The organism is Nocardia sp. NPDC046763 (assembly GCF_040645495.1).
Taxonomy (GTDB): domain Bacteria; phylum Actinomycetota; class Actinomycetes; order Mycobacteriales; family Mycobacteriaceae; genus Nocardia.
On sequence record NZ_JBEYYI010000005.1, the window covers coordinates 167,451 to 223,716 of the forward strand.

Here is a 56,266-nt window from a genome sequence, read left to right on the forward strand (position 1 = left end):
GGCGAGGGTTCCTCGACGGCCGGGAAGGATCCGGTGATGTAGGCCGGGATCGCCCCGGTGTTCAGCCCGAGTCCGGAACCGGGTTGCCGCACAGTGGGATCGGATGGCCGCACAGTGGGATCGGCATTCCGGGCGGCCGGCCGGCCCGCGGTCGGCGTCCCGCCCGGCATGACCGTGGTCGGCGGCCCGGCGGGCGCGCCGGTCGGCAGCACGGTCGTCGGCGGCGGGCCGACCGGTGGACCCGGCGGCACGGTCCGGCCCGGCCGGGGCGGCCCGGCGGGCGCGGGCAGCGGCTGACCACCGGCCAGCGCCGCCCGCGCGGCCCGGGCGAATTCGCCCGCGGTGAAGAACCGCTCGTTCGGATCCTTGGCCAGCGCCTTGGCCACCACGGCATCCAGCGCGGGCGGAATCCCGGCGCGCAGCATGCTCGTCAGCGGTGGAGGCTCCGACAGATGCGCGCGGATCAGCACGCTCATGTTGTGCGCCGGGAAAGGCTTGTCACCGGTGAGGCACTCGTGCAGCACACAGCCCAGCGAGTAGATGTCGGCGCGCCCGGAGACCGGCCCGGCGTCGAAGCGCTCGGGGGCCATATAGGCGTAGGAGCCCACGGCCGTGCCGGTCATGGTGATGGTGGAATCGCCCTCGGCGCGTGCGATGCCGAAATCCGCGAGATATGCGAAATCTGCATCAGTCACAAGGATGTTCGCGGGTTTGACGTCCCGGTGCACCAGCCCCGAATAGTGCGCGGCGTCCAGCGCGGCCGCGATCTGCTCGATGATCCCGATGACCCGCAGCGGCGGCAGCGCGCCGTACTGGTCCAGCAGCGATCGCAGATCCTGCCCGCGCACCAGCCGCATATCGATGTAGAGCACACCGTCGATCTCGCCCCAGTCGTGGATGGGGATGATGTGCGGCTCCGCCAGCCGTGCCGCCGCCTGCGACTCCCGGCGGAAACGCTCCTGGTACGAGGGGTCCTTCGCGAGTTCTTCCGGTAGCAGCTTGAGGGCGACGACCCGATCCTTGGAGGTGTCGTAGGCCTCGTAGACCTCTCCCATGCCGCCCCTGCCCAGCAGCGAGCGCAACTCGTACGGCCCGAACCTGCTTCCGGCCCGCGATGGCGGTGCATCCACCCCGTCCAACCTCCAACTCTCGGGAGGGAAGCAGACGAGGACCCGCGACCCACCCCTCTAGGAAGTGGATTCTCCCGGTGCCACTACGCCGTGGTCAAACGCAAAGACGATGGCCGCGGCCCGGTCGCGTAACCCGAGCTTCCCGAAGATATGTCCTACGTGGCTCTTCACCGTTACCTCCGAGATACCGAGTGTGCGCGCGATCTCAGCATTGAGGCGTCCGCGGCCGATCAGCCCGAGCACCTCGAGCTCGCGAACGGTCAGCTCGGACAGCCGATCGCCGCCGGGCGCGGGCGTGGGACGGGCCGAACGATAAGTGGTCAGCACCCGCGGCGTGACCGTCGGGTCCAGCCAGGAGCCGCCGGTGGCGACGGTCCGCACCGCGCGGATCAGATCCTCGGCGGGGGAGTCCTTGAGGATGAACCCGGCCGCGCCCGCCCGCAGCGCGCCCGACAGCAACTGGTCGTCGTCGAAGGTGGTGAGCACCAGCACCGGAGGCGCGTCCACGACGGTCCGCAGCGTCCGGGTGGCCTCGATGCCGCCGATCCGCTTCATACGCAGATCCATCAGCACCACATCCGGGCGGTGCGCGGTGACGGCCGCGGGCACCTCGTCCCCGTCCGCGCACTCGCTCACCGTGAAACCGTCGCGGCGGCGCAGGATTCGGCGCAGCCCGCCGCGCACCAGCTCCTGATCGTCGACGACGAGCACGCCGATCGGCTCGTCGTCGGCACGGTCGGTCACGTACCCTCCTGGGGCGTTTTGTGGTTCATCGAGTCCAGGATCGCCTGCAGATGGTCTTCGACGGCGTTGACCGGGCAGGGCGCGCTGCCGGTCATCGGGATGCGGGCGTGCACCCGCCAGCCGTCGTGATCCGGGCCTGCGGTGAACCGCCCGGCCAGCGGCGCGACCCGCTGACGCATGCCGGAGATGCCCATCCCGTTCCCGGTTCGCTGGTTGGCGCCGGCTGCCAGCGTATTGGTGACAGTGATGTCGATGTACTTGGGGCGCAGCCGGATTCGCAGGCGGGCCCGCTCGCCCGGGGCGTGCTTGGCGACATTGGCCAGCGATTCCTGGCAGATCCGATACAGGGCCAGTCCTACCCCGGCGGTCACCGCGGACCGGTCGCCCTCGATGCGGTAGTCGACCTCCACCCCGGCGCGCAGAAAATCGGAGACCAGATCGTCGATGTCGTTCAGGCCCGGCTCCGGGGCCGTGGCGGACCGCGCGCCGAGCAGGCCCACCGTGCGCCGGATGTCGGCCATGGCCTGGCGGCCGAGGCGTTCGGCATCGGCCAGTGCGTCGACGGCCTCGTCGACATCCCGGTCGGTCTGCAGTGCGTGCCGGGCCGCCGTCACGTGCAACAGGGTGATGCTCAGTGAATGCGCGATCACGTCGTGCACCTCGCGGGCGATGCGGCGGCGTTCCTCATCGGCGGCCTGCAGGGCGCGGACCTCCTGATAGTCGCGTTCCTGGTACAGGTAGCGGCGCTGGTAGTTCAGCAGCTGCCCGGTGAACCAGCCGAAGAGGATGCCGAGCGTGAACCAGGTCAGTCCGTCGATGTGCCCCACGTATCCGAAGAACATGATCTCCGCGACCATGCCCAGGCCGATGATCGTGCTCACGGACGTGCGGGTGATGGCCGCGACCTCGCCGGTCACGACGATCAGGATGAGCGGTGCGACATCCAGCGGCACCGGCTGCATCAGGAACAGGGCCACCCCGGCCATGGTCAGCGAGGCGAGCAGGACCGGGCGCGGCGGGAGGTTGAACACCACGCACGGCGGCCCGGTCAGATAGACGATGAGCAGCGCGGCCAGGGCGAGGGAGCCGGGGAAATAGCCCGCGGCCACCCGCTGGGCGAAGGCGATCGTGCTGAACGTGTAGAGCACCACGTCCACCAGCACGACCATCGAGACCGGGTAGTCGAAACCGCTCTCCTCCACCCAGCGCCGGTACTCGCGGACCGGGTTGCGCACGAACCGCCGGGACCGGACACCGGCTTCGTGCAGCCACTCCCGTAACTCCTGCAACGCCTGCCCGACCGCCTCGGGGGTGGCGCTGGTCACGTTCATTCTGCAAGGCTATCCGTCGGAACAGACCGCGTACATCGTCCGGCGGCAGGGGCACGTCTCCTACCGGAGTAGGAGGCCAAGTCGCGTCCGCGGCACGAAGACAGAGGTATCGGAGCGATCGTAGTTTGGGGCAACGGCACACGCGCCCGCCCGCAAAGCCCGGGTGCGCACCACGCTGTAACCCAATTCAACGAAAGGTCGAGGGCCATGTCCTGGGCAGACTTTCACGCTCGCACCGACATCCTGCACATCGTTCTCGATCGGGCGGCGCGCAGTGACTTCGAACTGAATCCCGCTGATCCCAAGCTGTTCGACGATCTCCCGGAGCTGGAGCGGCTGTTCGGCGACCCCGACGGGGTGCTGCTCGCACTGCGTAACCGCTGGGAGAACCATTTGACCGTGAAGATGGAAAACGCAATGGAGAAGGGCATTTTGGCGATCGAGGTGTACGCGGAGCTCCGCGCCGAACAGCCGGCCCTGCGCGCGATCCTCGACACCTACGACACCGATCGACTGTATTTCGGCCGTCCGCGTGCGCGTGCGCTGGCCAGCTGATAGACACCGCCTGGTATTGCTCTGCAGAGGGGATCGACCAATGCTGGAATTGACCGACGTCACCAAGGAATACCGGGTGGGCGAGCAGACCGTGCGCGCCCTGGACGGGATCAGTCTGCGGATCGACGCGGGGGAGTTCACCGCCATCGTCGGTCCTTCCGGTTCGGGCAAGAGCACCCTGCTGCACCTGCTCGGCGCGCTTGACTCCCCGGACACCGGATCGATTCGCTTCCAGGACAAGGAGATCGGCGACCTGGACGACGACCGGCAGTCCGAATTCCGGCGGCACCGCGTCGGTTTCGTCTTCCAGTTCTTCAACCTGCTGCCCACGCTGACCGCCTGGGAGAACGTCGCCATCCCGAAACTGCTGGACGGCACCGGATTACGCAAGGCCAAGCCGCGCGCGCTGGAGCTGCTCGACCTGGTCGGGCTCAGCGAGCGCGCCGAGCACCGGCCGGCCGAACTGTCCGGCGGCCAGATGCAGCGGGTAGCGGTGGCGCGGGCGCTGATCATGGATCCGCCGCTGATCCTGGCCGACGAACCGACCGGCAACCTGGACTCCAAGACCGGCGCCTCGATCCTGCAGCTGCTCGCCGACATCACCGAGGAGGGCAACTCCGTGGTCATGGTTACCCACGACATGGGTGCGGTGCGCTACTGCGACCGGGTGATCAACCTGCGTGACGGGCAGATCGGGTCCATCGATCGGGTCGAGCGCGGCGATGACGGGGAGGTGCGCACCGTTCCCGAGCCGGGCCGCAACGGTTCGGCTCCCGCCGCCGACGGTGATGTCGCCGCCGATGACGCCGGGGCGGTGCACGCATGATCCGCGCCGCGCTGGATCGGCTACGCCTGTTCAATATCGGTGAGCTCCTCGCCCACCGCGGCCGCACCACCATGGCCATGGTGGTGATGGGAGTGTCCGCGGGACTGCTGGTTTCGGTGTTCAGCATCTCCGGCTCCATCACCGGCTCGGTGGACAAGCTCACCCACAGCCTGGGCGGCAAGGCGGTGCTGGAGGTCAGCGGCATCACCGACGCGGGCTTCGATCAGCAACTGCTGCAACAGATCCGGTCCGTGCCCGAGGTCGGCACGGCGGTGCCGATGGTGCGGCAGTCCATCGGGGCCGACGACAAACGGGCCCTGCTGGTCGGCGCGGACCCCTCCGCCGCCCAGCTGGGCAGTGACCTCGGCGGGACGGTGACCGATCAGGCGAGCAAACTGCTCACGGTCAGCAACGGTGTCCTGGTCGGCTCCGCCATGGGCTATCGGGAGGGCGACAAGTTCCAGTTCGGCACCGTGACGGCCACCGTCGCGGGCGTCATCGACGACTCCACCGCCGCCAAGATCAATGGCGGCCACATCGCGATCGCACTGCTGCCGGTGGCGCAGAAGATCACCGGCCGGGAAGGCCGGCTGGACTCGGTCCAGATCATCGCCGCGCCGAATACCGATGTGGGCCGGCTGCGTTCGGATCTCACCAAGGCGATCGCCGGCCGGGCCGTGGTCGCTGATCCGGATCTGCGGACCGCGCAGGCCGGCGGCGCGGTGATGCTGGTGCGCTACTCGACGCTGGCCTCCTCGGCCTCGGCGCTCATCGTGTCCTCGTTCCTGATCTACAACGCCATGAGCATGGCCGTGGCGCAACGCCGCCCGATGCTGTCGCTGCTACGGGCCATGGGCGGCAAGCGCGGCGCCATGGTGCGCGATCTGCTCGTCGAGGCCGCGATCCTCGGCCTGTTCGGCGCCGTCAGCGGATCCATCATCGGAATCTTCATGGGCCGCACCGCGATCCGGCAGCTGCCCGCCGCCATCGTGAACTCCGTCGAGTCGCGCACCGAGTACGAGGTGCCCGGTTACGCGGTGCCGGTGGCGATTCTGGCCTGCGTGCTGGCCAGCGTCGGCGCGGCGGCGATCGCCGCGCGGCAGGTGTACAAGGTCGCGCCGATCGAGGCGCTGGCCCCCGTCGGCGTCGGCGCGGCCGACACCGTGAAACCGGTGATCCGCTGGGCCGCAGCGGTTCTCGGCCTGATCATGGTGTCCGGCGCGGTGGTCGTGGCCGAGGCGGATCTGGGCCGGCTCTCGATCGGGGCGATCTCGCTGTCCATCGCCGGCGCGGTCGTGCTGTGCTTCGCCGCCACCGAGCCCATCGTGCGCGCGGTCGCCGCGGTGGCCCGGCTCTTCGGCGCGCCCGGCGCACTCGGCGCGACCACCATCGAACGCGCACCGCGCCGGGTCTGGGCCACCGTCATGACCGTCATGATCGGCGTGACCGCCATCGTCGCCATCGGCAATGCGAGCCGCAATATGGTCAGCGCCGCGACCGACAGTTTCGAGGGTCTGGCCCGCACCGACGTGTTCGTCAGCCCGACCGCCATGGAACAGTTCCCCACCGGGCCGCTGCTGCCGCCGGACCTGAAACAAAAGCTGAGCGCCATCCCCGGCGTCGGCGGAGTCGGTTCCGCCCAAATGGCTTTCGCGACCCTGGGCCGCGGCCGCGTCATGCTGCAGGCATTCGAGAGCGGCGTGGCCCGGACCTCGGTGCTGGACAGTGTGAGCCAGGCCGACCAGGCGCGCATGGCCGCCGGCGCGGGCGTCGTCATCTCCCGGGACGTGGCCCGCTCATTGGGCGTGCACGAGGGGTCCGACCTGACCCTGCCCACCCCGACCGGTGAGCACCGGGTGCAGGTACTGAAGGTGGTGCCCTACTTCTCCGCCATCGCGGGCGTGGTGGCGCTCGACCTGAACATCATGCGCGAGTGGTATCAGCGGCCGGGCGAGACCATCATCGGCATCGACTTCGCGCCCGGCGCCGACCATGCCGCGGTGATGGCGGCCGTGCGCGCCGCGGTCCCGGCCGATATCCACGTCAGCATCGGACGCGATGCGGTGACCGCGATTTCGTCCAGTGTCCGGCAGGGCACCTCGATCAGCTCGGCCATCCTCTGGATAGTGGTCGTGGTCTCGGCGGTCGCGCTGCTCAATACGCTGATGCTGTCGGTGCTCGACCGCCGCCGCGAACTCGGGGTGCTGCGGGCCATGGGCACCAGCCGCCGCTTCCTGCTGCGCACCGTGCTCACCGAGGCCGTCGGCATCGGAGTGACCGGCGCGGCACTCGGATTGGCGGTGGGCTCGGCCGTGCACTACCTCGCCACCATCGCGCTCGGGCACGCCATCGCCATGGACATCCGCTATCAGCCCAGCCCACTGCTGGTGGCCTACGCCGTCATCGCCCTCGGACTGTCCCTGCTCGGGGCCATCCCGCCCGCCCTGCGCGCGGCCAGGTTGCCCATCGTGGAGGCCATCGCCGTGGACTGATCGGCGAGTAAATAGGATGGAGCGCATGAGCGCAGCGACCGTGGACTTGATGGACTACTCCGATGTCATCGACCGGTACGAACCGGTGCTGGGCATGGAGGTACACGTCGAGCTGGGCACCGCGACCAAGATGTTCTGCGGCTGCCCGACCGAATTCGGCGCCGAGCCGAACACCCAGGTGTGCCCCGTGTGCCTAGGCCTGCCGGGCTCGCTGCCGGTGGTGAACGAGAAGGCCGTCGAGTCCGCGATTCGCATCGGGCTGGCGCTGAACTGCTCCATCACCCCGTGGGGCCGGTTCGCGCGGAAGAACTACTTCTACCCGGACCAGCCCAAGAACTACCAGATCAGCCAGTACGACGAGCCGATCGCCACCAACGGTCACCTGGATGTGCTGCTCGATGACGGCTCGACCTTCCGGGTCGAGATCGAGCGGGCCCACATGGAGGAGGACACCGGCAAGTCGCTGCACGTCGGTGGCGCGACGGGCCGTATCCACGGCGCCTCGCACTCGCTGCTGGACTACAACCGCGCCGGCGTGCCGCTGATCGAGATCGTCACCAAGCCCGTCGAGGGCGCAGGCGAACGCGCTCCCGAGGTGGCCCGCGCGTACGTGACCGCGCTGCGCGAGGTGCTCAAGTCGCTGGATGTCTCCGACGTGAAGATGGAGCAGGGCTCGCTGCGCTGCGACGCCAACGTGTCCCTGATGCCCAAGGGCGCCAAGGAATTCGGCACCCGCACCGAGACCAAGAACGTGAACTCGCTCAAGAGCGTCGAGGTCGCGGTGCGCTTCGAGATGCGCCGCCAGGGCGCCGTGCTGGCCTCCGGCGCCTCGGTGCTGATGGAGACCCGCCATTTCCACGAGACCGATGGCACCACTTCGCCCGGCCGCATCAAGGAGACCGCCGAGGACTACCGCTACTTCCCGGAGCCGGACCTCGAGCCCATCGCGCCCGACGCCGCCTGGGTCGAGGAACTGCGCGGCACCATCCCGGAGTACCCGTGGCTGCGCCGCGCCCGCATCCAGTCCGACTGGGGCCTGTCCGTCGAGGTGTTCCGCGACCTGGTCAATGCCGGTGCGCTGGACCTGATCATCGCGACCGTCGACGCCGGCGCTTCCGTGGATGCCGCCCGTTCCTGGTGGGTCGCCTACCTGACCGAGAAGGCCAAGGAGCGCGAGGTCGCGCTCGAGGACCTGCCCATCACGCCGAAGCAGGTCGCCGAGGTGGCCGGGCTGGTCGAGGCCAAGACCATCAACAACAAGGTCGCCAAGCAGGTCGTCGACTTCGTCCTCGCCGGTGAGGGCGAACCGGGCCAGATCGTCGAGGCCAAGGGCCTGGGCATGGTCTCCGACGACTCCGCGCTGCAGGCCGAGGTCGAGAAGGCCCTCGCCGCCAGCCCGGACATCGCCGAGAAGATCCGCTCCGGCAAGGTGCAGGCGGCGGGCAAGGTGGTCGGCGACGTCATGAAGGCCACCCGCGGCCAGGCCGACGCCGCCCGCGTCCGCGAACTGGTCCTCGCGGCCTGCGGAGTCGAGGGCTAGTCACCACCTATCGATGTGAATCGGGGCGCACGGCACTTGCCGTGCGCCCCGTTCTTTTCAGCGATCATGGGCTTGACCCTCACACCGTGTGAGGTCCGAACCTGGAGGGGTCATGTTCAGTATCGGAGACTTCGCCAGGTTCGGATCGGTGTCGGTGCGAATGCTGCGCCACTACGACGAGATCGGACTGCTGCCGCCGTCCGAGGTGGATCCGTGCAGCGGCTATCGGTTCTATGCGGCCGAACAGCTCGCACGGCTCAACCGGGTCGTCGCGTTGAAGGAACTCGGCTTCACCCTGAACCAGGTGGCCGAGCTCCTCGACGGGCAGCTGTCCGTGGAGCGGTTGCAGGGCATGCTGCAACTGCGTCGCGCGCAGCTGGCCAATCAGGTGGCCGCGGACACCGCACGGCTCGCGAGCGTCGAGGCGAGGCTCCTGCGAATCGAGAAGGAGGGCGTCATGCCCGAGCAGGAAATCATCGTGAAACCGTTGTCCGCCACGCTCGTCGCCGAAATGAGCGATGTCGCGGCCGAATCCGGGGAGGCCGCGGTCGGGCCGATCATCGAGCGGCTCTATGCCCGGCTCGGGAAACTGATCCCGGAGGCTGGGCTCACCATCACCGGCGCGCCCGTCGTGTACTACGAAGAGCTCGATGACGGCCTGCGCGTGCACGTTGCGCACCAGGTCGCGGGGACCGCCGCGCCGGGCAGCAGCCTCGATCTGCACCTGCTGCCGGAGATTTCGCAGGCTGCGACCCTGGTGCATCGCGGGAAGCTGGCCGAACTATGCGTGTCCTTCGAGGCCATGGGGCGCTGGGCCGACGAGAACCGTTACGTCCCCAATGCTCCCATTCGGGAGGTCTACCTCAGCGCGCCCGAGGATCCGACCTCGGACGCGTGGGTCGTGGAACTGCAAATGCCGGTCGCCCCTGCCGTGTGAACGGTGCGGGCCCTACCGGCATCCGGTGTCGGCACTCGAAAATGGCCGGCACCGGCCGGTGGTGGCGCCGATGACGACACCCGGCGGAATTGCCTCTCCTCGAAAAGTACTGCGGCGCACAGCTATTGCCGCTCGCCGCCCTGGCCCGCGGACGGTGGCGGGATCCGCACCACGCGATCGTCGTACTGATTGGGATTGCCGTCGGGCTTGTTCACGGTGCCGACCCAGATATTGCCGTCGCCGCCCAGTGTCGCGCCGTCGAGGCGGCCGTACTTGTCCTGGGCCAGCAGTGAGGGCGCCGCGGTGACGGCGTGCGTGTTCTTGTCGGCGGTGGCGAGAGCCAGGGCCCGCTGGTTGGTCATCGAGATCGCGACACCGTCCGAGGCGGCGGCACAGCCCGCCACGCCCGGGTGATCGGGCCAGGTCCAGGCCTTCACCGCGACACCGTCGGGGCCGACCCGCTGCAACCGGTCCTCGGTGGCGGTGCGGTCGGTGATCCAGATGGAATCCTTGCCGTCCGAGCACACCCCGCCCGCCACGCCGATGCCGGTCACCACCACATCGGCGGCGGCGCCGGGCGTGGGGGAGTCGATGCTGAGCAGCTTGCCGGCCATCGAGTTGGTGTCGGCCGCCAGTGACGGATTGCCGGCGTCACCGGTGAGCACCAGCATGCGGTTCTGCGAGGCGAAATCGATGGACCCGCGATTGCCGTTGACCCCCTTCGGAATTCCGGTCAGGATCGGCTTGGGCGCGCCGCCGCCGTCGGTGGAGATGCGGACCACCCGGTTGTCGCCGCCGGTGGTCACGTACGCGTAGATCAGCCCGTCCTCGGTGAAGGTGGGTGACAGCGCCAGGCCGGTGAGACCGCCGTCCCCGGCCGGATCCACATCCAGCCGGGCGACCTCGACGGGCGCGGGCGGCTCACCCTCGTCGGTGGCGACCACCTTCAGGATGCGCCCCGTGGTGCGTTCGGCCACCAGCGCGCTTCCGCCGTCCGGCAGCGCGACCAGGCCGGCGGTGGTGTCCAGACACGAGACCACCACCGCCAGATCGGGATCCACGCACGGCAGATCGGGGCGCTTGGCATTGGTCGGCGGCACCTTCGGCGTGGTGGTGCTGGGCTCGGCGTCCTGCCAGGTCGGCTCCGTGGTGAACGGGCTCGAGGCACGATCGTCGAAGCGGGCGCAACCGGACAGCAGCACGGCGCCCAGCGTCACGCCCAGCACAACTCTCCGTGCACCCACCCCGACACGGCCAGCGGCAACCAAACTCATGGTTGAGACGTTACGGAAAACCTGCCGTCCACGCTCGGATGGGGTGTCCCTTCCTTCGCAGTGGCGCGAATCGGACGGTGGACACGCCCGCGTTCTGCTGTGTGCCGAGTGGTTCCGGCTAATAGTCTGGCCCGCGTGACAGACAAGCCGAACGAGCCGTCCGCCGTGGCGGGCGACCTGCCGCCCGCTGCTCCGCGACCGGCCGGTGAACCGGTCCGCAGCCCCTTCGATTCGCCGACCGAACAGTTCGCCACCCCGTCCGGCGTCCAGACCACCGAGAAACTGCCCCGCACCGACGAGGAACTCGGTCTCGACCCCGAGGTACCGCTCTACTCCCAGGTCATGAATGTCATCCCGGGCGCGGCCGACAGCACCACCACCGAGCCGTCCTCGACCTACACCTTCGCCAGCATCCCGCCGGCGCCGCCCAGCCCCGCCGACAGCAACGGCCGCGTCCGCCGCCGCGACGACCGCCGCGGCACGCTGGACCTCGGACTCCTGTTGCTGCGCTTGATCATCGGCGGCACCTTCGTTTACCACGGCCTGCAGAAGGCCACGGGCTGGTTCCACGGCCCCGGCTACGACGGCATCAGGACCGCCATGGAGAACGGCGGCTGGAAGCACGTGGACCTCGCCGCCCCCCTCCTCATCGCCGGCGAACTCGGCGGTGGCATCATGGTCGCCCTCGGCGTGGCGACCCCCCTGGCCGCCGGCGCCCTGCTCGCCGTCATCCTCGACGCCTGGATGTGGAAGCAGTCCATGGTCCCCGGCTTCCAATACTCCGCCAAGGGCAACTCGGTAGAACTCGAATCCGTCCTCGTAGGGCTCACCACGGTGCTCATCCTCACCGGCCCCGGCCGCCTCTCCTTCGACCGCAACCGAGGCTGGGCCACCAGACCCTTCTGGGGCTCCTTCGCCGCCTGCGCAGCCGCCATAGCCGCCGCCATCCTCGCCTACACCTACCTCCACGGCGGCAACCCCCTCACCGGCATCACCTTCGACTGACCCCGGCACCCTGAACTATGACCCCGGCACCCTGAACTACCAAGCGGCCGTACCGATCCCAACGGATCGATACGGCCGCTTTTTCGTACGGGTCAGGTGAGACCCCCGCGCACGGTGTGGCCGCGCAGGAACTCCTCACATGCAGCATCGGCCGGGGGGAAATCCCGCGCGCTTCAGCAGCGCGGAGACCCTGCATCTTCCGGCTGTGCGGGAGGCTCGGCGAGATGCTCCGGCTGTGCCGGAGGCTCGCGAGACGTTGAGATGTGTGGGAGATCCCGCGAGACCTTTCGGGGTGTGGGGGCTTGCCCCCACAAATCTCCTTCCGGAGGTGTGGGGGCTTACTCGCGCAAGTCTTCCCCCGGGGGTGTGGGGGCTTACTCGCGCAAGTCTTCCCCGGGGGTGTGGGGCGCTGGCCCCCGCAAATCCACCCTGGGGGTGTGGGGGGCTTGCCCCCCCACCGCCTTTCACCACTGACGCGTCGTCCAGGATTCCCATTCCTGGAAGGTCTCCTGGTGGAGCTGGAGGACCCGGCCGGACTTGATGTCGATCTCCTGGTGCAGCATCGCCCGGTGCTGGTTGATCCGCATCTGCTCGTCCGGCGTCGCCATGAACTCGGCATGGTCGAGTTCCCGGACCTCGGCGGCCAACTCCTCGGCCTCGGCGAGCAGTGCCCGCGCTTCGGCATTGCGGGCGTCCGACCGCTGGAGCATGGCCGTGTAGTCGGCAAGCATGGAGTCGGCCTTGCCGATGTATTCGATTGTCATTCCCTTGCTTTCTTGATTACGGCACGCGCCGGACGGCACCCTTGTCGGCGGAGGTGGCGAGCGCGGCGTAAGCACGCAGCGCGGTCGTCACCGGGCGCTCACGGTTCACGGGCTGCCAAGGCCGTTCGGACGCTTCCATTTTCACGCGGCGCTCCGCGAGAACGTCTTCGGGGACCAGCAATTCGAGCGCGCGGGTGTGCACGTCGATACGGATGCGGTCACCGTTCTCGATGAGGCCGATGGACCCGCCGCTGGCCGCCTCCGGGGAGATGTGGCCGATGGACAGGCCCGAGGTGCCGCCGGAGAAGCGGCCGTCGGTGATGAGCGCGCAGACCTTGCCCAGGCCGACGCCCTTCAGGAACGAGGTGGGGTGCAGCATCTCCTGCATGCCCGGGCCGCCGGAGGGACCCTCGTAGCGGACCACGACCACGTCGCCGGGCTTGATCTCCTTGCCCAGGATCTTCGAGACCGCCTCCTCCTGGGATTCGACCACCACGGCCGGGCCCTCGAAGGTGAACAGATCCTCGTCGATACCGGCGGTCTTCAGGATCGCGCCGTCCGGGGCGATATTGCCGCGCAGCACGCACAGCCCGCCCTCGACGGTGTAGGCGTGCTCCTTGTCGCGGATGCAGCCGCCCTCGGCGTCGGTGTCGAGCGAGGACCAGCGGTTCTCGGTGGAGAACGGCACGGTGGTGCGCACCCCGCCGGGCGCGGCGTGGAACAGCTCGACGGCTTCCTCGGAAGCCTTGCCGGAGCGGATGTCCCAGGTGTCGAGCCACTCGTCGAAGGACGCGGTGTGCACCGTGGTCACGTCGGTCTCGAGCAGGTCGGCGCGGCGCAGCTCGCCCAGGATGGCCGGGATGCCACCGGCGCGGTGCACGTCCTCCATGTGGTAGTCGGAGTTCGGCGACACCTTGGACAGGCAGGGCACGCGACGCGAGATCTCGTCGATGGTCTGCAGATCGAACTCGATCTCACCCTCCTGCGCGGCGGCGAGGGTGTGCAGCACGGTGTTGGTGGAACCGCCCATGGCCACATCGAGCGCCATGGCATTGCGGAAGGCCTTGGCATTGGCCACGTTTCGCGGCAGCACCGAGGCGTCGTCGTCGCGGTACCAGCGGGTGGCGATATCGACGATGACGCGGCCGGCCTTCTCGAACAGCGCCCGGCGCGCGGCGTGGGTGGCCAGGGTGGAGCCGTTGCCCGGCAGCGCCAGGCCCAGCGCCTCGGTGAGGCAGTTCATGGAGTTGGCGGTGAACATGCCCGAGCAGGAGCCGCAGGTCGGGCAGGCGGAGCGCTCGACCTCGGTGAGCCCGTCCTCGGTGACGTTCGGCGAGGCGCTGGCGGAGATGGCGGTGATCAGGTCGGTCGGGGCCTGGGCCACGCCGCCGACGACCACGGCCTTACCGGCCTCCATCGGACCGCCGGAGACGAACACGGCCGGGATGTTGAGCCGCATGGCGGCGTTCAGCATGCCGGGAGTGATCTTGTCGCAGTTGGAGATACACACGAGCGCGTCCGCGGTGTGCGCGTTGGCCATGTATTCCACGGAGTCGGCGATGATCTCGCGCGAGGGCAGCGAGTACAGCATGCCGCCGTGACCCATGGCGATGCCGTCGTCCACGGCAATGGTGTGGAACTCGCGCGGCACGCCGCCCGCCGCCCGGACCGCCTCGGCCACGATCTCGCCGACGTCCTTCAGATGCACGTGGCCGGGGACGAACTGGGTGTAGGAGTTCGCGATGGCGACGATCGGCTTCCCGAAGTCGGAGTCGGTGAGACCGGTCGCGCGCCAGAGGGCGCGAGCGCCCGCGGCATTGCGGCCGGCGGTGGTGGTGCGTGAGCGAAGCGGTGGCATTGGTCAGGTCCTCGGGTCGTGTCGCAGTGGGCTGTTGAGCGACTGTCCAGAAGTACGTCTCGCAACGTTCTCCGGCGGGCGTCAACGTTACTCCCGCGCCATGACCTCGATCACCGCCGGTAAGAACTCTGCACGCCCGAAACGCCTACGACTTGCCGGAATCGGCCTCGCGTTCGGTCGATTCGGCCGTCGGCTCGGTGGTTTCGGCCGCGCTCTCCGTGGTTTCGGACCCAGCCTCGGTGGTTTCGGCCGCAGTCTCGCCGGCTTCGCCCTCATCCTCGTCGTCCTCGGGCTCCACGAACGGATCCGGGATGCGCCCGCCCGAAGCCGCGACGAGATCCGCCAGCCGGTTGTATCCCACCGCGGGCAGAGTCACATCGGAGTCGTCGGCCAGATGCAGCTGCAGGTACCCCCGCTTGGGGATGCGCAGCCCGCGCACGTCGGCCCAGTCGATGTGCCGCCCGCTGAACAGAGTGCGCGTGTCGATGCCATTGTCCGAGACGGTCGTTCGGGTCCGCTCGATCCACACCACCACGACGGCCGGGATGGCGAACAGGATCCACAGCACCTGCGGCCACCCGAAGAACGCGAAGGCCACGCAGAACAGCAGGATGAACACCCCGAGGTGAGCGAGCCGGGGGACGCGGATCACGCGACCCGCATCCGATTCGGACTCGGGCGTGTGGGACGATCGAGCAGGTGGCACGGACTGATGCTGTGAGGACACACCCACATCCTTGCATCACGGTGAACGGACCCGATCAACCGCACTGTCTCACATAATGAGACCCAATAGGTCAGCTGTTTGACTGAACGACCCACGCGCGCATACCGTCGAGCGCGTGAATCGAACCGAGTTGCTCGTAATCGGCCGGCGCGTCCAGCGCTGAGCCGACGACTGTAGGTCATTTACGTCAGCTCGCAGCTGCGACGCGCCACCCTCGAACAGCCACTGGCTGTCGGGGGCTTTTTTGTGTTCAGGCAAGTCCCATGGACTCGAACGACGAGCAGTAAGGAACCAAGACGGTGAGCGCACCTACCGCCCGGCCCGGGCCCTCGGCCCGCAGGCCCGCGCCTTCGGCCACTCAGCCGACCTCCTCGGCTGGCCGAGAGTCAGCTTCTGCGCCGGCCCCGAACCGCCGCCAGGTCCCGCCCGAGCGGGTCACCGGCGCGCAGTCGGTCGTCCGTTCTCTCGAGGAGCTGGGCGTCGACACGGTATTCGGCATTCCGGGCGGTGCGATCCTTCCCGTCTACGACCCGCTGTTCGATTCCACCAAGGTCCGCCACGTGCTGGTTCGCCATGAGCAGGGCGCGGGTCACGCCGCGACCGGCTACGCGCAGGCGACCGGCAAGGTGGGTGTGTGCATGGCGACGTCCGGTCCGGGCGCGACCAACCTGGTCACCCCGATCGCGGACGCGCAGATGGACTCGGTGCCGCTGGTGGCCATCACCGGTCAGGTCGGCCGCGCGCTGATCGGCACCGACGCCTTCCAGGAAGCCGACATCTCCGGCATCACCATGGCGTGCACCAAGCACAACTTCCTGGTCACCGACCCGATCGACATCCCGCGGATGATCGCCGAGGCGTTCCACCTGGCCTCCACCGGCCGCCCGGGCGCAGTGCTGGTCGACATCCCGAAGGATGTGCTGCAGGCGCAGACCACCTTCTCCTGGCCGCCGGAGATGAAGCTGCCCGGCTACCGTCCGGTCACCAAGCCGCACGGCAAGCAGGTGCGCGAGGCGGCCCGGATGATCATGGATGCCAAGGCTCCGGTGCTGTACGTCGGCGGCGGTGTCATCAAGGCCGACGCCAGCGAGGAACTGCTGGAACTGGCCGAGCTGACCGGCATTCCGGTGGTCACCACCCTGATGGCGCGCGGCGCGTTCCCCGACACTCACACCCTGAACATGGGCATGCCGGGTATGCACGGCACCGTGGGAGCCGTTGCGGCACTGCAGCGTTCGGATCTGCTGATCACCCTGGGTGCGCGCTTCGACGACCGCGTCACCGGCCAGCTGGACTCGTTCGCGCCGAACGCCAAGGTGATCCACGCCGACATCGACCCGGCCGAGATCGGCAAGAACCGCCACGCGGACGTGCCGATCGTGGGTGACTGCCGCGAGGTCATCGCCGAGCTGATCGAGACCCTCAGGGCCGACCCGGCCGCCGCCGGCAAGGCTCCGCTGCTGGATCTGACCACGTGGTGGACCTACCTGAACGGTGTCCGCGACAGCTACCCGCTGGGCTGGAAGACCCCGTCCGACGGTTCGCTGTCGCCGGAGTTCGTCATCGAGAAGCTGGGCCAGATGGCCGGTCCCGATGCCATCTACTGTGCCGGCGTCGGCCAGCACCAGATGTGGGCCGCGCAGTTCATCAAGTACGAGAAGCCGCGCACCTGGCTGAACTCCGGTGGTCTGGGCACCATGGGTTACGCCGTGCCGGCCGCCATGGGCGCCAAGATGGGCATGCCGGACCGCGAGGTCTGGGCCATCGACGGTGACGGCTGCTTCCAGATGACCAATCAGGAGCTGGCCACCTGTGCCGTCGAGGGCGTGCCGATCAAGGTCGCGCTGATCAACAACGGCAACCTGGGCATGGTCCGGCAGTGGCAGACCCTGTTCTACGAGCAGCGCTACTCCAACACCGACCTGGGCACCCACACCCTGCGCATCCCCGACTTCGTGAAGCTGGCGGAAGCGCTGGGCTGCCACGGCATTCGCGTGGAGAAGGAAGAGGACGTGGAGGCCGCGATCCGCGAGGCGCAGTCGATCAACGACCGGCCCGTAGTGATCGACTTCATCGTCGGCAAGGACGCGCAGGTGTGGCCGATGGTCGCCGCCGGCACCTCGAACGACGAAATCATGGCCGCGCGCGGCATCCGCCCGCTGTTCGACGACGACGAGTCGGCGTCCGAACCCGCCGTGATCCATGAGGCGATGTCGCACGAGAAGGCTTCGCTGGCCGCCCATGAGCGCGCCTCCCAGAAGGGGACCGAGGAATGACGACCACCCACACCCTGTCCGTGCTGGTGGAGGACAAGCCGGGCGTGCTGGCCCGCGTGGCCAGCCTGTTCTCCCGGCGTGGCTTCAATATCCAGTCGCTCGCGGTGGGCGGCACCGAGATCCCGGAGATCTCCCGCATGACCATCGTCGTCACGGTGGAGGATCTGCCGCTGGAGCAGGTCACCAAGCAGCTGAACAAGCTGGTCAATGTCATCAAGATCGTCGAGCAGGACACGGACAGCTCCGTGGCCCGCGAACTGATCCTGGTGAAGGTGCGCGCCGACGCCAGCGTGCGCACCCAGGTGATCGAGGCCGTGAACCTGTTCCGCGCGAAGGTGATCGACGTGTCGCCCGACGCGCTGACCATCGAGGCCACCGGCACCCGCTCCAAGCTCGACGCGCTGCTGCGCATGATGGAGCCCTACGGGATCCGTGAGATCGTGCAGTCCGGAGTTGTCGCGGTGGGTCGTGGACCCAAGTCCATCACCGCGACTCGCTAGTAACCGGCCGCCGCGGCGGCCATCCGCCCGCCATCCCGGCATGCTTTCGGCCGGGATCCACCACGCTTAATCACAGAATCCAAGAAGGAGCACCCAAAGTGGCAGTCGAGATGTTCTACGACGACGATGCCGACCTGTCGATCATCCAGGGCAAGAAGGTCGCCGTCATCGGTTACGGCAGCCAGGGCCACGCCCACTCGCTGAGCCTGCGTGACTCGGGCGTCGATGTGCGCATCGGCCTCAAGGAGGGCTCGAAGTCCCGTGCCAAGGCCGAAGAGGCCGGCCTGACCGTCGGCACCCCGGCCGAGGTCGCCGAGTGGGCCGACGTGATCATGGTCCTCGCGCCCGACACCGCGCAGGCCTCGATCTTCACCAACGACATCGAGCCGCACCTCGAGGACGGCAACGCGCTGTTCTTCGGCCACGGCCTGAACATCCACTTCGGTCTGATCAAGGCTCCGGCCAACGTCACCGTCGGCATGGTCGCCCCGAAGGGCCCGGGCCACCTGGTGCGTCGTCAGTTCGTCGATGGCAAGGGCGTTCCGGCCCTGATCGCCATCGACCAGGACCCGACCGGCACCGGCCAGGCGCTGGCGCTGTCCTACGCCAAGGGCATCGGCGGCACCCGCGCCGGCGTCATCAAGACCACCTTCAAGGAAGAGACCGAGACCGACCTCTTCGGTGAGCAGGCCGTGCTCTGCGGTGGCACCGAGGAACTGGTCAAGACCGGTTTCGAGGTCATGGTCGAGGCCGGCTACGCGCCGGAGATGGCCTACTTCGAGGTCCTGCACGAGCTCAAGCTGATCGTCGACCTGATGTACGAGGGCGGCATCGCCCGCATGAACTACTCGGTCTCCGACACCGCCGAGTTCGGTGGCTACCTGTCGGGCCCGCGCGTCATCGACGCCGGCACCAAGGAGCGCATGAAGGCGATCCTGACCGACATCCAGGACGGCACCTTCGTCAAGCGCCTGGTCGCCAATGTCGAGGGCGGCAACAAGGAGCTCGAGGCCCTGCGCAAGGCCAACGCCGAGCACCCCATCGAGGTCACCGGCGCCAAGCTCCGCGGCCTGATGAGCTGGGTCGACCGCCCGATCACCGAAACCGCCTAAGGTTTCCGGGATTTCACCTGCGAAGGCCCGCCAGGATTTCTCCTGGCGGGCCTTCGCTGTTCGCGCGTGAGGGGGGATCGCGCGTCGGTGTGGTTCTTGTCCCGGTGTGGTCGTGTCTCGGGTTTACCAGCTGCCGAAGCTGTCCGGCAGCGCGTTGCGCCACCACCAGTCGTCGTTGTCGTGGCGCCAGCCCTGGTTCCAGTCGTCGTTGTCGTGACGCCAGCCCTGGTTCCAGTCGTCACGGTCGTGGCGGTGGCGCCAGTCGTCGCGGTCCCACCAGCCGTCCTGGTGGTGCGGCCACGCCACATCGCTGGGCGCATTGTCCAGCGGAACGTCCGCCGAGGCCGGAATGGTCACTGCGGCAAGGGGAACCAAGGCGATCGCACCGGCCACAGCCACGCGGGCTGTGATCCGGCGTAGAGATGTCGACTTCATGGTCAGCAACTGTGCCCGACTTGTGTCCTTTTGTGAATCCGAATCCCTGTGAATTCAGGGCCGAATGGTCCTCATGTATGACACGAGACCCTGAGCGACCCCGAAACCCAGTGCACGGCAACGGCCCCGCAGGAATTCTCCCGCAGGGCCGTTCGCAACTGCGACTCGATTCGATTCTGTGGGTGTCGAACCGAGTGCTGCAGACTCAGTAGTGCGTGCCGCCGTCGATCCGAATTTCGGTGCCGGTAATGAACGCACCGTCATCCGACGCCAGCATCGCGACCACGCCCGCCACGGTATCCGGCGACGCGAATCCCTGCCCGATACCCGGCGCAAGCTTCATGAACAGGCTCAGATCGGCATCCGCCGGCAGCCCCGGGCCGCGCCCGTCGGTCATATCACTCGAAATCGACCCCGGCGCAACAGCAACCACGCGCAGGCCCTGCTTGGAGTACTCCGCGGCGAGCGCGTGCGTCATGGACATGATGCCGCCCTTGGATGCGGCATACGCGGACATGTACGGGTGCGCGAAGAACGCGGACGTCGACGTGAAGTTGACGATCACGCCCTTGTCCGAGGCCAGCAGCTGTGGCAGCGCCTCCCGAATCATCAGGAACGTACCGGTCAGGTTGATAGCAATGATCTTGTTGAAATCAGCCAGCGGCATCTCGTGCGTATGCGCCGACCGCAGAATCCCCGCCGCATTGATCAGCGCATCGATCCCACCCAGCGCCTCGACGGCCGCGGCAACACCGGCCTTCACCGACTCCTCATCGGCGATATCCACCACCAGAGTGGTGAGCCGATCCCCATTCCCGTTCTCCGCCGCCTGCTTGGCAGTCTCCGCCAGCCCGGCTTCATTCACATCCGCCCCGACAACCTGCCCACCCTCGGCCAGAATCCGATGTACGGTAGCCCGCCCGATCCCCGACCCCGCCCCGGTGATCACTACTCGACGGCCGTCAAAACGCTCCATTGCGGTTCTCCTTACTTAGGTTCTCAGCCTCTCTTGTCACGCTACGCCTACATGGCACGTCATGCCATCGTGGCATCCCGTCAACTAGGATTGTCCCAACGAGCCCGCCCAGAGGAGGTGAAAATGTCCGCCCAACCCCTCCCGCGCCCCACACTCGCGGAACGCCGCAAACAAGAAACCCGCATGGACATAGCCCGAACGGCAGCCCGCTTGTTCGCAGAGCACGGCACCTCAGAGGTAACCGCAGACCAAATAGCCTCCGAATCCGGCGTAGCCCTCCGCACCTTCTACCGCTACTCGCGCACGAAGGAAGAGGCGGTCGAGCCCATGCTCGCGGCCGGCGCGGAGCGCTGGCTGGCCGACATAGCAGCCGGCCCCGACCGCCTCCCCACTCCGGAGGAATTCGAAGCCGCCGCTGTCCGCTCCCTTACCCACGGCGATAGCTCCGAAGATCTCGAGATCACCCGCGGCCTCCTCCAAGCTATGGAAACCGACCCCGCCCTCCGCGCCATCTGGCACCGCATCAACCTGGAGAGCGAACGAGACCTCAACGCCATCCTCCTGAAACTGGCTGGCCCACAGTCGGATCCATTCCAACTCCGTCTCACCGCCGCGGCTGCCGCCGGCGCAATCCGTGTGGCCCTCGAGCTCTGGGCTGCCGATAACGGCCCGGCGGAAGGCCATGGCTCCCCGGCCGACCTGGTCGTTCGGTGCATGCGGCAACTACACGTTGCCGAGTAGTCCTGATCTCTAACGTCCGCAAATCAGACTGGACTGTTTGCCAGCTGCGTTTTGTGAAGCCACGTTGGGTCACATGGTTCGCAGTCCGGCATGGACCCGGGACGAGTTGATCCTGGTCTGCGATTTGGTCGTGTCGAATGGCTGGCGCGAGTTGCGGTCGCGCATCGGCGATTCGCGTAATCCGGGTCCCAGAGCTAACCAGCCCGCTCAAACTCTTCAAAACGGATGGCCAAGCGATCCGGGGACGGGCGTTCTTGGCGTTTGCCGGGATGAGGAGCGATCGGCCGTGCATCTCTTGAAGGCCACGGCGAAGCATCGGTCCGTCGACCTCCTCCAACAGCGCACGATTGATTCGGATCTCACCGTCGGCGGTAATTCCGAGGAAGTTCTCGTCGTAGGCTGCGTGATGGATCTTGCAGAGGCTCAGTCCATTATCGACGGTTGGGGTGCCGGTGGGTTTCCCGTCGGCGATTATGTGGGCGGCATCGAGGAGCTTTGCGTGCTCGAGATGGCAGACGGCGCAGCGGCATTCGTAGGCGCGGAGGACTCGGCCTCGGAACTCGGGTTGGTGTAGACGCTGTTTGGTCACTCGTTCGACGTATTCGCGTTCCAGGGGCTGGACCTCGAGCGGGTTTCCGACCAGGCGGAGGCTGTCATGCAGGGTGACAGGATCGACAGGGTGGCTGCCAGCATGTCCTTTGGGTTGCGGATGCCGCGGTTGCGGTCGATGAGGCGGTGGGTCGCGCCGTTGAGGGTGAAGTCCCACAGCTGTTCGCGGGTAACGACTCCGGTGTCTCCGACCAGTTCCTCTAGGTCCCGCGCTGATCTTCACCCCGGAGCAGTGGGACGCCTTCGTCGCAGGTGTCGTGCGCGGAAAGCTGACTTCGGAGCAGGCTTAGGTCGACTTCCGTGATTTGGCGTACCGGGCGCGTTAGCGTGGGCTATGGCTGCTGATCAGGATCCGCCTGTTATCCCAGGTGTTCGCCGGAGCTTTGTCGAGGCCCGGGGTGTTCGATTCCACGTGACGGAGTCAGGGGAGGGGCGGCCTGTGCTTGCCCTGCATGGGTGGCCGCAGCATCACTATGTGTATCGGGACCTGTTGGCGAATCCGCCGGAGGGGTTGCGGATCATTGCGCCGGATCTGCCGGGGTACGGGTGGTCGGGGGCGGCGCCGCATCGGTGGGCCAAGGACGATGTTGCCTCTGATCTTCTTGCGCTGATGGATGAAATGGGCCTCGACAAGGACGTGCTGTTGGTGGGGCATGACTGGGGTGGGTTTGTGGGGTATCGGATGGTGTTGCGGGAGCCGGAGAGGTTCGGGGGATTCCTCGTTTTGAACATGGCGCATCCTTGGGCGCCGAAACAGGATGTGGCTCGGCAGGCTTGGCGGTTGTTGGCTTATCAGCCGTTGATGGCGAGTGTGGGGGTGCCGTTGCAGCGGCGGACTCGGTTCTTGGAGTGGCTGTTTGGGGCTGCTATGTCGGAGGGGCACGCGATGGATGCGGACACGATCAAGGTCTTTTCGGAGAGTTTCAGGGATCCGGTGGTGGCTCGGACCGCTACTGACACCTACCGCACCTTCCTTCTGAAGGAGGTTCCGGCGTCGGTGCGGAATCCGGAGACTCGGCGGGCCACTGTGCCGGTGCGGGCGCTGTTCGGGAAGGACGACTCGGCCGTGCACTACTCGCTCGCCGCGGCGGCGACGGCTCGGGCGGATGACTACACGCTGGAGTTGGTCGAGGGGTGTGGGCATTTCATTGTCGATGAGCGGCCCGAGTTGGTGCGGGCGAGGTTGATCGAGTTGGCTGCCGAGACCGAGTAGGTTAGGACGGTGCAAGCTCGCACTAGTGGATGACTTTCGGTCAGAAATGCGCTCGGAGACGGGGGAGGTGAGGTGCGAGATCTGACCGGATCATCGCCTGCGCCGGCGGACCACAGCCGTCACCTCGTCCGCGCACCTGTCGACGAATTCGTACACATCGGCGGCTGCATATCTCAGCACGAGCCAGCCGTCGAGCAACAGTTCGTTCTGGCGACGCCTGTCGTGCCGGAATGCCCTGGACTCCGTGTGGAACTCGCGGCCGTCGATCTCTATGACGGTGCGCGATCGTTCGTCGACGAAGTCGCAGCGGTACGGGCCGATCGGGTGATTGCACAGCAGGCGCATGCCTCGGCGGTTCAGGGCTCGCGCGAACAGGCGTTCCGGCTCTGACGCCGCGTGAATCGCGGCCTCGCGGAGTTGTCTACGGACAGTGGAAGACCCATGCAGGTGGGATTCGCACAATTCGAGCAAAGCCGGCCCTGACACGTGCCGGCCCACGTTCAGATCGATCAGCGCATCGGCCTCGTGCTCGGGAAGGACCGAGGCGCAGTCGAACACGGTCAAGGCCGCTGTTGTGAGCGGCAGGTCGTAGCGCTCGTCGATCCATTCGGCGCGGAGGTGGCGGCGGTAGAGCCGCAGCCAGTCCGGGGTGCTGCGGTCGGAATCCTTGGGGATGGTCGCCTCCACGCGGGTCGGCTCATCAGGAAGGAGTCCGTGCAACCAGGCGGCGGTGCGGTGGCTGAGAATCGCGCGCGGCTGCCAGGCGATGACCGCATGGCATCTATCGAGAGTGGTTGGCGCGCCGAGACAGTACGTACGAGGAAGCAGTCGTCTGTAGATGCCGCGCCGGCAGCGGTCGTTGATCGTGCCGACCGGGATGCCCTCCGCAAGGAGTTCGCTGCGTGTACGAATCATCGGGCAAGCGTGTCACTGTGCCCGGACAAAACCGTGACGGCGAGCTGCGGTTATGTCGGGTCTGTGGATGGTGGTTCGGCTGTGGAAATCAGTTGGTTCACGTGTGCCGACATTTCATTTGCGGATGAACCGGCCGGCGGTAGCTCGGGAGTTGTCGACGAGGCGGGCCGGCGGTTCGGGTGAGGTTTCGTCTCTGCAAACTCTTTCGGAGACGGGAGTAGGTGTTGTTGGTTGCTGGAGTCGAGGAAACATGCGTTGACCTGGTAGGACCGGCGTGTGTGGCGGCCGCGGGGCGGTGGCCGGCGATAGGGTGGCGGGCGCGATTCGACGCGGACGGCTAGAAATTGGTCAAGTGACCGACTAGTCTGCGGGAAACCTGAAATGAAACAGGTTCACTCTTTGGCGGGTGCGGGCTGGATTCGCATTGTCGCGGGTGTGGAAGTGAGGATGCGATGACTCTGTCCCGGCGGGCTGTGCTGGTGGGGGCTGCGGTGGGCGGCGTGGGGGCCGGTGCGGCGGTGTTCGGTGCGAATATGGTTGGGGCGCAACCCATCCGGCATCGGGCCGCGGGGCAGGATTACCTCGTCGGGGTAGGGATCGCGGACATCACGGGGGCCCCGGCGGGGCAGGGGATGATGGGGTACTCGGAGGCTGATCAGGTCACTACGGGCCTTTTGACGCGGTGTTATGCGCGGGCTTACGTCGTGGTGGATCAGGCTACGGGGGATCGGGTTGCGTTCGTGAACACCGACAATGCCTGCTTGTTCCAGTCGGTGCATCTGGTGGTGATGCAGCAACTGCAGCAGCGGTTCGGGGATCTGTATACCGAGCGAAACGTCAATCTCAATGCGACGCACAACCACAACTCGTGTGGTGGTACCGCGCGGGAGTATGCGTATTCGCTTGCGGCCATGGGGTTTCAGCAGAACTCGCATGATGCTGAGGTGAACGGGATCGTGAAGGCGATCGTCGCGGCACATGAGAATCTCGGGCCGGGGTCGATCATGCTCGGGCGGGGGGAGTTGCACGATGCCAGCGCGAACCGGTCGCGGGTGGCGTTCGAGGCCAATCCCGACGAGGACAAGGCGGCGTTTCCGGACGCCATCGATCCGCAGGTCACCGTGCTGCGATTCCGGCAGGGCGGCAAGGACGTCGGGGCGATTACGTGGTTCGCCACCCACGGTACCTCGCTGACCGATCGCAACACCCTCATCTCGGCGGACAACAAGGGATACGCCAGCTATCGCTGGGAGCACGACGAGATGGGTGTGCGGCACCTGGACGGCGCGCCGTCGTTCGTGGCCGCCTTCCCGCAGACCAATGCGGGCGATATGACGCCCAATCTGTGGATCCGGCCCATGCATCCGTCGGGGCCGACCGAGGACAATCGCACCAACTGTGCCATCATCGGTGAGCGCCAATATCAGGCGGGCCGAAAGGCTTTCGATGCCGCGACGCTGATGGGCAGTGCCGGCGTGGATTCGGTGCTGCACTATGTGAACCTCGCGGACACCGCCATCGACGGCGACTACACCCCGGATGGCAAGCCGGCCCGCACCTCGCCCGCCATGATGGGCGCGGCGGCCATGGCGACCAGTACCGAGGACAACTGGAACTCGCAGCTGTCGTTCCTGCAGGAGGGCGACGCCAATCCGATGGTGGCCGCGCTCGGCGGCCTGGACTCGCCGATCGAGCAGTGGATGCGAGATGTGCAGGCGCCCAAGCTGATTCTGGCTCCGCTCGGAGTGCTACCGCCGCGGCCGTGGGTGCCGCAGATCGTGCCGCTGCAGCTGATGCGCATCGGCGATCTGGTGCTGGCCTCGGGGCCGTCGGAGTACACGGTCGTGTCGGGGCTGCGAATACGGCGACTGGTGGCCCGGGCATTGAACGTGCCGCTGGAGAACGTGCTGCTGCAGGGCTATGCCAATGGCTACTGCGGATACGTCACCACTCCTGAGGAATACGCGTCGCAGCAGTACGAGGGCGGCGAAACCCTGTACGGACGTTGGACGCTCTCGGCGCATATGCAGGAATTCGACCGGCTGGCAAAGGCTTTGGCGGCGCGTATCGACCTCGGCCGCGGCCCGGCCCCGCTCGACTGGGCCTTCGGATTGCAGCCGAATCTGCTGCCGTCGGTCCCGGCCGACCAGCCGCACGCCGGTCGCGCCTACGGTGATGTCCTCACGCAGCCGGGCGCGAACTACGGGGCAGGACAGACGGTTTCGGTGGAATTCGTCGGAGCCCACCCCAACAACAACTTCCACCTGGACGGCACCTACTTCGAGGTCCAGCAGGGCTCCGGCGATGACTGGCGGCGCGTCTACGACGATAACGACTGGTGTACCGAACTGCACTGGTCTCGCCCGGACGGCCAACCCGCCGCCTCCACCATCGGTATCCAATGGACGGTGCCCGACAGCGCCCCCTCGGGCCGCTATCGAATCCAGTACACCGGCGACAGCCGCGACGCCGGCGGAGCGGTCAACGAATTCACTGGAACATCCCCGGAATTCGTGATCGGCTGACCCTATGGTGTTTGTCCGGCCCGCCGACGTGGCGGACGAGAAGTTGCTGTGGGCCATGCTGTTCGAGGCCTCGTACGCCCGCGATCGGGGCCTGGTCTCGCCGGACGAGCTGATGGATCAGCCGAAGCTCGCGAAGTACGTCCAGAACTGGGGTGCCGCAGGCGATCTCGGTGTGGTCGGAGGATTCGACGGCGTGCTGCTGGGCGCCGCGTGGCTGCGCCGGTTCGCCGCCGAGGACGCGGCCCTGGGTTACATCGACAGCGACACTCCGGAACTGGCAATTGGTGTCGCGCCGGAGAGCCGCGGCACCGGACTGGGAACCGCATTGATGACCGCACTCCTCGACGCAGCCCGTGAGCAATACGACGCCGTGAGTCTGAGTGTCCGCCTGGAGAATCCGGCCCGGGGGCTCTACGAACGCCTCGGCTTCGTCGACGTACCGGGATCGGAGATCCTCAACCCGGCCGGAACCACCAGCATCACAATGCTTCTCCGCTTCCGCTGATCAGCCCTGTGGTGCGAGGTCGAAGGCCAGCCGTCCCGGCGCGAGGTAGTCGTCGCGGTCCAGCAGCATCCGGACCTCCGGCCGCTCGCCCTCCGCCATCCGCGCCACCTCCTCGTGCAGTGGCGTCCGGAACGCCTCACCCCGGGCGGTGATCAACGGCAGCCAGTTGTCGTGATGGTTGGGCACGAACACCTTCGGCCGCAGCGCCTCGATATAGCTGCGCGGGTCCCGCAGCCCATTCGTGAACTGGTTGTATCCCTGCACCGCGCCGATGTGCACATCCGAGGCGGGCAGCGTGCGCAGTACATCCAGGACATGCGGTGCCTTGTCCAGCAGCGGGCCGGAAGAATCGTGCCAGGTCAGCGCGAAATCGCCGAGCCGGAACTGGTACAGCAGAACTCCGCCCTCCGGCGCGAGCAGATTGCGCGCCAGGTGTCCGGCATCGGCCGGCCGCGGGGGATAGGCGCGGATATCGCACAGGCAGGGCTTGGGCCGCACCGGCGCGGAGGCATCCGCGCCCTCGTGCCGCGGTGTACGCGCCGAGTGCAGGTGGCGCACCGCGGTCACCGAAAGGCCCGGCGCGAGCTCGAAGTCATAGCGATCACCCGGCGCGGACGTTCCCGAACCCAGTTCCTGACAAGCCAATTCGGCCCCACGGACCTGCTTGCGAGCCGTCGCGCAGTGCTCGGCGGTCCCGTGTACCACCGCCCCGCTCGCCCGCGCGATCGCCCCCGCGTCGGCCGCATGATCGAAATGCCCGTGCCCGATGAAGATTGCCGCCGGCTCCAGCGCCGCGACCTCCTCCGGCCCGGTCGGCACATACCCGGACGTCGCCCCGCGCGGCACCCACGCATCCAGCAGAAACACCACGCCGCCCATGGCCACCGCGAAACTGGCGCACCCGAACCAGGACACCAGCACCTGATCCTCGCGCACCGCCCCGCTCACCGGATCCACCGCCGCTTCCCCGAAGAAGCGCTGACGTGCGGCAATGGTCTTGCTACTGGCCACCCGGTACCCCTTTGTCTCGCGTCACAGCGGACACCGCCCGCCGCCGCCCCGCATTCTGCCTCCATCCGCCTGACCTGTCATCCAACCGCCCTCACCGCTGGTCCCCGCACAACGCTCGGCGTATCCGCCTGGCAACCCGACCCCGCACCGTAGCCGGACACATCGCTCGGCTCGGAGGCGTGAGCGGGTTAGCAAGGGGCGCTCACGGTCTCGCGGAGGTAACCGAGACCTTGCCGTTGCCGTGGGCTATCGGTTGGTGAATCCTGGAATCACACCGTGACTAAGCGGTCGGTAAATGTTCAGCCTGCTGTTAATCAATCGGCGTTGCATCGAATTCAGAGGTAGCTGAACGAAGGCTGCCGGTAGGGCAATGGGGGCCTGACATGTATCCGGAAGTGCGTGTGGCCGCGCCTGATCGCGACGACCACAAGTACACGATGCGCATCAGCCGGCTGGCGATCGACAAACTCGGCATCCGGCTCTACGACAGGGTTTCGGCGGTTCTGGCCGAACTCATCGCCAATTCCTACGACGCCGACGCCACCGAGGTGGAGGTCGTGCTGCCGTGGGGCGCGATGCTGGCCGGAACCGTCAGGGCCGTAGACGAACCGGCGTACGAGATCGTCGTCTCCGACAACGGACACGGGATGACCGCGGAGGAGATCAACGAGCACTATCTGATGGTCGGATCCGACCGGCGCGTGCGCACCGGGTCCGATCTGTCCCGGGAGCGGCGGCGACCGGTGATGGGGCGCAAGGGAATCGGGAAGCTGGCCGCCTTCGGCATCTGCCGCACCATCGAGGTGATCACGGCCGGCAGCCGGGACGAGGACCGAACCCCCTTGGGCTGGATCGTCTCCCACATCGTGATGGACCTCGACGACATGCTCTCCGACACCGAGAGCGACTACTTCCCCCGCCCGGGCCGCCTGGACGGCACGTTCACCTCCCAACGGGGCACCACCATCATTCTGCGGAATTTCTTTCGCAAGCGGGTGAATTCGGGGACGGAGCTGAACCGGCAGCTGGCGGCCCGTTTCGGCATCGAGCGCGCGGACTGGCGGGTGGAGGTGCGCAATGCCATCGGCCCGGAGAGCTTCATTCTCAGCCAGCTGCCCATCGACGTCATGGAGGAGACCCGGATCGACGCGGGCCGGGTGCCGGTGCGATTCGGGCGGCAATTCCTGTCGGTGACGGGCTGGATCGCCTACTCAAAACAGCCGTACCGCGACGAGGCGATGGCCGGGGTCCGTATTTACGCGCGCGGCAAGATCGTCGCGCAGACAAGGGATTTCGGTATCTCCTCCGGATTCACCGGGGAATTCAAACTGCGCTCCTATCTGGTCGGCGCGATCCACGTCGACTGGCTCGACGATGACGACGATCTCGTCCGCTCCGACCGCCAGGACATCATGTGGAGCTCCCCGCGCGGCGAGGCGCTCGCGGAGTGGGGGCGGGCGCTGATCAAGGAGATCGGCAGGCTCGGTGAGAAATCCATCCGCCGCCGGGTCTGGGAGGAGTTCGTCGAGCGCTCCCGCATCCACGAAACCCTCGACGCCATCGCGCCCGGCGACCGGGTCTTCCGCGACTCCGTCCTGGATGCGGCGCGAATCCTGGTGGCGCACAAGGATCGTGCCTCGATGGACGATCCCGCGCACATCGAGAACATGCTGCGGCTGGCACTGTCGCTGGGCCCGCAGCGCAGCCTGCTCGACACCCTCAAGGAGATCGCCGAGGACGCCGATCCCGCACTGGACGTGGTGGTCGCGCTGTTCGAACGGGCCCGGGTGGCCGAGATCTACTCGCTGGGCCAGATCGCCAGTGAGCGTGTCGCCGTGGTGAACCGGCTGCGCTCGCTCATCGACGACCGCCGCTCCCTGGAACGCCCCTTCCAGGAGCTCATCGAATCCGCCCCCTGGCTGCTCGCCCCCGAGTGGACCCCGCTGGGCATGAACGAATCCCTCAAACGCGTGCGGGCCAGCTTCGAACGCTGGTACGCACAGAAATTCGGCACCCCGCTGGTGACCACGTCCATCGGTAGTGAGAAGCGCGAACCCGACTTCGTCCTGCTGCACGACTCCGGTGAACTCTGGATCGTCGAGATCAAGCGCATGGACTACCACCTCACGGACGAGGAGTACAACCGCGCCGTCAACTACCTCTACGAGCTCGACCATTTCCTCGACGAGAATCCCCGCATCGGCGCCCAATTCCCACGCCGCCGCCTCACTTTCATCGTCGACCACATCGACAGGCTCGGTCCCGCGTCCCTCTCCTCCCTGCTCAGCGACCAGCGAGTGGACCGCCGCACCTGGCGCGAACTCCTCGACGCGACCCTCCGAGCCCACCGCGATTTCCTCGAACGCGTCTACGCCATGCGAGATCCCGAAGCCGACGAGGACACCCCACCCCGAAACATGCGCGCCGTCTGAGGAAACAAAGATCAGAGAGCTCGCACCAGCTCCCTGACCTCCAGCGACCTCGGGTGAGCTACCCGCGCCGCATTGTCAGCGCCGGGCCGGAGGGGCACGGCCCGCGTGACGCGGCAGTGCGCGATGCGGGGCGCGGTGCCCGGGCCGAAGAAGGGCCGGCCCGGGCACCTGCGGCGGCAGGATCGCGAAAGACGATGCGCGTGATCGCGACTCGCGGTGGCCTCTATCCGACCACCTTCCGGCGAACCAAGCTCGAGGAGCTCTCGGTGCGGAGATTTGGGATCGCCTCGCTCAGAGCTCCCTGATCTGCCCGATGCGGAGCGCCGGGGGCGGGAGCGGCGATGTATGGGATTCGAGGTGAAAGGGCGGTCGGGGTAGGCGGGTGAGTGATACGTCGGGGCAGGGAGATTCGATAGGGAGGTAGGCCGTGTGGGCTGGTCGTGGCCGCGGGAGCGGCCGGGGCGGGCGTGGCGGCCGACCGTGTGGGCCGGGGGCGTGACACCATGGACCGCGGCACGCGCGGGGACGTGGGAGTCCGGTCGGTTCGAGAAGGTTTGGTAATGGCGCACGGCACGGTGAAGTGGTTCGACAGCGAAAAAGGGTTCGGGTTCCTGAGCCCCGACAGTGGCGGGCCGGACGTGTTCGTGGAGTACACCGCGGTGGAGGGCCAGGGCTTCCGGTCGCTGGTGGAGGGGCAGCGGGTCGAGTTCGAGGTGCGGCCCACCAAGCCGGGGCCCGAGGCGCTGGCCGTGCGGGTCATCGCGGGAGCCGACTACTGAGACGCGGCCTCTGGCCCGAACACACATCGCGGCCTCCGGCCGAACACAGATCGCGGCGGTCGTCCCGAGGTGATCGGGGCGGCCGCCGCTGCGTGATGCTCGGAGGGTTTCTTTCAGCCGCGCAGCCGACGCCGGAAGAATTCCGCCGATAGAGCCTGTGCATGTTGCCGGTGGGCCGGGTCGTCCCCAACGAATTCCGCGGCGGCTCGCTCGAACTCGGTGGAGATGAACAACGCGATGGGTTCGGGAACGCGTCCGGCGCCCATTTCCCGGGTGCGGGATTTCAATTCCGTCAGTTCTTTCACGGCTGTAGTGAAATCGTAAGGGAGGTCGCATTCGTCGATCAGGGTCGGCAAATGCATCGGCGCCACCGCCTTATCCGGGTGTTCGTGGAGCCAGCGCAATGCCATGGCCGGCCGCAGCGAATAGAACACCTTTTTCAACGAACGATTGGTGTCGAAAAGACGCCACTGCCGACGGCCCAGATGCAGGTAGTGCCGGGCCACCCGGTTGCGGTCGGCGACTTCGTCGGCCAGGGCTCGCAATTCGGCCCGGAATTGCGCGTCGCCGCGATAGACGATCGGCGACATCAGCCATTCGATGAGGACCGCGTTCCCGTTCACCAGCAGCCGCAGCGCCTTCACGAGGTCCCAGCCGTTGACATCGAGTAAGCCCACCAATGGGGTCTCGATGACATCGCGACCGGGCCAGGGGGTGAGGTAGCCGTCCAGTGGCCGGAGGTAGACGAAGCGGCAGTCGTAGTCCGAGTCGGGGGAGGGGAAGCCCCAGGCGCGGCTGCCGCTCTCGATGGCGAGCAGCACGTCGACGCGGTGTTCACGCACGATCCGGTCCAGTTCGCCGTCTATCGTGGCGACCACCGCCGGGTTCATGGAGGCGGGGATCGAGCGCAGGGTCATGGCGGTCGACGTTAGCGCCCGGGATCCCGCTGGTCCACGCGTTTTCCGCGCGCCGAGGCCCCCAGAAATAGGGGCGTGATAGCCACGTTATATGGCGGGAATTCGACACTCATATGAATGGGGCCACAGAATTGGGATTGCGTGACGCCGGTCACATGGCGTAAATCCCTCGTAACGTGCCGTGAAACCGGCCCGATAGGCTTCACGTCAGAAAGTTCGTACGGAATTCAGAAGAGGTATTTTCATGATCCCCGTTATCATCGACACCGGTTCCGCTGCCCTCAACGGCCTGCTCGACACCGGTTCGGCCGCGCTGCACGGCATCCTGTCCACCCTGTGGACCGGCTCCTTCGGCCGCTAGGAACTGCTGACGTCGATTACTCGACTTTCGAAAGCCCGGCCTCGGACTCCGTAGCTCCGACGCCGGGCTTTCGGCTATCCGTATTCGGCGTCTCAACGCCCTGGATTCTGACTCCAGAGCGCGCAATTCGCTCAAAGTCGGCCGAAAGTCGAGGTCGCACTTTCGCTGAGACACCTTCCCGGCTTCGCTGAGACACCTTCCCGGCAATGCCTCATGTTCGCCTACGCCATGGCCGACATCATGATCACCGCCGCGGGCCGGGCCGCCGACACCCCGGCCTGGTGGGCCGCCGAGATCATCGCTGCCGAGGGCCGCGGCCTGGACGTCGCACGCCGGCCCTGCTGCCCGGAGCCGCCGTCGGTGTGCTGCCCCGGTGATTCGCTTCGGCCGGACCTACCGGCCGCCGGGGTGGATCCCGCGGGCGAGAACTGACGCACCGGAAAGATCCACGCGAGAACGGAACTGGTGCTGTCGCGGTGAATATCGAAGCGCTGCAGTCGAGCTGGCAGCAGGTCGACGTGGTCGGGCCGCGGGCCGTCGAGTACTTCCACAACCACCTGTTCGAGGCGCACCCCGAGGTGTGGGCGTGTTCGTCGTCGCCGACCGCCATCCGGTGGCGGGCGCCTCGCTGCTCGCCACCCGCGAGCACTTCCTGGGCGACGGCTGGACGCCGGAACCGACGCGGTTCCCGGGATCCCCGACACCGGCATTGGTAAACCTGCAGTTCACAGGTTTGATGGCAGTTGCCTACCAGGCGGTAAAACGCCTCGGATCCCAGCCGATTAAGCTGACGCCCGTAAATCCCGGAACCCTTCCTCAGGAGTACCCCACCGTGAGCCAAGCAGGCCGTCCTGTTGTTCTGATCGCCGACAAGCTCGCCCAGTCGACCGTCGACGCGCTCGGCGACGGTGTCGAGGTGCGCTGGGTCGATGGCCCCAACCGCCCCGAGCTGCTCGCGGCCGTGCCGGAAGCCGATGCGCTGCTGGTCCGTTCGGCCACCACCGTCGATGCCGAGGTGCTCGAGGCCGGCAAGAACCTCAAGATCGTCGCCCGGGCCGGCGTCGGCCTCGACAATGTCGACGTGCCCGCGGCCACCGAGCGCGGCGTCATGGTCGTCAACGCGCCGACCTCCAACATCCACACCGCCGCCGAGCACGCCGTCACCCTGCTGCTCTCGGCTGCCCGCCAGATCCCGGCCGCCGACGCCACCCTGCGCGAGCACACTTGGCAGCGCAGCAAGTTCAACGGTGTCGAGATCTTCGGCAAGACCGTCGGCGTCATCGGCCTGGGCCGCATCGGCCAGCTGTTCGCGCAGCGTCTCGCCGCCTTCGAGACCAAGGTCATCGCGTACGACCCCTACACCTCCCCGGCCCGCGCCGCCCAGCTGGGCATCGAGCTGCTGACCCTGGACGAGGTGCTCGAGCGCGCCGACTTCATCTCCATTCACCTGCCCAAGACTCCTGAGACCAAGGGCATGCTGAACAAGGAGACGCTCGCCAAGACCAAGAAGGGCGTCATCATCGTCAACGCCGCCCGCGGCGGTCTGATCGACGAGCAGGCCCTGGCCGACGCCATCAACTCCGGCCACGTGCGCGCCGCCGGCATCGACGTGTTCGAGACCGAGCCGTCCACCGACAGCCCGCTGTTCAACCTGCCGCAGGTCGTGGTGACCCCGCACCTGGGCGCCTCCACCGCCGAGGCCCAGGACCGCGCCGGCACCGATGTCGCCAAGTCCGTGCAGCTCGCCCTCGCCGGCGAGTTCGTGCCCGGCGCGGTGAACGTCACCGGTGGCGCGGTCAACGAGATCGTCGCCCCGTGGCTGGACATCGTCCGCAAGCAGGGCGCGCTGCTGGGCGCCCTCGCCGACGAGCTGCCGGTCTCCATCGAGGTCCAGGTGCGCGGCGAGCTGTCCTCGGAAGACGTTGCGGTGTTCGAACTCTCGGCTCTGCGCGGCGTGTTCTCGGCCCTCATCGAGGACTCGGTGACCTTCGTCAACGCCCCGTCGCTGGCCAAGGAGCGCGGCCTCGAGGCCTCGGTCACCACCCACAGCGAGAGCCCGACCCACCGCAGCCTGGTCGACCTGCGCGCCGTGTTCGGCGACGGCCGCACCCTGAACGTGGCCGGCACCCTGACCGAGCCCGCCCAGGTCGAGAAGATCGTCAACATCAACGGCCGCAACTACGACATGCGCGCCGAGGGCCTGAACCTGGCCGTCCTCGCCTACGAGGACAAGCCCGGTCAGCTCGGCCGCCTGGCCACCAAGCTCGGCGACGCGGGCATCGACATCCTCGCCGCGCAGCTGACCCAGGACCTGGACCAGGAGGGCGCCACCGTTGTCCTCCGCGTCAACAAGGAGGTCCCGGCCGACGTCCAGACCGCCATCGCCGAGGCCGTCGGCGCGGCCAAGGTCGCCCTGGTCAGCCTGGACTGAGATCGGCCGCGCGCAATGCGATAAGGGCCCCTTCCACGGACAGTGGAAGGGGCCCGATGCGTTCGAGGGGAAGTATCAGCGACCCGGTCGCCGATCCCGGGCTTCGATCGCGTCGCGCGCCTCGGCCAGGCCGGCCGTCGGGTCCTGGTCCCGGTACAGCTTGATGGCCTGGATCTTCTTGCCGCGCTGCAGGAGATCGTCGATCGCGGCGTAGTCGATGACGCCGCCGGGATCGGCGATACCCAGATGCTCGATGATGAGATCGATCTTGCGTTCCAGGCGATGAATTTTGCGCTCGAGTCGGAGATTGTCGAACATCCGCCGAACACTACCGACGCCGTCATGATTGACAAATGCGAGGAAAGACGCCGCCGACCGAGCCGCTGTCCGGGCGGGAGCGGCGCAATCTGCTGATCGGCAGCGCTGTCGTCGTCGCGCTCATCGTGGCGGGGGTGACGGCGTGGGCGGTGTTCGATCATCGGCCGGATTACTCGCGCTCCGAGAATGGTTGTGTCGCAGTGCTTTCCGCCGGGACGATGGGTGGCCAGCAGCAGCGGGCGTGCGGCGCGCAGGCGCAGGAATGGTGCCGGACGGTGGCGGGGCAGCAGGACGCTCTCTCCCTGCGCGTGCAACAGGAGTGCCGCCGCGCGGGAATTCGGCCCTAACCCACATGCCGTAGCCGGTCGGCGCGACCCGGTGCGAGCGGCCGGTGATCCCACTGGTTGGGAGCGATTCGCCCTGGTGAAAGGGGTTGCGGGTGTACCCGCTATGGTGGCCGGTGACTCTCCTGCCAGCGCGGAGAGGATCACCCGCGCGTTATCGAACGGAGCATGGATTTCATGAAACTGGCTGTCATTCCGGGCGACGGTATCGGTCCCGAGGTCATCGCCGAAGCCCTCAAGGTGCTCGACGTGGTGGTGCCCGGTGTCGAGAAGACCGAATACGACCTGGGAGCCAAGCGGTTCCATGCCACCGGCGAGATCCTCCCGGACAATGTCATTCCGGAGCTCAAGCAGCACGACGCCATCCTGCTGGGTGCCATCGGCGACCCGTCGGTGCAGAGCGGTCTGCTCGAGCGCGGCCTGCTGCTGCGCACCCGCTTCGAGCTGGACCACCACGTGAACCTGCGCCCGTCCAAGCTGTACCCGGGTGTCACCAGCCCGCTCGCGGCCAACCCGGACATCGACTTCGTGGTCGTGCGCGAGGGCACCGAGGGCCCCTACACCGGCACCGGCGGCGCGATCCGCGTGAACACCCCGCACGAGGTGGCCACCGAGGTCTCCACCAACACCCGCTTCGGCGTCGAGCGCGTGGTCCGCTACGCCTACGAGACCGCCCGCAAGCGCCGCAAGCACCTGACCCTGGTGCACAAGAACAATGTGCTGGCCTTCGCCGGCTCGCTGTGGTCGCGCACGGTCGCCGAGGTCGGCGCGGAGTACCCGGACATCGAAACCGCCTACCAGCACATCGATGCCGCCACCATCCACATGGTCACCGACCCGGGCCGCTTCGACGTGATCGTCACCGACAACCTGTTCGGCGACATCATCACCGACCTGGCCGCGGCCGTCTCCGGTGGCATCGGCCTGGCCGCCTCCGGCAATATCGACGCCTCGGGCACCAACCCGTCCATGTTCGAGCCGGTGCACGGTTCTGCCCCGGACATCGCGGGCCAGTCCAAGGCCGACCCGACCGCCGCGATCCTCTCGGTGTCCCTGCTGCTGAACCACCTCGGCAAGGCCGAGGAGGCCGCCCGCATCGAGGCCGCCGTCGCCAAGGATCTGGCGTCGCGCTCGGGCGCCGCCTCGACCGTCGAGGTCGGCGACCGGATCGCCGCCTCGCTCTAGCGTTCCACGGTCAAGCCCCCGTTCCCACGACCGCGGGAACGGGGGCTTTTCCTTGGTTCATGGCCGGATATCGAGCCCGACAAGGTGATTCGCCGGTCCGTACCACCCGGCGAATCGTCGAAACCCGACTACTTCACACGCTTCGTCCGTTCCCTCTCCGTCGCCGAAATGTAATCCTGAGAGGGGTTTCGTCGAAACCTCCTGGGCCAGTGAGGCATATCGCACATTTGAATTCGGATGCGAAAATTTAACGGGCACAGCCCTTCCGGATTTGCCGGTGATCAGCCGGTCACCGGGAACCCCTGGGCACCAACGGGACTGCCGCCAGCGCCACCACCGCCGCCAGCAGGTATGTGATCGGAAAACCGGCCGCGGTGATCAATGCGCCGAAGGCCGGGGCGATCACGGCCGCCGCCAGATTCTGGCCCGTGTTCTGGATACCCAGCCCGCGACCCGACCAATAGGGACCGGCGATCTCTGCCACCGCCGTGAAGGCCAGCCCGTTATCGGCCACCGTGATGACCGAGGCCGCGACCAGAATCGGAACGGCCGCCCACCACTGGTGCGTCCAGGCCGCTACGGCCAAGGCGGACATGGAGATTACGGCCGCGACCGCCACCGTGCGCAGCGGTCGCAACCGGCTGCCCACCCGATCCGACCAGATCCCCGCGCCGATTCGCCCTCCCGCGCCCAGGATTTGGGTGGCCGTGACCAACGCGCCCGCCGCCGGCAGCGACATACCGACATCCCGGTGCAGCCACAGCAGGCCGAAGGTCCAGATGGTGGCCTGCGGGATCACCAGCAGAATCGACACCCCGTGGATCCGCCACAGCGTGGAGTCTCCGCGGTACGGGTTGGCGGAACGCCCTGCGCCCCCGGCGGATTCGGGCCGCGGCGGATCCACGATCCCGAACAGGCAGCCGATGGCGGCCGCGCCCGCCATGGCCGCGGGGACGAGGACGGCCATCGAGAACCCGTGTGCCGCAGCGACGGCCGGGATGGTCATGGCGCCGACGGCCACGCCCAGCGGCTGGGCGGCCTGCCGGATGCCCATGGCCATCCCGCGCTGATCCGGCGGGAACCAGCCCACGATGACCCGCCCGCTGGCGGCATTGGTGCTGCCCGCGCCGGCCCCGGCCAGGAACAGCAATCCACCCAGTGCAACATAGTTCGAGACGGTCACCGCCGCCGCGCCCGCCGCGAACATCAGCGCGGGACCGGCCACCAGGGCCTTGTGCTCGCCCACGTGATCGACGATCCAGCCCCACGCGATCAGCGTGCTGACCAGGCCGACGGTGGGCATAGCGACCAGCAGACCGGCGGTGGCCAGCGGCATTCCGCGCTGGGTCAGTGCGGGCAGCAGGAAGGCGGTGCCGTGCACCAGCGCGGCGCTGGAGCTCTGGGCGAAGACGCCGAGCGCCAGCATGGTCCACCGTCGTGTCGTACCAATCTGTGTCACGGTGGCCATGGCCCTCACTTCTGTCTCACTATATGGAACAAATGTCCTACTGTGTGAACATCGAGTCTGACGGTACACCTGATGCACAAGGCGATTTCCGGGACGAGCTGTCAGTTTGCTCACACTGCGCACTGATCTTGTGAGTCCATCTTCGACAGCCGAGTTCGCTTGTGTATAAGGGCTTTCCACATTCGGATCCGGGCGATGCGGGCCGGGATGCCACCCCTCCCCGCGGCCTCGCCCGCGCCCGGCCCGCCGTCGTCCCGGGCTTCCGTCCCGCCCCGTGGCCGGGCGCGTTCGGGCAGGTCGAGGCCGGTCGATAGGATGCCAACCATGCGCCTAGGTCGAGTTGCCAGCCCAGATGGAGTCGCTTTCGTCAGCATCGAAGGAGACGGTTCCGACGCCGTCGTCCGGGAGATCGCCGAACACCCGTTCGGCAACCCGACCTTTACCGGTCGCAGCTGGCCGCTGGCCGACGTGCGCCTGCTGGCCCCGATCCTCGCCAGCAAGGTGATCTGCATCGGCAAGAACTACGCCGCGCACGCCGAGGAAATGGGCGGCCCGGCCCCGGCCGACCCGGTCATCTTCATGAAGCCGAGCACCTCGATCCAGAGCCCCAACGCCCCGATCATCCTGCCGCCCAGCTCTTCTCAGGTCGACTACGAGGGCGAACTGGCGATCGTCATCGGCCGCCCCTGCAAGGACGTGTCCGCCGCCCGCGCCAACGAGGTGATCCTGGGCTACACCGTCGCCAATGACGTCACCGCCCGCGACCAGCAGCGCCACGACGGCCAGTGGACCCGCGCCAAGGGTTACGACACCTTCTGCCCGCTCGGCCCGTGGATCGAGACCGCGCTGGACCCTTCGGATCTGGAGATCGTCACCGAGGTCGACGGCCAGGTGAAGCAGCGCAGCCGCACTTCACTTCTGCTGCACGATATTCCGAAGCTGATCGAGTGGGTCACCGCCGTAATGACCTTGCTCCCCGGCGATGTCATCCTCACCGGCACCCCGGAGGGCGTCGGCCCGCTGCAGGCCGGCCAGACCGTGTCGGTGACCGTCTCCGGCATCGGCACCCTCTCCAATCCCGTTGCCGCCAAACGCTGAACGAAAGAGAGCCATGACTGACGTCCGGGTTCGTTTCTGCCCGTCACCCACCGGCACACCGCATGTGGGTCTGGTCCGCACCGCCCTGTTCAACTGGGCCTACGCGCGCCACCACGGCGGCACCTTCGTCTTCCGCATCGAAGACACCGACGCCGCACGCGATTCCGAGGAGTCCTACAACGCCATCCTCGACGCCCTGCGCTGGCTCGGCCTCACCTGGGACGAGGGCCCAGAGGTGGGCGGCCCCTACGGCCCGTACCGGCAGTCGCAGCGGCGTGACATTCATCTCGATGTGGTGCAGCGACTGCTGGCGGCGGGGGAGGCCTACGAATCCTTCTCCACCACTGAGGAAGTCGAGGCCCGGCACCGGGCCGCCGGTCGCGATCCCAAGCTCGGCTACGACAACTTCGACCGCGACCTGACCGCCGAGCAGATCGCCGCCTACAAGGCCGAGGGCCGCCCCGCGGTGGTCCGCCTGCGCATGCCCGACCAGGACCTCACCTGGAACGACCTGGTACGCGGCGAGACCACCTTCCGCGCGGGCGTGGTTCCCGATTTCGCGCTCACCCGCGGTAATGGCGATCCGCTCTATACGCTGGTCAACCCGGTCGACGACGCCATGATGAAGATCACCCACGTGCTGCGCGGTGAGGATCTGCTGTCCTCCACTCCGCGGCAGCTCGCGCTCTACGAGTCGCTGAAACGAATCGGCGTCGCGGAGTTCACCCCGGAGTTCGGTCACCTGCCCTTCGTGATGGGCCAGGGCAACAAGAAGTTGTCCAAGCGTGATCCGGAGTCGAATCTCTTCCATCACCGCGACCGCGGGTTCATTCCCGAGGGTTTGCTGAATTATCTGGCGCTGCTCGGCTGGAGCATCGCCGATGATCATGACCTGTTCTCGATGACCGAGATGGTGGAAGCCTTCGATATCTCGAAGGTGAATTCGAATCCGGCTCGATTCGACCAGAAGAAGGCCGATGCGCTGAACGCCGAACATATTCGGATGCTGGCTCCCGGTGATTTTGCTCACCGGCTGCGCGAGTTCCTTACCGGACACGGCCATATCGGCGCCGAGATCGACGAGAAGCTGTTCGAAACCGCAGCCGATCTGGTGCAGACCCGGATCAAGGTGCTCGGCGATGGCTGGGATCTGCTGAAGTTCCTCTTCATCAAGCCCGAAGAGTTCGCCATCGACCCCGCCGCGGAGAAAAAGAATCTGGGCCCCGATGCCGCTCCGGTGCTGCAGACGGCGGTGAAAGCCCTCGAAGGCGTTTCGGAATGGACCGTCGCGTCCCTCGAAGAGACGCTCAAAGCCGCGCTCATCGACGAACTGGGTCTCAAGCCGAACAAGGCCTTCGCGCCCGTGCGCGTGGCGGTGACCGGATCCCACATCAGCCCGCCGCTGTTCGAGTCGCTGGAACTGCTGGGCCGCGAGCTCACCATGGACCGTATGCAGTCCGCGCTCGCCGGGACCGCGTGAGATCGGTTCCGAAGGCCCGCAGGTAGTCCGAAATGATGCACAAACCGGCCGCTGACCAGCCGGTTTGTGTATCTACCGGGGGATGCTGCTAATCTTCTTCTCGGCCGGAACGCGGTCGGGAGCTTCCCCCGGGAGGAACCCGAAAGCCCAGGTCAATGGGGTATGGTGTAATTGGCAACACAGCTGATTCTGGTTCAGCCATTCTAGGTTCGAGTCCTGGTACCCCAGCTGCGAGAGCTCCGGCTCTCGAATTCGAGAAGCTTCGGCGGACCGCAAAGTCTGCCGAAATCTCATCCTGGTCCCGTCGTCTAGCGGCCTAGGACGCCGCCCTCTCAAGGCGGTAGCGCGGGTTCAAATCCCGTCGGGACTACAAAGCGAAGGCCCCCAGCCAACCGGCTGGGGGCCTTCGCTTTTCTGTCCGACTACTGTTGCCGACCAGCCGTGCCTATGGTTGCTGACCAGCGGTGCTGCCGCCCAGCGGCATGGCGGGCAGGCCGAGTTTACGGTGATCCCAGCTGCGGGTGCGTTCGGGCACCACGCGCACGGCCACCCGCTTGTTCAGCATGGCCTCCACGAACGGCTTGGCCTCGTTGCTGTACGGCCCGGTGTAGCGCTCCCAGACACTGATTCCCACCTTGAACAGCGCCTCGGGGTCGTCGACGATCTCCGCGCGGCCCTCGATGGAAATGCCGCGCAGCTGGTCGTAGGTGTCGCCGGCCTCGAGCATCACGGTGATGCGCGGATCGCGGCGCAGATTCACCGTCTTCTGGGCCTTGGCTTTGGTCTCGAACCAGATCTCGCCGTCGATCACCGCGTACCACATGGCGACCAGATGCGGTGCGCCCGTTGCGCCCAGCGTGGCCATGGTGGCGATGCGGCTGCGCTCGATGAATTCTGTGATCTCCTGTTCGGACATCACGATCTGCGCGCGTTGATTAACTCCCATGGGCCGACTGTAATTTACGGCGTATGAGCGCAGTCACAGTGGCCATTTCCTGCCACCTGGCTCACAGCCGAAGCGGGCGGTCCGCCCCTGGAAACGGCACATCCGGGCCCGCGAACCAGCGCAGCCCCCGCCGAAATCCGGCGAGGGCTGCGGTCGGGAAGTCGAGCAACTGCGGTCGGGTGGCTGAGCGACCCGTGGGGCTGTCGTGACGGCAGTGGCCACCCCCGGGGCTGGCCCGGGCCCGTAAAGTCCGTCAGAGACGCTTGTGGAGGGCGTCGGCGGCGGCCACCAGATCGGCCGCCCAGCGGGCGCCCGGCCGGCGGCCCATGCGGTCGATGGGCCCGGATACCGAGACGGCCGCGACCACCCCGCCCGCGGCGTCGCGCACGGGCGCGGACACGCTGGCCACGCCGGCCGCGCGCTCGGCCGCGCTCTGCGCCCAGCCGCGCCGGCGCACCTCGGCCAGGGCCCGCTCACCGAAGACGGCCTCGGGCAGGATCGTGCGCTGCAACTCGGGATCGGCCCAGGCAAGTAGCACCTTGGCGGCCGAGCCCGCGGTGAGCGGCAGGCGCGCCCCGATCGGCACGGTGTCGCGCAGGCCCGCGGCGGGTTCCATGGCGGCCACGCAGACGCGGGCATTGCCGTCGCGCCGGTAGAGCTGCACGCTCTCGCCGGTGATCTCGCGCAGGCGCGGCAGGATGGTGGCGGCGGCGTCGAGGAGCGGGTCGCTGGCGGTTGTCGCCAGCTCCGACAGGGCCGGGCCGGGCCGCCACAGACCCTGGCTGTCACGGGCCAGCATGCGGTGGGTTTCCAGGCCCACGGCCAGGCGATGCGCGGTGGCGCGGGGCAGGCCGGTGCGGGCGCAGAGCTCGTTGAGGCCGCAGGGTTGCTCGGCTACGGCGTGCAGGACGGCCATCGCTTTGTCCAGAACCCCGATACCGCTATGCTGTCTCATAGAACGATATTAACGTCTCGCATGTTGGGAAATGCAAACCAGCCGCTCCCAGCTCGGACGCCAGTCACCGCGCACACCACCGGGCGTGGGTATGTCAATCGAGAGGTGAGCAGTTATGGCCGACCGGCCACGCACTCTGGCGGAGAAGGTCTGGGACCAGCACGTCGTCGTCCGCGGCGCGGGCGAGGGCGCGAATCGCGAACCCGACCTCATCTATATCGACCTGCACCTGGTGCACGAGGTCACCAGCCCGCAGGCGTTCGACGGACTGCGTGCCGCGGGTCGCCCGGTGCGCCGCCCGGATCTCACCATCGCCACCGAGGACCACAACGTCCCGACCATCGACATCGACAAGCCGATCGCGGATCCGGTGTCGCGCCTGCAGGTCGAGACGCTGCGCAAGAACTGCGAGGAATTCGGTGTGCGCCTGCACTCGATGGGCGATCTCGATCAGGGCATCGTCCACGTGGTGGGCCCGCAGCTGGGCCTGACCCAGCCGGGAACCACGGTGGTGTGCGGTGATTCGCACACCTCCACCCACGGTGCGTTCGGCGCGCTGGCCATGGGCATCGGCACCTCGGAAGTGGAGCACGTGCTGGCGACGCAGACCTTGTCGCTGCGCCCGTTCAAGACCATGGCCATCAATATCGACGGGCAGCTGCCCGCGGGCGTCACCTCCAAGGACGTGATCCTGGCGGTCATCGCGCAGATCGGCACCGGCGGCGGCCAGGGCTATGTGCTGGAGTACCGCGGCGAGGCGGTGCGCGGCATGTCCATGGAGGCCCGGATGACCATGTGCAACATGTCGATCGAGGCCGGCGCCCGCGCGGGCATGGTCGCGCCCGACGAGGTCACCTACGAGTTCCTGAAGGGCCGCCCGCACGCGCCCGAGGGTGCGGACTGGGACGCCGCCGTGGCCGCCTGGGACGCCCTGAAGACCGATGAGGGCGCGGTTTTCGACGCGGAGGTCCACATCGACGCGTCCGCGCTGACCCCCTTCGTCACCTGGGGTACCAACCCGGGACAGGGTGCGCCGCTGGGCGACTCGGTGCCGGATCCGGAGCAGATCTTCGACGAGAACGAGCGCGCGGCCGCCGAGAAGGCGCTGCAGTACATGGACCTGCGGCCGGGCACCCCGCTGCGGGATGTCGCCGTGGACACGGTTTTCGTGGGTTCGTGCACCAATGGCCGGATCGAGGATTTGCGTGCGGTCGCAGACATTCTGACGGGCCGAAAGGTCGCGGACGGTGTACGCATGCTGATTGTGCCGGGCTCGATGCGGGTGCGGCTGCAGGCGGAAAAAGAGGGTCTGGGCGAGATTTTCACCGCCGCGGGCGCGGAATGGCGCCAGCCCGGATGCTCGATGTGCCTGGGTATGAACCCGGATCAGCTTTCCCCCGGTCAGCGCTGCGCCGCCACCTCGAACCGGAACTTCGAAGGGCGACAGGGCAAGGGCGGTCGCACGCACCTGGTCTCGCCGCTGGTCGCCGCGGCCACCGCGGTGCGCGGAACCCTGTCCTCACCTGCGGATCTGAACTGATCACATTCCGGTAGCGGCCCAGATACCGCTGCCCCCACAGACTCAGGAGAATCACCGATGGAAGCCTTCAAGGTCCACAAGGGGATCGGCGTTCCGTTGCGCCGATCCAATGTCGACACCGACCAGATCATCCCGGCGGTGTATCTGAAGCGCGTTACCCGAACGGGTTTCGAGGACGGCCTGTTCGCGGCATGGCGGACAGATCCGAACTTCATTTTGAACACCGAGCCCTTCAATCGGGGTAGTGTGCTGGTCGCTGGTCCGGATTTTGGTACTGGATCCTCACGTGAGCACGCCGTTTGGGCCTTGAAGGACTACGGGTTCCGGGTGGTGATCTCGTCTCGCTTCGCCGACATCTTCCGCGGGAACGCAGGCAAGGACGGGCTTCTGACGGCCCGGATGGCGCAGAGCGATGTGGAATTGCTCTGGAAGTTGCTCGAGGAACAGCCGGGTTTGGAATTGGCGGTGGACCTCGAGGCGCGAACCGTGTCGGCCGGAACGGTCGTGTTGCCGTTCGATATTGACGACTACACCCGGTGGCGCCTGCTGGAAGGGCTGGACGACATCGGGCTCACTCTCCGGCACGGTGATGAGATCGACCGGTTCGAAAACGCAAGGCCGACTTGGAAACCCGCCACCATTCCGGCCCGTATTTCGCAGACGTAATCATTGATGGGCGTTAGCTGAACCCCCTCAAACCAGGTAGCTGAGCGTGTGCCATGCGTCATGTATTTCCGCGTGGCACATAGACTCTTGCCCGGAAAGGGTTTACCGTGGTACCTAGTCGGTCCGACGACGGGCCATTAGTCTGCGGAGGATTCAATGAACAAGGCGGAACTGATCGATGTTCTGACCGAGAAGTTGGGTACTGACAGGCGCACCGCTACTGCTGCAGTCGAGCAGATGGTCGACACGATCGTGCGTGCTGTGAACAAAGGTCAGAGCGTCACCATCACCGGATTCGGTGTCTTCGAACAGCGTAAGCGGGCCGCCCGGGTTGCTCGTAACCCGCGCACCGGCGAAACCGTCAAGGTGAAGCCGACTTCGGTGCCGGCGTTCCGTCCCGGCGCTCAGTTCAAGGCGATCATTGCCGGCAAGCAGAAGATCGCTTCGAGCGGCCCGGCCGTGAAGCGCGGTGTGGCCGCCCCGGTTTCGGGTAAGGCGACCGCCAAGAAGACCACCGCCAAGAAGGCGGCCAAGAAGGCTGCCACCAAGGCGCCGGCCAAGACCACGGCCAAGAAGGCCGCCTCGAAGGCGCCCGCCAAGAAGGCCACGGCCAAGAAGACGGTGGCGAAGAAGACGGTCGCGAAGAAGACCCCGGCCAAGGCCACGGCTGCCAAGAAGACCACGGTCGCAAAGAAGGCCACCAAGGCCACCGCTTCGAAGGCCACCGCCAAGAAGACGGCCAAGAAGGCTCCCGCCAAGAAGACCGCGGCCAAGCGCACCGCACGCCGGTAGCAAGGCCACAACCCGTCGCTGACGGGGGTTTTCGAGCAGGACGAAACGTGAAACGGCCCGGCATCGCCGGGCCGTTTCGCATGTGTGCGGGTGGGTTGGGGGCTCGATGGGGGCTGGAAATCGGCAGGGCGCCGGGTGGATTCGGCCGGACAGGGGCCGGTACGGCTTCGTTCCAAAGGTTCTCGGTGGGCCGGACCGCCGGCCGGCGGGGAAAAAACGCCCGCCGACGGGCCGGAAAGCCGTCAGCCCCGAGGGAGATCGGTCGGGGTGAGAGCGCGGTCGAGATGGTCGGCCGCGATCAGGCGGCCGTCGTGGAAGGACAGCACCCAGACGCTGCCCTTGCGGTTACGGGCCGGCGGCAGGCTGATGCCGTCGTCGGCGGCCCACCACTCCAGCAGATCCGGAATCACCTTGCCCTGACTCGAGATCACCCGCACGGTGTCGGCGGAGACCAGGTCGCGGGCGCGTTTGCGGGCGGCATCGGGTGCTGCCGCATAACCGGATTCGGAGAACAGCGGTTCGAGTTCCACGTCCACACCCAGCTTTTCCGCCAGCGGGGTCACGGTTTGGACACAGCGGGCCGGTGGGGCGGAGACGATTTCGGCCGCGCCGAAGGCGAGCAGGTTCGGCACCAGGGCGCGAGCCTGTGCGCGACCGGCCTTTTCGAGCGGCCGCAGCTCGTCGTCACCGGCGAAACGGTCGCTGCGACCGGCCTTGGCATGCCGCACCAGCAGCAGGGTGGCGGTTTCGGCGGGCTGGCGCAGAAAGTTCCGGACGATGCTGCGGTCCATGGGATAGGACAGGGCGTCCATCACGGTGTCGAGGCGGCGCCAGTCCAGGACGTCGACCTCGAGATTGGATTCGAACTCCCCGTCCAGCACCCGGGCGGCCCAGTAGTCCACTCGCTTGAGCTTGCGATGCCCGGTCACCGGATACGTCACGTGGCCCAGATAGCGGCCCAGGCGCGAATTCAGGCCCGTTTCCTCGGCCACCTCGCGCACGGCCGTGATCACCGGCGTCTCACCGGGATCCATTTTCCCCTTGGGTAGTGACCAGTCGTCGTATTTGGGCCGGTGCACCAGGGCGATCTCGAGCGCCCCATCCGCCGCTGACCGCCACAGCACCGCGCCCGCCGCCAGAATATTGGCGGCCACGCGGGGATCGGCGAAATCGGCGGCAGGATCGAAGTGGGCCGGGCTCACTGGCGATCCGGACGTCGCAGCCGCATCAGGTAGTCCTGGTGATCGCGGATCTGATCGGCGGGGACGTCGGGGCCGGGCTGGGCCGCCCAGCTGCCGTCGGCCTGCAGCACCCAGCAGCGGGTGGCCGGGTGCAACGCGGAGTCGAATACCCGGCCCAGCTGCTCGGTCAGCTTCGGATCCTTCACCTGCGCCAGCACTTCCACGCGCCGGTCCAGATTGCGGTGCATCATGTCGGCGCTGCCGATCCAGTACTCGTTCTGCGCCTGGAAGTGCAGGACACGCGAATGTTCCAGGAAGCGGCCGAGAATCGAGCGCACCCGGATGTTCTCGCTCATGCCCTCCACCCCGGGACGCAGCCCGCAGATGCCGCGCACCACGATGTCGACCGACACACCGGCCTGGGAGGCGCGGTAGAGGGCGTCGATGATCTGCTCGTCGACGATGGCGTTGGCCTTCAGCCGGATTCGTGCCGGTTCGCCCTGGGCGGCCAGTTCGACCTCGCGCTCGATGCGTTCGACGATGCCGGCGCGCACGCCGGTCGGGGCGACCAGCAGGTTGCGGTAGTTGGCCTTTCGCGAGTACCCGGTCAGCGAGTTGAACAGGTCGGTGAGGTCCGCGCCGATCTCCGGTGCGGCCGTGAGCAATCCGACATCCTCGTAAAGACGCGCGGTCTTCGGGTTGTAATTGCCGGTGCCGATGTGGCAGTAGCGACGGATGGTGGCACCCTCGCGCCGCACCACCAGGCAGGTCTTGCAGTGGGTCTTGAGCCCGACCAGGCCGTAGACCACGTGCACGCCGGCCTGCTCCAGCGCCCGCGCCCATTTGATATTGGCCTGCTCGTCGAACCGGGCCTTGATCTCGACCAGCGCGACCACCTGCTTACCGGCCTCGGCGGCGTCGATGAGCGCGTTGACGATGGGGGAGTCACCCGAGGTGCGGTACAGGGTCTGCTTGATGGCCAGTACCTGCGGGTCGGCGGCGGCCTGCTCGATGAACCGCTGCACGCTGGTGGAGAAGGAGTCGTAGGGGTGGTGCACCAGTATGTCGTTCTCGCGCAGTGCGGCGAAAACGTTTCGGGGCGTTTCGCGTTCGCCGAACGCCGGCGGGGTGGCCGGGACGTAGGGGGCGTCCTTGAGGATGGGGCGGTCCACACCGTAGATCTGCCACAGGCAGGACAGGTCGAGCAGGCCGGGCACCTGGATGACGTCGGCCGGGTCCACGTCGAGTTCGCGCAACAGCAGATCGAGCATGTGCTCGGTCATGTCGTCGGAGACTTCCAGCCGCACTGGGGATCCGAAGCGGCGGCGGGCGAGTTCGCGCTCCAGGGCCTGCAGCAGGTCCTCGTCGCGGTCCTCCTCGACCTCCAGGTCGGCATTGCGGGTGATCCGGAACGAATGCTGTTCCACCACTTCCATTCCCGGGAACAGCTGATCCAGATGCGCGGCGATCAGCTCCTCCATGGGGAGGAAGGCGGCCATGGAGGAGCCTTGTGCCGCAGCGGAATCACGGCTTGGGGCGGCGTTGCCGGCCGCGACCCTGCGGACCCGGACGAAGCGATCCACATTGTCGGGCACCTTGACTCGGGCGAAGTGCTCGCCGCCGGTGACCGAATCCTTCACCGTCACGGCGAGATTCAGGCTCAGGCCACTGATGTAGGGGAACGGGTGGGCCGGGTCGACCGCCAGCGGGGTCAGCACCGGGAAGACCTGATCCTGGAAATATCCGGAGAGGCGCTGCCTTTCGGTGTCCTCCAGGTCCGCCCAGCGGATGATGGCGATGCCCTCGGCGGTCAGCGCGGGCAGCACCTGGTCCAGGAAGACGCGGGCATGGCGCTCGGCGATCTCCTGGGTGCGGACGGCGATCATCTCGAGCTGCTCGGTGGGGGACAGGCCGTCGGCCGACCGCACCGACAGTCCGGTTTCCGCGCGGCGCTTCAGACCGGCCACCCGGACCATGTAGAACTCGTCCAGATTCGACGCGAAAATGGCGAGGAATTTGGCGCGCTCGAGCAGCGGCTGGGAATGGTCCTCGGCGAGGGCGAGGACGCGGGCGTTGAAATCGAGCCAGCTGAGTTCCCGATTGACATACCGGTCCGCCGGGAGCGGCGCTATGACAGTGGGCGGTGGGGTTGCCGTGGGCGGCGCCGCCGGTAGTAGCGGCGATTGCTTGACGGTATCCGTATCGCTCACTCTCACGATCATTCCTTATGTCGCGGGTGGGGTGCCGAACTGACACCGTCCATTGCAGCGCAGATCACGCCGCGTCAGCACAGTGAGGATCCGGCTCGGTACATATCTTCGATTCCTCGACGCGTCTGCGACACGCCGATTTCATGCAGCAGCGCGCCGGTGGCTCTGCCGACCCCGAGCGCGGCAGCGCGCTCGAGATCCGCGGCGGTGTCGACGTCCTGCCGCAGCCCGGGCCACGCGCCCAGCAACTCCACCGCGCCGCCCGCGACGTGACGGCGGGCGGAGTCCGGACCGAAAAGCGGGTTCAACGCGGCGGATCCGCCGCGCACCAGCAGGGCGACGGTGCCGCTGCCCTCATGATCGGCGACCACCGAGCGCTGATGCCCGGTGCTCGCCAGCATGTCGCAGAGTTCGGCCGGGCGCAGCGCGGGCAGATCCGCTTGCAGGGCAAGCAGATCGACCGGGCCGTGGGCCTTCCGCACCGCGGCCGCGCCCGCGGCCAGGGCGGCGTTCAGTCCGCTGGTGTGCGGCGGGATCGCGGCGGGTTCGGGGTGGACCGTCGCGCCCAGGTCGCGAACCAGATCGGCGACCGCCGGATCGGGGGTCACCACCGTCACCGAGGCCACCCCGCGGGCGGCGGCCGCGGCGGTCACCGTGTCCGACAGCATGGCCAGCACCAGGCGCGGCCGCTGATGCGCGGGCAGCCCGTCGGACAACCGACTCTTGGCGAGTCCGAGATTCTTGACCGCGATGACCGCGTGCACGGCTGTATTCACTGTGCCCTCCGCTTCGCTCCGGCCGCGCGCATGCCCGAATCCTCCCACTCTTGGATGACGGCCGTGTGAGCGGCGTCGAATTCCAGGGGATGCCACAACGGCATGGCTCCGATCACACACGCATATATTGAGCAGATGGCAAGGGCAGCGGTGTTGGGCGCGGGGTCGTGGGGGACCGCGTTCGCGAAGGTGTTGGCGGACGCGGGAACCGAGACCACCATGTGGGCTCGACGGCCGGAGGTGGCCAAAGTGCTTGCCACCGAGCATCGCAATCCCTGGTATCTGCCGGATGTCCCGCTGCCGCCGATGGCCGCAACCGATGACCCCGCCGTTGCACTGGACGGGGCCGACATCGTGGTGCTGGCGGTGCCGTCACAGTCGCTGCGCACCAATCTCGCGGCCTGGAAGGACCTGATTCCGGCCGACGCCACCCTGCTGAGTCTGGCCAAGGGCATCGAGACCGGGACCCTGTTGCGCATGAGCCAGGTCGTCGCGGAGGTCAGTGGCGCGGATCCGAGCCGGATCGCAGTGCTGTCGGGCCCGAACCTGTCGCACGAGATCGCGGCCGGCCAGCCCGCCGCGACCGTGGTGGCCTGCCCGGACGTGGCGCGGGCCGAGGCGGTCCAGCACGCCTGCGCCACCGGCTATTTCCGGCCGTACACCAATTCCGATGTGATCGGCTGCGAGATCGGCGGCGCCTGCAAGAACGTCATCGCGTTGGCCTGCGGCATCGCCTCGGGAATGGGGTTGGGTGACAACTCGATCGCCACCCTCATCACCCGCGGGCTGGCCGAGATCATCCGGCTCGGGGTGGCCGTGGGCGCGGAGCCGGTCACCTTCGCGGGGCTGGCGGGTGTCGGCGATCTGGTGGCCACCTGCACCTCGCCGCTGTCACGCAATCGCTCCTTCGGGCGCGCGCTGGGTGCGGGCGGCACCATGGAGACCGCGCTGGAGGCCACTCATGGCCAGGTCGTGGAGGGTGTGAAGTCCTGCACATCGGTGCGGGCGCTGGCCGCGGCGCACGGGGTGGAAATGCCGCTCACCAATGCCGTGCACCAGGTGTGCCACGAGGGGCTGTCGGCGGCCGAGGCGGTCGGGCAGTTGCAGGGCCGCCGCCTGAAATCGGAATGACCTACCCCTGGTAGGGGCGACCGTGTAACACTGCCGCCATATTCGACCGGGTACGGTTCGGGGCATGACCAACAGGACCAGGGTGGCGGTGGTGTTCGGCGGCCGCAGCAACGAGCACGGGGTGTCGTGTGTCTCGGCACGCACCGTGCTGGCGAGCCTCGATCCCGAACGGTACGAGGCGGTTCCGATCGGCATCACGCGCGACGGCACCTGGGTGCTCGGCGACGCGGATCCGCGGGCGCTGTCCGCGCAGGATCGGGCGCTACCCACGGTCGATGAGCAGGGCACCGCGCTGGCGCTGACCGCCGATCCCTCGCGCGGCGGCGCCCTGGTGCCGCTGGACGGCGCCGACACCGTGCTGGGCGCCGTGGACGTGGTGTTCCCGGTGCTGCACGGCGCCTTCGGTGAGGACGGCACCCTGCAGGGTCTGCTGGAGCTGGCCGAACTGCCCTATGTCGGTCCGGGCGTGCTGGCCAGCGCGGCCGGGATGGACAAGGAGTTCACCAAGAAACTCCTTGCGGCCGAAGGTCTTCCGATCGGTATGCAGGTGGTGCTGCGGCCCGGCGTAGCGACGGTCGCCGACGCCGACCGGGCCCGCCTGGCGCTGCCGGTCTTCGTGAAGCCGGCCCGCGGCGGGTCGTCCATCGGCATCACCAAGGTGGACAGCTGGGACGAGCTCGACGCCGCCATCGAGACCGCGCGCCGCCACGACCCGAAGGTGATCGTGGAGGCCGGCATCGTCGGACGCGAAGTCGAGTGCGGCGTCCTGGAGTTCCCGGACGGCCGGGTGGAAGCCAGCGTGGTGGCCGAGATCCGGATGCCGGAGGACGACGCCGAGGCGCCCGAGTTCTACGACTTCGACACCAAGTACCTCGACGACGTCTGCGAGTTCGACGTCCCCGCCAAGCTGGACGACGATGTGTCCCAGCAGATCCGGGAGCTGGCGGTGCGGGCCTTCCGGGCGCTGGACTGCCAGGGCCTGGCCCGCGTCGACTTCTTCGTGACCGCCGAGGGGCCGGTCATCAACGAGATCAACACCATGCCCGGGTTCACCGCCATCTCCATGTACCCGCGCATGTGGGAGGCCACCGGCATCGACAACCGGACGCTGGTGAGCACCCTCATCGAGACGGCTCGCGCGCGCGGCACCGGCCTGCGCTGACCGCACCTCCGGCGGCCCGGTTCATCAATTCGGATGAGGGACCGGGCCGTTCGCATGCGACCTGCGGGTGACGGCGGCCGCCTCGGTCCGCGCGTAGCCTCGATCAGGTGATCGTGGCTCTGACGATTCCCGGCCTGGCACTGCTGATCATCGCGGTGGCCTTCGCCGATGTGGCCTTCCGCAGGGTGACCGGGCGCACCGCGCTGCCGTGGATGCGGGCCGAGCACGGTGACCGCAGCGCGGCGGCCATCGGCCTGGAGCAGTTCGACGCGACGTTCAACTCCGCCAAGCGGCACGAGATGGAGCAGCGGCAGTCGGTGCTGATGCACCGGGAGAATCCGGGCGACGGGGACGAGGGCGTGGATATCGACCTCACGGCCGGGAAGGCCATCCTCCGCAAGCTCTGACGAATGGAGCAAGCACCGACAGATAAATATCTGTCGGTCCGGCTGCCGTTAGTTCGGGATCGGGTTCGGGTCGATCGGCTTCTGCGGGATCGTCTGCTGGATGGCCGCCGAAATGTCCTGCAGCGGACCGGGTCCGGCATGGTCGGGCATGGTCAGCGCTATATAGACGCCCCGGTCCACCGCCCAGTAGGTGCCGGAGGTGACACCGCTGGTCTGGTCGCGCACCTCGAACCAGTTGACGCCCGTGTCGCCATTGGCCGCTTTGCTGGTCTGAATCTGGTTCATGCTCGAGGACTTGACGAATTCCAGCGGCCGATCCAGGCCGCAGCGCACCACGATGGGATCGCCGCCGTCCGGCAGCTGCCAGGCGTGCGTGGCGGTCGGTGCGGGCTGCACCAGCTCGGAGGTGGTGTAGTCGCCGATCTTGTCGGGCAGCGCGGGCATCAGGGCGGCGCACTCCGGGCCGGACGCGGTCGGCGCGGGCACGGCGCCCAGGACCAGCGGGTCGCGGCTGTGATGACGATTGGCCAGCACGCCCATGACGAGCAGGCCGACGACCAGCGCGACGGGGAGGGCGACGGCGGTGGCGATGAGCGCGGGGGAGCGGCGGACCTCATAGCCGTCGTCCGATTCCTGGCTCGCCGCAGCCTCTTCGACGGCGTCTGCGTCTGAATCCTTCGACTCCGTGTCGTCCGAGTCCTTCGACGCCGAGGTGTCCGAGTCCTTCGACGCCGAGGTGTCCGAGTCCTTCGACGCCGAGGTGTCCGAGTCCTTCGACGCCGAGGTGTCCGAGTCCTCCGACGCCGAGGTGTCCGAGTCCTCCGACTTCGCGGCGTCGGCGGTCTCCGCCGCCGTAGCGTCCGTGGTCTCCGCCGCCGGGGCGTCGGCAGCCTTCGCCGCGTCGGCGTCGGTTGCGTCGGTGCGCTCCGGCGTGGTGTCCGGTTCGGTGCCGCGGGTGTCGTTGCTCATCCGGTCGTCGGTCCCCGATCGTGGCGTGCCGGGCACGCGTCCCGGCTGCTGGTCGTCGATTGCGGGTTCGAGGGTACCGTCGAGCGGTCAGGCGTCCGCATCACACTCGTCCCGAAGGAGACCGCCATCACCGCCAGCAGCAGGCCGCAGTCCGTTCCGGCCGCCCGCACCGTGGGCGAGCTCGGGGAATTCGGGCTCATCGCGCTGGTGAACCAGGGGCGGACGCAGACGCCCGGGGTGCTGCTCGGTCCGGGCGACGACGCGGCGGTGATCGCCGCGCCCGAGGGCCGGTTCGTGGTGACCACCGACATGCTGGTGCAGGACCGGCACTTCCGTACCGACTGGTCGAGCGCGCACGATATCGGCCGGAAGGCCATTGCCCAGAACGCCGCGGATGTGGTCGCCATGGGCGCGGTGCCCAGCGCCTTCGTGGTGGGCCTGGGCTGCCCGTCGGACACCCCGGTCGAATTCGTGCGCGCGCTGGCGGACGGCATGTGGGCCGAGGCCGGGCGGGCCGGAGCCTCCATCGCGGGCGGCGACATGGTGCGCAGCCCGCTGCTGATCATTTCGGTGACGGCGTTCGGCGATCCGCGCCGCGCGCCCATCAAGCTGTCGGGGGCGCGGCCGGGCGACGTGGTGGCGGTGGCCGGGCGGCTGGGCTGGTCGGCCGCGGGGCTGGCGGTGCTGACGGCCGGGGCCGATGCCGCCGAGTTCGCGGACGCGGTTGCCGCGCACCGGGTTCCGCGGCCGCCCTACGCGGCGGTGCTGGAGCTACCGGACACCGCGGAGATCACCGCTCTGACCGATGTGTCGGACGGGCTGCTCGCCGATCTCGGGCATATCGCCGAATCCTCCGGTGTGGCCATCGATCTGGCGACGGCGGCGCTGGCCGATCCCGGGCTGGCGGCGGTGGGGAAGGCACTGGGCGTCAACCCCCTCGACTGGATTCTGGCGGGCGGCGAGGACCACGCATTCGCAGCGACTTTCGCCGATTCGGGCGATTTGCCGGAGGGCTGGGTGCGCATCGGACAGGTCCGCGCAGGCGCGGGCGTCACCGTCGACGGCACCCTCCGGTCCGGACCGGGCGGTTGGGAATCCTTCGCATAGCCGGGTCCGGTACCGCGATGAAACTCGACACGATAAGTTTTCCCGACATGGGTGCGAAACCACTGTCGGAAGTCATTGATACGGGCTGGGCCGAGGCCCTCGAGCCGGTGACCGACCGCATTGCCGCGATGGGTGAATTCCTGCGAACCGAAAACGCCGAGGGGCGTGGCTATCTCCCGAAGGGGGAGAACGTGCTGCGGGCCTTCCAGCGGCCGTTCGACAAGGTGCGGGTGCTCATCGTCGGCCAGGATCCGTATCCGACTCCGGGCCATCCGGTGGGGCTGAGTTTCTCGGTGGCCCCGGATGTTTCGCCCATCCCGCGCAGTCTGTCGAACATCTACTCGGAGTACTCCAAGGATCTCGGCTTCCCGACGCCGTCCAACGGTGATCTGTCGCCGTGGTGCGATCAGGGGGTGCTGATGCTGAACCGAGTGCTGACCGTGCAGCCGGGCCAGCCGGCCTCGCATCGCGGCAAGGGCTGGGAAGCGGTGACCGAGCAGGCAATTCGGGCGCTCGTGGCCCGGGACCAGCCGCTCGTGGCGATTCTGTGGGGCCGCGACGCCTCGACGTTGAAGCCCATGCTGGGCAGCACTCCGTACATCGAATCCGCCCATCCCTCACCGCTGTCGGCTTCGCGAGGATTCTTCGGTTCTCGGCCTTTCTCCCGAACCAACGAATTGCTGGGTACCCTAGGGGCCGCGCCGGTGGACTGGCGTCTGCCGTAGCGCTGAACCGTTACCTGATTCAGGAGCATGTGTATGCAGAAGAAGACTGCCCGTGGTGTTTTCGTCGCGCTGGCCGCGGGCGCGGCGCTGGCCGCAGCCCCGGCCGCCGCGAACGCCGAGCCGTTGACGCTGGACCCGTACGTCCCCGACGCGAAGACCACCACGGTCACCCCGGTCGGCAGCCTGCTCGACACCAATAGCGTGAGCGGCCTGTCGTCGAATGTGACCTCGCGCCTGGCGTGCGTGGTGCAGTCGATCAGCCAGCAGGTGGACTGCATCAACGGCGCGGCGTGATCCCGGGCGTCGGGCGCCGGTCCTCGTCGCGCGGCGCCCGGCGCACCATCCGCACTTGCATTGCGGGAGTGAAGGCTTCGACTCGGCGTTCCCCGTCGAGTTCGAAGCCGTACTTCTGGTAGAAGGCCTGCGCGCGCGGGTTCTCCTCGAACACCCAGAGTGAGGTGTCGACGCCGGCCGACAGCACCGTGCGCATCAGATCGTCGGCGAGGCCGGTGCCGTAGTAGGCGGCACGCACGTACAAGGCATTGAGTTCCCGTGGCGTGGGCGAGTTCTCCTCGGTCGCGGGGCCGGCGGCCGCGAATCCCACGACGGTGTCGTCGACGACGGCGACCCACACCTGCCCCGGATACTTCACCCGGACCCGGTCCCAGGCCGCGGCGCGCTGATCCACATCGAAGGCGTCCAGCACGTGCTGGGGGATCAGGCCCTGATACGCCTCACGCCAGCAGGCGACATGGCAGGCCCCGAGACTGTGGGCATGCTCGGGCCCGAGCGGGACCACCTGCCATTCGCTCATGCGTCCTCCCACTGATGACAAAAGCCCCGGATCACCCATTCTGGGTGCCGGGGCTTCTGTGGAAAAGCTGA

Annotated in this window: 52 protein-coding genes, 2 tRNA genes and 1 pseudogene (1 of these 55 running past the window's edge); 33 read left to right on the forward strand and 22 right to left on the reverse strand. The window is 67.6% G+C overall.

Annotated features, from left to right (window positions below):
• The 3 genes in view from ABZ909_RS10325 to ABZ909_RS10335 are tightly spaced (at most 57 nt apart) and all read right to left on the reverse strand, a layout consistent with a single transcriptional unit that may run on beyond the window.
• On the reverse strand, nt 1-1,130 hold the 5' portion of the coding sequence (locus ABZ909_RS10325) for a protein kinase (RefSeq protein WP_356997578.1). It extends 706 nt beyond the left edge of the window; the window shows 1,130 of its 1,836 coding nt (coding positions 1-1,130); the start codon lies at nt 1,128-1,130; its stop codon lies off the left edge, out of view.
• A 57-nt stretch (nt 1,131-1,187) separates the two neighbouring features.
• Nucleotides 1,188-1,841, reverse strand: coding sequence for a response regulator transcription factor (locus tag ABZ909_RS10330; protein ID WP_356997908.1), 654 nt, complete (start codon nt 1,839-1,841; stop codon nt 1,188-1,190).
• 29 nt (nt 1,842-1,870) lie between these two features.
• A complete protein-coding gene (locus ABZ909_RS10335; protein WP_356997579.1) occupies nt 1,871-3,205 on the reverse strand; it encodes a histidine kinase in 1,335 nt (444 codons plus the stop codon).
• 207 nt (nt 3,206-3,412) lie between these two features.
• Between ABZ909_RS10335 and ABZ909_RS10340 the strand changes: the two genes are divergently transcribed.
• The 5 genes from ABZ909_RS10340 (at nt 3,413) to ABZ909_RS10360 (ending at nt 9,555) form a co-directional block, all read left to right on the forward strand.
• Complete coding sequence (locus tag ABZ909_RS10340; RefSeq protein WP_356997580.1) at nt 3,413-3,760, forward strand: hypothetical protein; 348 nt, start codon at nt 3,413-3,415, stop codon at nt 3,758-3,760.
• A gap of 40 nt (nt 3,761-3,800) precedes the next feature.
• Nucleotides 3,801-4,586 (forward strand): ABC transporter ATP-binding protein, encoded by a 786-nt coding sequence (locus tag ABZ909_RS10345; RefSeq protein WP_356997582.1) that lies wholly within the window; start codon nt 3,801-3,803, stop codon nt 4,584-4,586.
• Nucleotides 4,583-7,078, forward strand: coding sequence for an FtsX-like permease family protein (locus tag ABZ909_RS10350; RefSeq protein ID WP_356997583.1), 2,496 nt, complete (start codon nt 4,583-4,585; stop codon nt 7,076-7,078). The genes ABZ909_RS10345 and ABZ909_RS10350 overlap by 4 nt, the downstream gene beginning before the upstream one ends.
• Before the next feature lie 25 nt (nt 7,079-7,103).
• Nucleotides 7,104-8,618 (forward strand): Asp-tRNA(Asn)/Glu-tRNA(Gln) amidotransferase subunit GatB, encoded by a 1,515-nt coding sequence (gene gatB / locus ABZ909_RS10355; protein ID WP_356997585.1) that lies wholly within the window; start codon nt 7,104-7,106, stop codon nt 8,616-8,618.
• A 112-nt stretch (nt 8,619-8,730) separates the two neighbouring features.
• Nucleotides 8,731-9,555, forward strand: coding sequence for a MerR family transcriptional regulator (locus ABZ909_RS10360; RefSeq protein ID WP_356997587.1), 825 nt, complete (start codon nt 8,731-8,733; stop codon nt 9,553-9,555).
• 122 nt (nt 9,556-9,677) lie between these two features.
• On the opposite strand, the gene ABZ909_RS10365 is transcribed toward ABZ909_RS10360, so the two are convergent.
• Nucleotides 9,678-10,829, reverse strand: coding sequence for a PQQ-dependent sugar dehydrogenase (locus ABZ909_RS10365; RefSeq protein WP_356997588.1), 1,152 nt, complete (start codon nt 10,827-10,829; stop codon nt 9,678-9,680).
• Between the two features lie 135 nt (nt 10,830-10,964).
• On the opposite strand from ABZ909_RS10365, the gene ABZ909_RS10370 reads away from it, so the two are divergent.
• On the forward strand, nt 10,965-11,834 hold the full coding sequence (locus tag ABZ909_RS10370; protein ID WP_356997590.1) for a DoxX family protein: 870 nt from the start codon (nt 10,965-10,967) through the stop codon (nt 11,832-11,834).
• Between the two features lie 464 nt (nt 11,835-12,298).
• Here the strand turns inward: ABZ909_RS10370 and ABZ909_RS10375 are convergent, their stop codons facing one another.
• From ABZ909_RS10375 to ABZ909_RS10385, 3 genes are all read right to left on the reverse strand, one after another.
• Nucleotides 12,299-12,598 (reverse strand): hypothetical protein, encoded by a 300-nt coding sequence (locus ABZ909_RS10375; RefSeq protein ID WP_356997591.1) that lies wholly within the window; start codon nt 12,596-12,598, stop codon nt 12,299-12,301.
• A 16-nt stretch (nt 12,599-12,614) separates the two neighbouring features.
• Nucleotides 12,615-14,456: a dihydroxy-acid dehydratase gene (gene ilvD / locus ABZ909_RS10380; protein WP_356997593.1), complete on the reverse strand. Its 1,842-nt coding sequence runs from the start codon at nt 14,454-14,456 to the stop codon at nt 12,615-12,617.
• Between the two features lie 145 nt (nt 14,457-14,601).
• Nucleotides 14,602-15,183 (reverse strand): PH domain-containing protein, encoded by a 582-nt coding sequence (locus tag ABZ909_RS10385; RefSeq protein WP_356997594.1) that lies wholly within the window; start codon nt 15,181-15,183, stop codon nt 14,602-14,604.
• 299 nt (nt 15,184-15,482) lie between these two features.
• Here ABZ909_RS10385 and ABZ909_RS10390 point away from each other — a divergent pair, with 299 nt between their 5' ends.
• The 3 genes from ABZ909_RS10390 to ilvC all read left to right on the forward strand — a co-directional run bounded on the left by ABZ909_RS10390 (nt 15,483) and on the right by ilvC (nt 19,071).
• Nucleotides 15,483-17,459: an acetolactate synthase large subunit gene (locus tag ABZ909_RS10390; protein ID WP_356997596.1), complete on the forward strand. Its 1,977-nt coding sequence runs from the start codon at nt 15,483-15,485 to the stop codon at nt 17,457-17,459.
• Entirely contained in the window at nt 17,456-17,959 is a 504-nt protein-coding gene (ilvN, locus tag ABZ909_RS10395) for an acetolactate synthase small subunit (RefSeq protein ID WP_040860049.1), read from the forward strand. Before ABZ909_RS10390 ends, ilvN begins: the two co-directional genes overlap by 4 nt.
• Before the next feature lie 110 nt (nt 17,960-18,069).
• Entirely contained in the window at nt 18,070-19,071 is a 1,002-nt protein-coding gene (ilvC, locus tag ABZ909_RS10400; RefSeq protein WP_356997910.1) for a ketol-acid reductoisomerase, read from the forward strand.
• Between the two features lie 123 nt (nt 19,072-19,194).
• Here the strand turns inward: ilvC and ABZ909_RS10405 are convergent, their stop codons facing one another.
• On the reverse strand, nt 19,195-19,506 hold the full coding sequence (locus ABZ909_RS10405; RefSeq protein WP_356997598.1) for a hypothetical protein: 312 nt from the start codon (nt 19,504-19,506) through the stop codon (nt 19,195-19,197).
• A 205-nt stretch (nt 19,507-19,711) separates the two neighbouring features.
• Nucleotides 19,712-20,482, reverse strand: a complete 771-nt coding sequence (locus tag ABZ909_RS10410; RefSeq protein WP_356997599.1) for an SDR family oxidoreductase — start codon at nt 20,480-20,482, stop codon at nt 19,712-19,714.
• A 123-nt stretch (nt 20,483-20,605) separates the two neighbouring features.
• On the opposite strand from ABZ909_RS10410, the gene ABZ909_RS10415 reads away from it, so the two are divergent.
• Nucleotides 20,606-21,223 (forward strand): TetR/AcrR family transcriptional regulator, encoded by a 618-nt coding sequence (locus tag ABZ909_RS10415; protein WP_356997600.1) that lies wholly within the window; start codon nt 20,606-20,608, stop codon nt 21,221-21,223.
• Nucleotides 21,224-21,656: 433 nt separating this feature from the next.
• Here the strand turns inward: ABZ909_RS10415 and ABZ909_RS10420 are convergent.
• Nucleotides 21,657-22,055 (reverse strand): annotated as a pseudogene (locus ABZ909_RS10420) (hypothetical protein); the annotation flags it as partial.
• On the opposite strand from ABZ909_RS10420, the gene ABZ909_RS10425 reads away from it, so the two are divergent.
• Both ABZ909_RS10425 and ABZ909_RS10430 read left to right on the forward strand, forming a co-directional pair.
• On the forward strand, nt 22,048-22,122 hold the full coding sequence (locus ABZ909_RS10425) for a hypothetical protein (protein ID WP_356997912.1): 75 nt from the start codon (nt 22,048-22,050) through the stop codon (nt 22,120-22,122). The pseudogene ABZ909_RS10420 and the gene ABZ909_RS10425 sit on opposite strands and share 8 nt — an antisense overlap.
• A 44-nt stretch (nt 22,123-22,166) precedes the next feature.
• Nucleotides 22,167-23,045, forward strand: a complete 879-nt coding sequence (locus ABZ909_RS10430) for an alpha/beta hydrolase (protein WP_356997602.1) — start codon at nt 22,167-22,169, stop codon at nt 23,043-23,045.
• Nucleotides 23,046-23,135: 90 nt separating this feature from the next.
• Here ABZ909_RS10430 and ABZ909_RS10435 read toward each other — a convergent pair whose 3' ends face one another.
• A complete protein-coding gene (locus ABZ909_RS10435) occupies nt 23,136-23,960 on the reverse strand; it encodes a DUF559 domain-containing protein (RefSeq protein ID WP_356997603.1) in 825 nt (274 codons plus the stop codon).
• A 452-nt stretch (nt 23,961-24,412) separates the two neighbouring features.
• Here ABZ909_RS10435 and ABZ909_RS10440 point away from each other — a divergent pair, with 452 nt between their 5' ends.
• Together ABZ909_RS10440 and ABZ909_RS10445 are read left to right on the forward strand one after the other, a co-directional pair.
• On the forward strand, nt 24,413-26,485 hold the full coding sequence (locus ABZ909_RS10440) for a neutral/alkaline ceramidase (RefSeq protein ID WP_356997605.1): 2,073 nt from the start codon (nt 24,413-24,415) through the stop codon (nt 26,483-26,485).
• Nucleotides 26,486-26,489: 4 nt separating this feature from the next.
• Nucleotides 26,490-26,990: a GNAT family N-acetyltransferase gene (locus ABZ909_RS10445; RefSeq protein ID WP_356997607.1), complete on the forward strand. Its 501-nt coding sequence runs from the start codon at nt 26,490-26,492 to the stop codon at nt 26,988-26,990.
• Here the strand turns inward: ABZ909_RS10445 and ABZ909_RS10450 are convergent, their stop codons facing one another.
• Nucleotides 26,991-28,001: an MBL fold metallo-hydrolase gene (locus tag ABZ909_RS10450; RefSeq protein ID WP_356997608.1), complete on the reverse strand. Its 1,011-nt coding sequence runs from the start codon at nt 27,999-28,001 to the stop codon at nt 26,991-26,993.
• Nucleotides 28,002-28,402: 401 nt separating this feature from the next.
• Here ABZ909_RS10450 and ABZ909_RS10455 point away from each other — a divergent pair, with 401 nt between their 5' ends.
• Together ABZ909_RS10455 and ABZ909_RS10460 are read left to right on the forward strand one after the other, a co-directional pair.
• Nucleotides 28,403-30,433, forward strand: a complete 2,031-nt coding sequence (locus tag ABZ909_RS10455; RefSeq protein WP_356997609.1) for an ATP-binding protein — start codon at nt 28,403-28,405, stop codon at nt 30,431-30,433.
• A gap of 560 nt (nt 30,434-30,993) precedes the next feature.
• Nucleotides 30,994-31,212, forward strand: coding sequence for a cold-shock protein (locus tag ABZ909_RS10460; RefSeq protein ID WP_356997611.1), 219 nt, complete (start codon nt 30,994-30,996; stop codon nt 31,210-31,212).
• 113 nt (nt 31,213-31,325) lie between these two features.
• Here ABZ909_RS10460 and ABZ909_RS10465 read toward each other — a convergent pair whose 3' ends face one another.
• Nucleotides 31,326-32,129 carry a nucleotidyltransferase domain-containing protein gene (locus ABZ909_RS10465; protein ID WP_356997613.1) on the reverse strand — a complete coding sequence of 268 codons (804 nt, stop codon included), beginning with the start codon at nt 32,127-32,129 and terminating at the stop codon, nt 31,326-31,328.
• A gap of 574 nt (nt 32,130-32,703) precedes the next feature.
• On the opposite strand from ABZ909_RS10465, the gene ABZ909_RS10470 reads away from it, so the two are divergent.
• On the forward strand, nt 32,704-32,922 hold the full coding sequence (locus ABZ909_RS10470; protein WP_356997614.1) for a hypothetical protein: 219 nt from the start codon (nt 32,704-32,706) through the stop codon (nt 32,920-32,922).
• A 400-nt stretch (nt 32,923-33,322) separates the two neighbouring features.
• Nucleotides 33,323-34,921, forward strand: a complete 1,599-nt coding sequence (gene serA, locus ABZ909_RS10475) for a phosphoglycerate dehydrogenase (RefSeq protein WP_356997615.1) — start codon at nt 33,323-33,325, stop codon at nt 34,919-34,921.
• A gap of 75 nt (nt 34,922-34,996) precedes the next feature.
• Here the strand turns inward: serA and ABZ909_RS10480 are convergent, their stop codons facing one another.
• Nucleotides 34,997-35,239, reverse strand: coding sequence for a hypothetical protein (locus ABZ909_RS10480; protein ID WP_356997616.1), 243 nt, complete (start codon nt 35,237-35,239; stop codon nt 34,997-34,999).
• A gap of 35 nt (nt 35,240-35,274) precedes the next feature.
• On the opposite strand from ABZ909_RS10480, the gene ABZ909_RS10485 reads away from it, so the two are divergent.
• Together ABZ909_RS10485 and ABZ909_RS10490 are read left to right on the forward strand one after the other, a co-directional pair.
• On the forward strand, nt 35,275-35,586 hold the full coding sequence (locus ABZ909_RS10485) for a hypothetical protein (protein WP_356997617.1): 312 nt from the start codon (nt 35,275-35,277) through the stop codon (nt 35,584-35,586).
• 174 nt (nt 35,587-35,760) lie between these two features.
• Nucleotides 35,761-36,768, forward strand: coding sequence for a 3-isopropylmalate dehydrogenase (locus tag ABZ909_RS10490; RefSeq protein ID WP_356997618.1), 1,008 nt, complete (start codon nt 35,761-35,763; stop codon nt 36,766-36,768).
• Between the two features lie 289 nt (nt 36,769-37,057).
• On the opposite strand, the gene ABZ909_RS10495 is transcribed toward ABZ909_RS10490, so the two are convergent.
• Nucleotides 37,058-38,236, reverse strand: coding sequence for an MFS transporter (locus ABZ909_RS10495; protein WP_356997620.1), 1,179 nt, complete (start codon nt 38,234-38,236; stop codon nt 37,058-37,060).
• A gap of 324 nt (nt 38,237-38,560) precedes the next feature.
• Here ABZ909_RS10495 and ABZ909_RS10500 point away from each other — a divergent pair, with 324 nt between their 5' ends.
• The 4 genes from ABZ909_RS10500 to ABZ909_RS10515 all read left to right on the forward strand — a co-directional run bounded on the left by ABZ909_RS10500 (nt 38,561) and on the right by ABZ909_RS10515 (nt 41,184).
• Complete coding sequence (locus tag ABZ909_RS10500) at nt 38,561-39,334, forward strand: fumarylacetoacetate hydrolase family protein (protein ID WP_356997622.1); 774 nt, start codon at nt 38,561-38,563, stop codon at nt 39,332-39,334.
• Between the two features lie 13 nt (nt 39,335-39,347).
• The gene (gene gltX / locus ABZ909_RS10505; RefSeq protein ID WP_356997623.1) at nt 39,348-40,814 is read left to right on the forward strand and encodes a glutamate--tRNA ligase; all 1,467 of its coding nucleotides are present in this window, start codon (nt 39,348-39,350) and stop codon (nt 40,812-40,814) included.
• 156 nt (nt 40,815-40,970) lie between these two features.
• Nucleotides 40,971-41,042 (forward strand) — tRNA-Gln (locus ABZ909_RS10510).
• Nucleotides 41,043-41,111: 69 nt separating this feature from the next.
• A tRNA-Glu gene (locus ABZ909_RS10515) sits at nt 41,112-41,184 on the forward strand.
• 75 nt (nt 41,185-41,259) lie between these two features.
• Here the strand turns inward: ABZ909_RS10515 and ABZ909_RS10520 are convergent.
• A complete protein-coding gene (locus ABZ909_RS10520) occupies nt 41,260-41,760 on the reverse strand; it encodes a PPOX class F420-dependent oxidoreductase (RefSeq protein WP_356997625.1) in 501 nt (166 codons plus the stop codon).
• A gap of 253 nt (nt 41,761-42,013) precedes the next feature.
• Entirely contained in the window at nt 42,014-42,715 is a 702-nt protein-coding gene (locus tag ABZ909_RS10525) for an IclR family transcriptional regulator (protein ID WP_356997627.1), read from the reverse strand.
• Between the two features lie 115 nt (nt 42,716-42,830).
• Between ABZ909_RS10525 and leuC the strand changes: the two genes are divergently transcribed.
• The 3 genes from leuC to ABZ909_RS10540 all read left to right on the forward strand — a co-directional run bounded on the left by leuC (nt 42,831) and on the right by ABZ909_RS10540 (nt 45,713).
• Nucleotides 42,831-44,255: a 3-isopropylmalate dehydratase large subunit gene (leuC, locus tag ABZ909_RS10530; RefSeq protein WP_356997629.1), complete on the forward strand. Its 1,425-nt coding sequence runs from the start codon at nt 42,831-42,833 to the stop codon at nt 44,253-44,255.
• A 57-nt stretch (nt 44,256-44,312) separates the two neighbouring features.
• Nucleotides 44,313-44,921 carry a 3-isopropylmalate dehydratase small subunit gene (gene leuD, locus ABZ909_RS10535; protein ID WP_356997631.1) on the forward strand — a complete coding sequence of 203 codons (609 nt, stop codon included), beginning with the start codon at nt 44,313-44,315 and terminating at the stop codon, nt 44,919-44,921.
• 156 nt (nt 44,922-45,077) lie between these two features.
• A complete protein-coding gene (locus ABZ909_RS10540) occupies nt 45,078-45,713 on the forward strand; it encodes an HU family DNA-binding protein (protein WP_356997633.1) in 636 nt (211 codons plus the stop codon).
• Between the two features lie 242 nt (nt 45,714-45,955).
• Here the strand turns inward: ABZ909_RS10540 and ABZ909_RS10545 are convergent, their stop codons facing one another.
• From ABZ909_RS10545 to cofC, 3 genes are all read right to left on the reverse strand, one after another.
• Nucleotides 45,956-46,915, reverse strand: a complete 960-nt coding sequence (locus ABZ909_RS10545; RefSeq protein ID WP_356997634.1) for a bifunctional NUDIX hydrolase/histidine phosphatase family protein — start codon at nt 46,913-46,915, stop codon at nt 45,956-45,958.
• Complete coding sequence (locus ABZ909_RS10550; protein WP_356997635.1) at nt 46,912-49,116, reverse strand: RNA degradosome polyphosphate kinase; 2,205 nt, start codon at nt 49,114-49,116, stop codon at nt 46,912-46,914. The genes ABZ909_RS10545 and ABZ909_RS10550 overlap by 4 nt, the downstream gene beginning before the upstream one ends.
• 62 nt (nt 49,117-49,178) lie before the next feature.
• Nucleotides 49,179-49,880: a 2-phospho-L-lactate guanylyltransferase gene (gene cofC, locus ABZ909_RS10555; RefSeq protein WP_356997636.1), complete on the reverse strand. Its 702-nt coding sequence runs from the start codon at nt 49,878-49,880 to the stop codon at nt 49,179-49,181.
• Between the two features lie 135 nt (nt 49,881-50,015).
• Between cofC and ABZ909_RS10560 the strand changes: the two genes are divergently transcribed.
• The 3 genes from ABZ909_RS10560 (at nt 50,016) to ABZ909_RS10570 (ending at nt 52,580) form a co-directional block, all read left to right on the forward strand.
• Nucleotides 50,016-51,011 carry an NAD(P)H-dependent glycerol-3-phosphate dehydrogenase gene (locus ABZ909_RS10560; protein ID WP_356997637.1) on the forward strand — a complete coding sequence of 332 codons (996 nt, stop codon included), beginning with the start codon at nt 50,016-50,018 and terminating at the stop codon, nt 51,009-51,011.
• A 64-nt stretch (nt 51,012-51,075) separates the two neighbouring features.
• Nucleotides 51,076-52,173, forward strand: coding sequence for a D-alanine--D-alanine ligase family protein (locus tag ABZ909_RS10565; protein ID WP_356997638.1), 1,098 nt, complete (start codon nt 51,076-51,078; stop codon nt 52,171-52,173).
• 107 nt (nt 52,174-52,280) lie between these two features.
• On the forward strand, nt 52,281-52,580 hold the full coding sequence (locus tag ABZ909_RS10570; protein WP_356997639.1) for a DUF6191 domain-containing protein: 300 nt from the start codon (nt 52,281-52,283) through the stop codon (nt 52,578-52,580).
• Nucleotides 52,581-52,628: 48 nt separating this feature from the next.
• Here the strand turns inward: ABZ909_RS10570 and ABZ909_RS10575 are convergent, their stop codons facing one another.
• Nucleotides 52,629-53,549, reverse strand: a complete 921-nt coding sequence (locus ABZ909_RS10575; RefSeq protein ID WP_356997640.1) for a DUF3515 family protein — start codon at nt 53,547-53,549, stop codon at nt 52,629-52,631.
• 171 nt (nt 53,550-53,720) lie between these two features.
• On the opposite strand from ABZ909_RS10575, the gene ABZ909_RS10580 reads away from it, so the two are divergent.
• Genes ABZ909_RS10580 through ABZ909_RS10590 form a run of 3 tightly spaced genes read left to right on the forward strand, consistent with a single transcriptional unit; the run spans nt 53,721 to nt 55,675 of the window.
• Nucleotides 53,721-54,656, forward strand: a complete 936-nt coding sequence (locus ABZ909_RS10580; RefSeq protein ID WP_356997642.1) for a thiamine-phosphate kinase — start codon at nt 53,721-53,723, stop codon at nt 54,654-54,656.
• A gap of 47 nt (nt 54,657-54,703) precedes the next feature.
• Nucleotides 54,704-55,381 (forward strand): uracil-DNA glycosylase, encoded by a 678-nt coding sequence (locus tag ABZ909_RS10585; protein ID WP_354837984.1) that lies wholly within the window; start codon nt 54,704-54,706, stop codon nt 55,379-55,381.
• A gap of 33 nt (nt 55,382-55,414) precedes the next feature.
• Nucleotides 55,415-55,675: a hypothetical protein gene (locus tag ABZ909_RS10590; RefSeq protein ID WP_356997644.1), complete on the forward strand. Its 261-nt coding sequence runs from the start codon at nt 55,415-55,417 to the stop codon at nt 55,673-55,675.
• On the opposite strand, the gene ABZ909_RS10595 is transcribed toward ABZ909_RS10590, so the two are convergent.
• On the reverse strand, nt 55,659-56,195 hold the full coding sequence (locus tag ABZ909_RS10595; protein ID WP_356997646.1) for a GNAT family N-acetyltransferase: 537 nt from the start codon (nt 56,193-56,195) through the stop codon (nt 55,659-55,661). The genes ABZ909_RS10590 and ABZ909_RS10595 overlap by 17 nt on opposite strands.
• Between the last annotated feature and the right edge of the window lie 71 nt (nt 56,196-56,266).

Coding starts and splice junctions, on each gene's coding strand:
- ABZ909_RS10335 (WP_356997579.1), bottom strand. CDS start 3,205: ATGAACGTGACCAGCGCCACCCCCGAGGCGGTCGGGCAGGCGTTGCAG.
- ABZ909_RS10340 (WP_356997580.1), top strand. CDS start 3,413: ATGTCCTGGGCAGACTTTCACGCTCGCACCGACATCCTGCACATCGTT.
- ABZ909_RS10345 (WP_356997582.1), top strand. CDS start 3,801: ATGCTGGAATTGACCGACGTCACCAAGGAATACCGGGTGGGCGAGCAG.
- ABZ909_RS10350 (WP_356997583.1), top strand. CDS start 4,583: ATGATCCGCGCCGCGCTGGATCGGCTACGCCTGTTCAATATCGGTGAG.
- gatB (WP_356997585.1), top strand. CDS start 7,104: ATGAGCGCAGCGACCGTGGACTTGATGGACTACTCCGATGTCATCGAC.
- ABZ909_RS10360 (WP_356997587.1), top strand. CDS start 8,731: ATGTTCAGTATCGGAGACTTCGCCAGGTTCGGATCGGTGTCGGTGCGA.
- ABZ909_RS10365 (WP_356997588.1), bottom strand. CDS start 10,829: ATGAGTTTGGTTGCCGCTGGCCGTGTCGGGGTGGGTGCACGGAGAGTT.
- ABZ909_RS10375 (WP_356997591.1), bottom strand. CDS start 12,598: ATGACAATCGAATACATCGGCAAGGCCGACTCCATGCTTGCCGACTAC.
- ilvD (WP_356997593.1), bottom strand. CDS start 14,456: ATGCCACCGCTTCGCTCACGCACCACCACCGCCGGCCGCAATGCCGCG.
- ilvN (WP_040860049.1), top strand. CDS start 17,456: ATGACGACCACCCACACCCTGTCCGTGCTGGTGGAGGACAAGCCGGGC.
- ilvC (WP_356997910.1), top strand. CDS start 18,070: ATGTTCTACGACGACGATGCCGACCTGTCGATCATCCAGGGCAAGAAG.
- ABZ909_RS10405 (WP_356997598.1), bottom strand. CDS start 19,506: ATGAAGTCGACATCTCTACGCCGGATCACAGCCCGCGTGGCTGTGGCC.
- ABZ909_RS10410 (WP_356997599.1), bottom strand. CDS start 20,482: ATGGAGCGTTTTGACGGCCGTCGAGTAGTGATCACCGGGGCGGGGTCG.
- ABZ909_RS10415 (WP_356997600.1), top strand. CDS start 20,606: ATGTCCGCCCAACCCCTCCCGCGCCCCACACTCGCGGAACGCCGCAAA.
- ABZ909_RS10430 (WP_356997602.1), top strand. CDS start 22,167: ATGGCTGCTGATCAGGATCCGCCTGTTATCCCAGGTGTTCGCCGGAGC.
- ABZ909_RS10435 (WP_356997603.1), bottom strand. CDS start 23,960: ATGATTCGTACACGCAGCGAACTCCTTGCGGAGGGCATCCCGGTCGGC.
- ABZ909_RS10440 (WP_356997605.1), top strand. CDS start 24,413: ATGACTCTGTCCCGGCGGGCTGTGCTGGTGGGGGCTGCGGTGGGCGGC.
- ABZ909_RS10445 (WP_356997607.1), top strand. CDS start 26,490: ATGGTGTTTGTCCGGCCCGCCGACGTGGCGGACGAGAAGTTGCTGTGG.
- ABZ909_RS10460 (WP_356997611.1), top strand. CDS start 30,994: ATGGCGCACGGCACGGTGAAGTGGTTCGACAGCGAAAAAGGGTTCGGG.
- ABZ909_RS10465 (WP_356997613.1), bottom strand. CDS start 32,129: ATGACCCTGCGCTCGATCCCCGCCTCCATGAACCCGGCGGTGGTCGCC.
- ABZ909_RS10470 (WP_356997614.1), top strand. CDS start 32,704: ATGTTCGCCTACGCCATGGCCGACATCATGATCACCGCCGCGGGCCGG.
- ABZ909_RS10480 (WP_356997616.1), bottom strand. CDS start 35,239: ATGTTCGACAATCTCCGACTCGAGCGCAAAATTCATCGCCTGGAACGC.
- ABZ909_RS10485 (WP_356997617.1), top strand. CDS start 35,275: ATGCGAGGAAAGACGCCGCCGACCGAGCCGCTGTCCGGGCGGGAGCGG.
- ABZ909_RS10490 (WP_356997618.1), top strand. CDS start 35,761: ATGAAACTGGCTGTCATTCCGGGCGACGGTATCGGTCCCGAGGTCATC.
- ABZ909_RS10495 (WP_356997620.1), bottom strand. CDS start 38,236: ATGGCCACCGTGACACAGATTGGTACGACACGACGGTGGACCATGCTG.
- ABZ909_RS10500 (WP_356997622.1), top strand. CDS start 38,561: ATGCGCCTAGGTCGAGTTGCCAGCCCAGATGGAGTCGCTTTCGTCAGC.
- gltX (WP_356997623.1), top strand. CDS start 39,348: ATGACTGACGTCCGGGTTCGTTTCTGCCCGTCACCCACCGGCACACCG.
- ABZ909_RS10520 (WP_356997625.1), bottom strand. CDS start 41,760: ATGGGAGTTAATCAACGCGCGCAGATCGTGATGTCCGAACAGGAGATC.
- ABZ909_RS10525 (WP_356997627.1), bottom strand. CDS start 42,715: ATGAGACAGCATAGCGGTATCGGGGTTCTGGACAAAGCGATGGCCGTC.
- leuC (WP_356997629.1), top strand. CDS start 42,831: ATGGCCGACCGGCCACGCACTCTGGCGGAGAAGGTCTGGGACCAGCAC.
- leuD (WP_356997631.1), top strand. CDS start 44,313: ATGGAAGCCTTCAAGGTCCACAAGGGGATCGGCGTTCCGTTGCGCCGA.
- ABZ909_RS10540 (WP_356997633.1), top strand. CDS start 45,078: ATGAACAAGGCGGAACTGATCGATGTTCTGACCGAGAAGTTGGGTACT.
- ABZ909_RS10550 (WP_356997635.1), bottom strand. CDS start 49,116: ATGATCGTGAGAGTGAGCGATACGGATACCGTCAAGCAATCGCCGCTA.
- ABZ909_RS10560 (WP_356997637.1), top strand. CDS start 50,016: ATGGCAAGGGCAGCGGTGTTGGGCGCGGGGTCGTGGGGGACCGCGTTC.
- ABZ909_RS10565 (WP_356997638.1), top strand. CDS start 51,076: ATGACCAACAGGACCAGGGTGGCGGTGGTGTTCGGCGGCCGCAGCAAC.
- ABZ909_RS10575 (WP_356997640.1), bottom strand. CDS start 53,549: ATGAGCAACGACACCCGCGGCACCGAACCGGACACCACGCCGGAGCGC.
- ABZ909_RS10585 (WP_354837984.1), top strand. CDS start 54,704: ATGGGTGCGAAACCACTGTCGGAAGTCATTGATACGGGCTGGGCCGAG.
- ABZ909_RS10590 (WP_356997644.1), top strand. CDS start 55,415: ATGCAGAAGAAGACTGCCCGTGGTGTTTTCGTCGCGCTGGCCGCGGGC.
- ABZ909_RS10595 (WP_356997646.1), bottom strand. CDS start 56,195: ATGAGCGAATGGCAGGTGGTCCCGCTCGGGCCCGAGCATGCCCACAGT.